Here is a 56,478-nt window from a genome sequence, read left to right as displayed (position 1 = left end):
GTGTCGATCAGCGCCGGCACGGTGACCCGACCGGTGTAGTCCGGATCCGTGGCCAGGTACGCCTCGGAGAGGAAGCCGATGTCGAGCACCGGATCGAATCCGTCCTGGTCGAGGGTGAAACGCCAGCCGCGCTCGTCCCGGATCGGGTCGACGGTGCCCAACGAGATGGCGTCGGCCAGCCCGAGCAGGTTACGCACGATCAGCGCCCGGTGCGCCCACGGGCAGGCCCGGCACCAGATCAGCCGGTAGCGGCCCGACTCCAACGGCCAGCGGTCCTGATCGTCCGGCCCACCGCCGAGCGGCGAGGTCGAGCGCGGGGTGACCCGACCGGTGAACCGGTTGGGTTGGCGGACGAACGCTCCGCCGCCGCTGGTTTCCGCGCTGAACTGGGCTCGTGCCATGCCCACAACCTATCCGCACCCGCCGGGGATATCCTGGCCGTCGGCGCGGACCCCGTGGGACCCGAGGACGCACCGCTTACGCCCCTTCCGACCCCCCGAAGGATTCGCGATGACCGTGGCATACCTGGTGGCTGGTGTCCGCACCCCGTTCGGCCGGTACGCAGGCGCGCTCGCCGGCGTACGCCCCGACGATCTGGCCGCCCACGTGATCCGCGAACTGGTCGCGCGGCACCCGTCGGTGGACTGGGCGCGTACCGACGATGTGGTGCTGGGCTGTGCCAACCAGGCCGGTGAGGACAACCGTAACGTGGCCCGGATGGCGGCGCTGCTCGGCGGGCTGCCCGAGCAGGTGCCCGGCAGCACGGTCAACCGGCTCTGCGGCTCCGGCCTGGACGCCCTGGCCACCGCTGCCCGCTCGATCGTCGCCGGTGAGGCCGACCTCGTCGTCGCGGGCGGGGTGGAGAGCATGAGCCGGGCGCCGTTCGTCATGCCGAAGGCCACCACCGCGTTCTCCCGATCCGCCGAGGTGTACGACACCACGATCGGATGGCGGCTGGTGAACCCGTTGATGGAGCGCGGCTGGGGCGTCGACTCGATGCCCGAGACGGCGGAGAACGTGGCCGCCGAGTACGGCGTGGACCGCCTCGCGCAGGACGAGTTCGCGTACCGCTCGCAGTTGCGGGCCGCCAAGGCCCAGGCCGACGGTCTGCTGGCCGAGGAGATCGTGCCGGTGACCGTGCCCGCTGGGCGGCGGGAGACCCGGCTGGTCGAGGTCGACGAGCATCCCCGACAGACCTCGCTGGAGAAGTTGGCCGCGCTGCCCACCCCGTTCCGGGACGGCGGCACGGTGACCGCCGGTAACTCCTCGGGCGTCAACGACGGTGCGGTGGCTCTGCTGGTCGCCTCGGAGGCGGCGGTCGCCGCGTACGGCCTCACTCCGCTGGCCCGGGTCAGCGGCACGGCGGCGGCCGGGGTGGCCCCCCGGGTGATGGGCATCGGTCCGGTCCCGGCGACCCGGCGGTTGCTCGACCGGCGCGGGTTGACCCTGGCCGACATCGACGTGGTCGAGTTGAACGAGGCTTTCGCCGCCCAGTCCGTCGCGGTGCTGCGCGAACTCGGCCTGCCCGAGGACGCCGAGCACGTCAACCCGAACGGCGGGGCCATCGCGCTGGGCCACCCGCTCGGGGCCAGCGGCGCCCGGCTCGCGCTGACCGCCGCGCTCGAACTGCGCCGACGCGGTGGGCGGCGGGCGCTGGCCACCATGTGCATCGGGGTGGGGCAGGGTATCGCGCTGCTGCTGGAGTCCGTCTGACACCGCCGGCCTCGGGGAAAGATCAGGAAAGAACGTTGTGGATCTGCCCCCGCGTCACCGACCGGCCTAGAGTGGGCACCATCACACGATCCACGGCGATGACGTGAGGTGCAGCAAGTGCAGAAGCCGGACGGACTTCCCGCCGAGATCGACCTCTCCCGGCCCAGCGCGGCACGGGTCTACGACTACTTCCTCGGCGGTGCCCACAACTTCGAGATAGATCGGCAACTGGCCGAGCAGATCGCGGCCATGACGCCGAACCTGCCGGCGACCATGCGGGCCGGGCGGGAGTTTCTCCGCCGGGCCATGCGTACCCTGCTCGACGACGGTATCGACCAGTTCCTGGACATCGGTTCCGGCATCCCCACGGTCGGCAACGTGCACGAGGTCGCCCAGGCCGCCAACCCGAAGGCCCGGGTCGTCTACGTCGACATCGACCCGGTGGCGGTGGCGCACAGCCGGGAACTGCTCGCCGACAACGCGTTGACCGGTGTGATCCACGCCGACCTGCGGGATCCGGAGCGGATCCTGTCCGAGGCCCGCGCGTTGGAGCTGCTCGACTTCGACCGACCGCTGGGCATCCTGCTCGCCGGGGTGGTGCACTTCGTGCCGGACGTCGACCGGCCCGGTGACATCCTGGCCACCCTGCGCGCCGCCGCCGCGCCCGGCAGCTACCTGGTGATCTCGCACTCGACCTTCGAGGACCAGCCGCAGGAGATGCTGGACGCGCAGCGGCTGTCGGCGCGAACCGCCACCGAGATAACGCTGCGCTCGCGGGTTGAGATCACCGGGTTCTTCGGCGACTGGACCATTGTGGAGCCCGGGGTCGTGCACATGGAGCTGTGGCGACCCGATTCGCCCTCCGAGACGACCGCCGACGGTCCGCGCTTCGGTGCCTTCGGCGGTGTCGCCCGGAACGACCAGACCGTCGGCTGACCGGGATGGCCGCCGTGGGTGACTCCGGCGGGAAGTCCGTCGACCTGGCGGGTGCCCGGCGGTACGCCGCCGACTGGGCGCAGGCGGTGCACCGGCTCGGGTTCGTGCCGTTGAGCGTGGCCGAGACCGAGGAACTGCTGTACGCGCACACCCTCCGGTTGGCGGCGGTGCTGCTCGACACCGAGGCACCGGCACCGGCGGTCGAGGCGGTCGGCCGGTCCCTGGTCGACGCGCACCTCACCGAACCGGGCGTGGTCGAGTGGTCGGTGCGTACGCTCAGCGACCGATTCCGCACCGAGGTGCTCGCCGACGCGGCCGGGCGGCCGGGACTCGACGCCCGGATCGCGGCGATGCAGGGCGCGCTGGCGGCCGGTTTCGCCCGTGCGCTGCGGGAGCGGACCTTCCGCCAGCAGGAGGGGATCGCCCGCGCCATGTGGCAGGCGCGCGATGACGCCGAGCAGGCGTTGCGCGACAGCGAGGCCCGGTTCCGGGCCGTCTTCGACGGTGCCGCGATGGGCATCGGTATCGCCGGGGTCGACGGGACGATCATCGACGTCAACCAGGCCTTCGCCGACATGCTCGGCTACTCGGTCGACGAGCTGCGACAGATCAACGTGGCGTCGCTGTTCCACGCCGACGACGCGGCCGGTCTGTGGGAGCTCTACCAGGAACTGATCGAGGGCAAACACGACGCGGTCCGGGTCGAGAAGCGCTACTACCGCAAGGACGGCAGTGCCGTCTGGACGGACCTGGCGGTGTCCCTGATCCGCCACGACGACGGTCGGCCCCGGTTCACCGTGGCCGTGGTCGAGGACATCACCGAACGGTACGAACTCCAGCAACGGCTGCGATTCCAGGCGCTGCACGACCCGCTGACCGGCCTGCCGAACCGGACGCTGTTCTTCGACACGCTGTCCAGCCTGGTGGAGCTCACCGACCCGCCCGGGTCGGTGTCTGCTTCCTCGACCTGGACGGGTTCAAGGCGATCAACGACAGCCTCGGGCACGCCCTCGGTGACCGGCTGCTCGTGATGATCGCCCAGCGGCTGGCCGACTGCGTGTCCGAGCAGGGCTTCCTGGTCGCCCGGATGGGTGGCGACGAGTTCGTCATCCTGGTCGACCGGGTCACCGCCGTCGAGGACGTGATCGCCGTCGCCGACTCGGCGCTGGCCGCCGTCTCCACGCCGGTGTGCGTCGGCGACCAGCAGTTGGTGGTCTCGGCGAGCATCGGCATCGTCGACTCGGCCGTCGCCGGCACCAGCGTCGCGGACCTGATGAAGGCCGCCGACGCCACCCTGTACTGGGCGAAGGCGGAGGGCCGCGACCGGTGGGCGGTCTACGACCCGGAGCGCAGCGCCCGGGACATCGCCCGGTCGGCGTTGGCCGCCGGGTTGCCGGTGGCCCTGGACCGGGGCGAGTTCGTGCTGCACTACCAGCCGATCGTGTCCCTGCTCGACGGCCGCATGTTGGCCGTCGAGGCGCTCGTCCGCTGGCAGCATCCACACCTGGGGCTGATCGGCCCGGACCGGTTCATCGGGCTCGCCGAGGAGACCGGCCTGATCGTCCGGCTCGGTGAGTGGGTGCTGCGGCAGGCGTGTGCTGACGCCCAGCGGTGGCACACCGAGTTCCCCGACGCCGGGCTGGTGGTGAGCGTCAACCTGGCCGCCCGTCAGGCCGACCGACCGGTGATCGTGGACACTGTGGCCGACGCGTTGGCCAGCTCGGGGCTGCCGGCGTCGCTGCTGCAACTCGAACTGACCGAGAGCGCGGTGATGGGCTCCGCGGGGGAGCCGCTCCGAACGTTGCATCGGCTCTCCGCACTCGGTGTCCGGCTGGCCGTGGACGACTTCGGCACCGGTTACTCCAACCTGGCGTACCTGCGTCGGCTGCCGATCACCTGCCTGAAGTTGGCGGGCCCGTTCGTCGAGGGGATCCGGGGCACCGAGCCGGTCGACGCCGACCACCGCGACGAACGGATCGTCGACGCGCTGGTGCGGCTGGCCCACGCGTTGGAGCTGTGGGTCACTGCGGAGGCGGTGGAGACCGAGGCGCAGGCGGAGCGGCTGCGGGCGTTGCGGTGTGACAGCGCCCAGGGGCGGCTGTTCGGCCCGCCCGGCCCGGCCGAGGACGTGACGGCCCGGCTGCGTGGCGCCGACCTGTGATGATCAGACCGTGCCGGATGCGGTGACCGTGTCCGGTCGGGGCGAGCCGATGAGGAGTCGACGTGGGGCTGAGCGAGACCGGAGCGGTGGTGTCGATCATCGCCGCGCTGGCTATCCTGGCCGGGCTGGCCGGAGTGGTGGTGCCCGGCCTGCCGGCGCTGCCGCTGTGTTGGGGTGGCGTGCTGGTCTGGGCCCTGTTCGGTGAGGCCGGAGCCGGTCGGTGGCTGGTGCTCGCCGCCGCGACGCTCGTCGCCGTGGGTGGCACCGTCGTCAAGTACGCCTGGCCCGGCCGCAACCTCAAACGGGCCGGGGTGCCGACCAGCTCGCTGCTGGCCGGTGCGATGCTCGGTCTGGTCGGCTTCTTCGTCATCCCGGTCGTCGGCCTGGTCATCGGCTTCATCGGTGGCGTCTTCGCGGCGGAGCGGCTGCGGCTGGGTGACACCCGGCTGGCCTGGCCCGCGACGAAACGCGCCGTCGGTGCGGCCGGGCTGTCGATGCTGATCGAGTTCCTCTCCGGGGTGGTGATCGGCGGGCTCTGGGTGGCCGGTCTGGTGCTGACCTGACGTGACACCGAGCGGCGCGGGGCGAAGCGAGGGTACAGCTCGACGCCGTGCCCGAGAGAGAGGTGACGTGTCCCCGCGCCGCCGCGGCGCCGGGCCGTTCCGAGGGCCCGGGTCGGCCCGTCGCGATCGGGCCTGGTCACAAGCCCAAGGATGGGGTACGCCGACGCGTCCGGCAACGCAATTGCGCTCCCACCCCCGCAGCTGACGCCGTTCGGCGGCTACGGCGCCGGGGTGGGTGGTGAGGTGGCGGCGGGTGTGTCGCGCAGCGCGCGAACGGCCGACACCGCCAGCGGTACGCCTACCGCGAGGATGGCGACGATCTGTACGGATGCGATCGTGGTGAGTGCCGCGCGTTGTGCCTGATCGTGATAGTCGGGCAGGGTGGCCGCTCGTAGGGCGAACGCGGTCGCGGCGAGCAGGGTGAACGCCAGTGACCACGGCAGGGTGCGCGTCGATCGACGGGTTGCGCGAACGGCCAGATGGACCGCCATGGCGACGGTGACCGCCGCACCTGCCAGGCCCGGCCAGTCCAGCAACCTCAGCGCCGGTTCGACGGCCTGAAGGATGAACAGCGGCAGGGCGACGAGGACGACGCCGATCGGCAGCGCGAGCAGCCAGGGCCGGCGCGGCACGGGTGGGACACCGTGCTGGAAGGCCGCCATGGCGAGGAGCAGGACGACGTCGACGAGCAGCAGCGCCCAGGGCGACACGGTCAGCGGTACGTCGCCGACGGCTTGTGCCACGGCGGTGGTGATGGCGGGGGGCGCGATGGCGAGCAGGGCGACCGCCTGGGCCACACGTCGGTATCCGAGGACGAGCGCGACATAGGCCGGCAGCCAGGCGTACCCGGCGAGATCCCACGTCGTGCTCCAGATGCTCGCCGGTCCGGTGAGCATCAGTTCGGGCGCCGGGGCCGGCAGCCAGGCAAGCTTTCCGGAGTACCACAGTGCGACGGCGACACCGCCGGTGGCCAGGACGGCGTGGGTCAGCATCGCCATCAGGGTCGCCAGGCGTACGGCTTGCCCCCACCGGCGCGAACGGGGTGAGGCGTCAGCTCCGAGGCGCAGCCGAACCGCGAGGGACACGATGCTGGCGGCCTCCGACAGGCTCGGTCGGCCGTAGTCCGCCAGGTACGCCGTGGTCTCGGGGTCGCCGGTGTCCATGCTCTCCAGGAAGGCGGCGACCATGTCGTCTTCCCATTCCTGCCGGTAGCCGGCGGGCAGTAGCCGGAGGAGGGTGCGGTAGCGCTCCTCCAACCGGCTCATGACGACGTCCCGGTGATCGGGCTCCGTTGGTCACCGAGTCGGGCGGCGGCGAGGCGCGCGTTGGCGGCCAGCCGGTGCGCCTCGGCGGCGAGGGCGTCGCGGCCCTGCTCGGTCACCCGGTAGTACCGGCGTAACCGCCCTTGCCAGGCTTCTTCACGGTCCAGCTCGACCAGGCCGTCACCGACGAGCCGGTCCAGGGCGCCGTACAGGGAGCCGATCTTCAGTTGCACCCGCCCCTGCGACAGCTCTGCCACCTCCGCGACGATCCCGTAGCCGTGGCGCGGGTTGTCGATCAGCGCGGTGAGGATGAAGAAAGCCGGTTCGGTCATCGCCCGAGCACTCATGCAACCAATATAGTGGAAGGCAAGATATCCGGTACGCGCAGAGGCGGCATCGCCTCGGTGGAGATCACCAAGCGGGCGTACGCCGGAGCGACGGCAGAGGAGTGACCATGGGTGACGGTGACGCGGACGCCGGGGACTTCGGCGGGCCGGACTTCGCTCCCGCGATACCCGCGGTGGAGAGCAGTGCCTTCGGCGCTCCGCCCGCCAACCGGCCGGCGATCGTTTTGGGGCCCGGATACCGCGGTCAGGTCGTACTGACCACGTCCGGCACGAGTGCCACTGCCCAGCCGGAAGACGAGGACCCCGCCTAACGCACCGGCTCCAGGACGACGACTGGGATCTGGCGGCTGGTCTTCCGCTCGTAGTCGGCGAAGATCGGATACGCGGCCTTCTGCGCGCTCCAGATCCGTTCCCGCTCGTCCCCGGTGACCACCCGGGCGACCACCTCGACCGTGTCGGTGCCGACCTCAACCCGCGCCTGCGGATTCGCCAGCAGGTTGTGGTACCAGTCGGGATTGGTGGGTGCCCCGGCCTTGGAGGCGAACACGGCGTAGCCACCGTCCACCTTCTGGTACATCACCGGGTTCACGCGAGGCTGGCCGCTCTTGGCCCCGATCGTGTGCAACAGCAGCAGCGGCTCACCCGCGAAATGACCGCCCACCTGCCCGCCATTGGCGCGGAACTCGGCGATGACCTTGTCGTTCCAGTCGCTCATGATTTCCCTCCAACCGGGCGCGTACCGGCTCCCTGAAACAACATCGGGGGTGGGGCTCGTGGTCAGCCTACCGGGCCGACTGCTGCCTGGAAGGTCCGAGCGGGCAGCGACCGAGGGGGTATGGGCGAAGCAGCCGATTGACGGTGATCGGTTGTGGCCGGTAGACCTTGGTGATGGAGACGCGTGGATGAGAAAGCCCCCGCTCACGCTGGAACAGCTGCGGGTCGCCGTCGCCGAGGGCGAGATCGACACGGTGGCGTTGGCGCTGGTCGACATGCAGGGCCGGTTGCAGGGCAAACGGTTCCACGCCCCGTACTTCCTCGACCAGGTGGTCGCCCACGGCAGTGAGGGATGCAACTACCTGCTGGCCGTCGACGTCGACATGAACACCGTCGACGGGTACGCGATGGCGAGCTGGGACCGTGGCTACGGCGACTTCGTCATGAAGCCCGACTTCGCCACGCTGCGCCGGGTGCCGTGGCAGCCCGGAACGGCCATGCTCCTGGCCGACCTGGAGTGGCCCGACGGCACCGGCCCGGTGGTGGCCTCGCCCCGGCAGATCCTGCGCGGGCAGCTGGATCGCCTGGCCGCGCACGGGCTGACCGCGTACGCCGGCACGGAGTTGGAGTTCGTGCTGTTCCGCGACTCGTACGAGCAGGCGTGGCAGCGCGGCTACCGGGATCTCGCCGCGGCCAACCAGTACAACGTGGACTACTCCCTGCTCGGCACCGCCCGGGTGGAGCCGTTGCTGCGCCGCATCCGCAACGAGATGGCCGGCGCGGGACTGGTTCCGGAGAGCGCCAAGGGGGAGTGCAACCTCGGCCAGCACGAGATCGCCTTCCGCTACGACGAGGCGGTGGCCTGCGCCGACCACCATGTGATCTACAAGAACGGGGCGAAGGAGATCGCCGCCCAGGAGGGCATGTCGATCACGTTCATGGCCAAGCCCAACGAGCGGGAGGGCAACTCCTGCCACATCCACTTCTCGCTGCGCGACGGCTCGGGCGGCTCGGCGATGCTGGGTGACGGCCCGGCGCGGTTGAGCGTCACCGGGCAGCGAGTGCTCGCCGGGCTGCTCGCCACGATGCGGGAGCTGAGTCTGTTCTTCGCGCCGAACATCAACTCCTACAAGCGTTACCAGCCGGGCTCGTTCGCCCCGACCGCACTGAGGTGGGGCACCGACAACCGCACCTGCGCGCTGCGGCTGGTGGGGCACGGTCAGGGGATGCGGGTGGAGAACCGGGTGCCGGGTGCCGACGTCAACCCGTACCTGGCGATCGCGGCCCTGGTGGCGGGCGCGGTGCACGGCATCGAGAACGGGCTGGAGTTGGGTGAGGAGTGCACCGGCAACGCGTACGACGACGCGACCGCCGAACGCGTCCCCGGCACCCTCCGCGACGCCCTCGCCCTGTGGGAGTCGTCCTCCGTGGCCCGGGCCGCCTTCGGTGCGGAGGTGGTCGCCCACTACGCCAACATGGCCCGCGTGGAACTGGCCGCCTTCGACGCCGCCGTCACCGACTGGGAGCTGGCCCGTGGCTTCGAACGCCTCTGACCCCAGCCACGCGGGATCGGCGGGTCAGGTGACCTCGGATGGGTGAGGTACGGAATCCGGCTACCGGCACGGTGCTGCGGGTGGTGCCGGACAGCTCCGTCGAGGACGTCGACGCGGCGATCGAACGCGCGCAGCGGGCGTACCGGCGGTGGCGGACGGTCAGCCCGGCCGAGCGGGGGCGACTGCTGCGGCGCTTCGCGGCGGTGGTGGACGAGCACCTGGAGGAACTGGCGCGGCTGGAGGTCGCCAACGCCGGCCACACCATCGGCAACGCTCGTTGGGAGGCGGGCAACGTCCGGGACGTCCTCGACTACTACGCCGGTGCGCCGGAACGACTCACCGGGCGGCAGATCCCGGTGCCGGGCGGGCTGGACGTCACCTTCCACGAACCGCTCGGCGTGGTCGGGGTGATCGTGCCGTGGAACTTCCCCATGCCGATCGCCGCCTGGGGCTTCGCTCCCGCGCTGGCCGCCGGCAACACGGTGGTGCTCAAACCCGCCGAGCTGACTCCACTGACCGCGATGCGCCTGGCCGAGCTGGCGGCGCACGCGGGTCTGCCCGAGGGGGTGTTCACCGTGCTGCCCGGCCGGGGTGAGGTGGTGGGCGACCGGTTCGTCAGCCACCCGGCCGTACGCAAGATCTGCTTCACCGGTTCCACGGCGGTCGGCACCCGGATCATGGCCGGCTGCGCGAGCCAGGTGAAGCGGTTGACCCTGGAACTGGGCGGCAAGTCGGCGAACCTGGTCTTCGCCGACGCCGACCTGGAGCGGGCCGCCGCCAGCGCGCCGTACGCGGTCTTCGACAACGCCGGCCAGGACTGCTGCGCCCGCTCCCGGCTGCTGGTGCAGCGCACGGTCTACGACCGCTTCCTCGAACTGCTCGAACCGGCGGTGCGCGCCTTCCGGGTCGGTGACCCGGCCGACGAGAGCACCGAGATGGGGCCGTTGATCTCCGCCGGGCAACGGGATCGGGTCGCCGGGTACGTCGACGGTTCGCGGGTGGCGTTCACCGGCTCGCGGCCCACCGGCACCGGCTACTGGTACCCACCGACGGTGCTGCTCGCCGACTCACCCGGCGACCGCCACTGGCGGGAGGAGATCTTCGGCCCGGTCGTCTCGGTGCTGCCGTTCGACGACGAGGCGGACGCCGTCCGGCTGGCCAACGACACCGAGTACGGTCTCTCCGGCTCGATCTGGACCCGGGACGTGGGCCGGGCACTGCGGATGGCCCGAGTGGTGGAGGCGGGCAACCTGAGCGTCAACTCCCACTCCTCGGTGCGGTACTGGACCCCGTTCGGCGGGATGAAGCGCTCCGGCCTGGGCCGGGAACTGGGGCCGGACGCCCTGCACGCGTTCACCGACGTCAAGAACGTCTTCGTCAGCACCGAGGAGTGATCATGTCGGGACGGTTGCAGGATCGGGTGGCTGTGGTGACCGGGGCGGCCAGCGGCATCGGCCTGGCCACCGTGCGGCGATTCGCCGCCGAGGGCGCCCGGGTGGTCTGTGTCGACATCGACGCCGAGGCCGGCCAGCGGGCGGCCGACGAGGTGGGCGGGAGCTTCGTCGCGGCCGACGTCGCCGACGAGACGGCGGTACGCGACCTCTTCGACGGCGTGGTCGAACGGTACGGACGGGTGGACGTGGCGTTCAACAACGCCGGCATCTCCCCACCGGACGACGATTCCATCCTGGAGACCGGGCTGGACGCCTGGGAACGGGTGCTGCGGGTCAACACCACCAGCGTCTACCTCTGCTGCAAGCACGTCATCCCGCACATGCGGCGGCAGGGCCGAGGCTCGATCATCAACACCGCCTCCTTCGTGGCGTTGATGGGCGCGGCGACGTCCCAGATCGCGTACACCGCGAGCAAGGGCGGGGTGCTGGCGCTCACCCGGGAACTGGGCGTGCAGTTCGCCCGGGAGGGCATCCGGGTCAACGCCCTCTGCCCTGGGCCGGTGGCGACGCCGCTGCTGCGTGAACTGTTCGCCGCCGATCCGGATCGCGCCGCCCGTCGGTTGGTGCACGTGCCGATGGGGCGGTTCGGCGAGCCGACCGAGATCGCCGCCGCGGTGGCCTTCCTGGCCAGCGACGACGCTTCGTTCATGACCGCCGCGCAGTTCGTGGTCGACGGCGGCATCACGGGCGCGTACGTCACCCCCCTGTGATGTCGCCGACACCTGTCGTCGGCCATCCGGGTCGGCCACCGGGCTGGGAGCCCGCAACAGCGCCCGAAGGGGCGTACGCGTTACGTCGCTGATCCGTCTGGGTAGAAGGCTGGTCAGGGCATTTGATGATCGGTGTGGTGGGGCGACGGCCGGGGAGGCTGCATGAACTCGGCCCAGGGGGGCGTGGATAACGGCCAGCTGTCCACGGCGGGAGGTGGAATGTCCCAGCTGCTCGCGGCGGCGTTCGCGGGCGGCGGCGAGATGGGGGCGTTGATCCGGGACCGTGACTGGTCGGCCAGTCCGCTCGGCCCTCCGCAGCGGTGGCCTACCGCGCTGGGCAACGCGATGAGCACCATGCTCGCCTCCAAGGCGCAGATCGCCATGTTCTGGGGGGAGGACCTGCGCACCTTCTACAACGACGCCTACCGGCCGACCATCGGTGACAAGCATCCCGCTGTGCTGGGCGAACCCGCCCGGGAGCACTGGGCGGAGACCTGGGACGTGCTGGGGCCGTTGCTGACCGGCGTGCTGCGCTCAGGCGAGTCGTACCACGGCCGGGACCATCACTTCCTGCTCGACCGGCACGGCTTCGTCGAGGACGTCTACTTCGACGTCTCGTACGACCCGATTCGCGACGCCGACGGAGCGATCAGCGGGGTGTTCTGCCTCTGCAGCGAGACCACCGGCAGGGTGCTCAGCGAACGCCGCCTGCGTGCGCTGGCCGAACTCGGCTCGGAGTTGGCCGATCCGGTCGGCGGCGAGGAGTTGGGCCCGAGCGCGGCGGCGGTGCTGGACCGGTATCGGGCCGATGCGCCGTTCGGGCTGCTCTACCTGCGAGACGGCGACGGCCGGCTGCGCCTGGCCGGGGTCAGCGGTGCCGCTACCGGCCCGGTCGACGCGTCCCCCAGGCTGGTGGAGCTGGCCGGGACCGGCGTCACCGGGATGGTGGGCACCGCCGACCTACTCGGCCGGCTGCCGGCCGACGCCGCCGACGAGGCGGTGGTGTTGCCGATCAACGCGACCAACGACCTGGCCGGGGTGCTGGTGTTGGGCGTGGCCCGGCGGCTGCCGTTCACCGAGGACTACCGCACCTTCTGCGAGCTGGTCGCCGCCCAGATCTCCCGGGCGGTCGGCAAGCAGCGGGCGTACGAACAGGAACGGGCCCGGGCCGCCGAGCTGGCCGCCCTGGACCTGGCCAAGACCAACTTCTTCGCCAACGTCAGCCACGAGTTCCGCACCCCGTTGACGCTGGTGCTGGGCCCGTTGGAGGAGTTGCTCGTCGACTCGACGCTCGGCGAGGAGCACACGCAGCGGCTGGCCGTGATGCACCGCAACGCCTTGCGGCTGTTGAAGCTGGTCAACACGGTGCTCGACTTCTCCCGGCTGGAGTCCGGGCGGCTGGTGGCCCACTACGAGCCCACCGATCTGGCCGGCTACACCTCCCGGGTGGCCAGTACGTTCCGTTCGGCCAGCGAACGCGCCGGGGTGCGGCTGGTGGTGGACTGTCCGCCGCTGGCGGAGCCGGTCTACGTCGACCCGGACATGTGGGAGAAAATCGTCCTCAACCTGGTCTCCAACGCCCTGAAGTTCACCTTCGAGGGCGAGATCAGCATCCGGGTCCGTGAGGTCGACGGGGCCGCCCGACTGGAGGTCTCCGACACCGGTGTGGGCATCGAGGCACACGAGTTGCCGCACGTGTTCGAGCGGTTCCACCGGGTGCCGGGGGCGCGTTCCCGCAGCCACGAGGGGACCGGGATCGGCCTGGCCCTGGTGCGGGAACTCGTCGAGATGCACGGCGGACGGATCAGCGCCACCAGCCGGCCTGACGTCGGTAGCAGCTTCACGGTCACCATCCCGTTCGGTGTCGGGCACCTGCCGGGCGAGCGGGTGGCCGACACCGACCACACCGGGCGTGAACCACGACAGGCCCCGCTCTTCGTCGCCGAGACCGCGCAGTGGACCACCGGTCCGGTCGCGGCGGCGTCCGGCCCCACCGGGTTGGGTGCCGGCACTGTGGTGCCACAGGAACTCCTCACCACCGCGCCCGCCGGCCGGGTGCTGGTCGTCGACGACAATCCCGATCTGCGTGAGCACGTCGCCGGTCTGCTCGTGCCCACCTGGGAGGTGCGTACCGCCGCCGACGGGGTGGCGGCGATGCGACTCGCCACCACGGAGACGTTCGACCTGGTCTTGACCGACGTGATGATGCCGCGCCTGGACGGCTTCGGTCTGGTCGCCGCGCTGCGCGCGGACCCACGCACCCGGTACGTGCCGATCGTGCTGCTCTCCGCCCGCGCCGGTTCGGCCGAGGAGGTGGCCGGGCTGTCGGTGGGTGCCGACGACTACCTCACCAAACCCTTCTCCGGGCAGGAGTTGATCGCCCGAGTACGGGCCAACATGGCCCTCGGTCACCTGCGTAACCAGATCATCCGGCGGCTGCGGGCGCTCGCCGACGCCGCCGTCGCGGTCAACACCGCCCGCTCCACCGCCGACGTGCTCCAGGTCGCTGCCCGTCACGCGTTGAGCCTCGTCGAGGCCGTCCGGGTGGTGGTCTCCGCCGGTGGGGTGCGGTACGAGGCCGACGCCGGTGGGGCCAGCGGTGCCGAGCCGACCTTCGTGCTGCCGTTGACCGGGGTGGCCGACCAGCCGCTCGGTGAGCTACGGGTGTGGCACCCGGCCGCCGAGAGCGCCGATGCCGACGAGGCGGCGTTGACCCAACTCGCCCGCCTGGTCGGGGCGCGGCTGGAGAACGCGCAGCTCTACGAGGCCGAGCACCGCATCGCCACCACCCTCCAACACAGCCTGCTGCCCCGCACCCTGCCCCAGTTGCCCGGCGCGGTGGTGGCCAGCCGCTACCTACCGGGCAGCGCGGACGTCGAGGTCGGCGGCGACTGGTACGACGTGGTGGCCCGGGACGACGACGAACTCGTGCTGGTCATCGGCGACGTGGTCGGCAAGGGCGTGCCGGCGGCGGCAGCCATGGGCCAGTTGCGTAACGCGCTACGCGCGTACGTGCTGGAGGGTTTCGATCCTGGTGAGTCGTTGACCCGGTTGAACCGGTTGGTGGGGTCCAGCGAGTCACGTTCCTTCGCGACGGTCTTCTGCCTGTGGTTCAGCCCCCGCACGGGTCGGCTGCGCTACGCCAGCGCCGGGCATCCGTCGCCGCTGCTGATCCGTGACGACGACGTGGCCTTCCTGCACGACCGGGCGCTCGGGCCGCCGGTCGGCGCCATCGCGGGCACCGAGTACGAGACCGTCTCCGGCGAGCTGCGGGCCGGTGACCGGCTGCTGCTCTACACCGACGGGCTGATCGAGGACCGGCAGATCGGCATCGACGAGTCGTTGGCCCTGCTGCGCGCCGACGCGGCCCGCTCGAGTGAACACGTGGCCGACCTCATCGACGCGGTGGTGGGGCGGGTCGCCGGTCGGCCACGACGCGACGACGTCGCGGTGCTGGCGCTGGAGGCGGTCGAACTCAACCGGTTCGAACTGCGGCTGCCCGCCGACCCGACCCGACTCAGCGTGCTGCGCAAGCGGCTGGAGGACTTCCTCGTCGCGCACCGGGTGGGCGAGACAGACCTGTTCGACCTGACCGTGGCGGTCTCCGAGGCGGCGGCCAACGCCATCGAACACCCCGTGGACCCGGTGGAGCCGGTGATCGACATCGAGGTGCGGGTGGAGGGCCGTACGGTGGTGGCGACGGTGCGCGACAGCGGGCGGTGGCGTCAGTCGACCGGGTCCGGCTTCCGGGGTCGCGGACTGTCGCTGATCCGGGCACTGGGAGATCTCACGGTCGAGCACTCCCCGCAGGGGACCGAGGTCACCCTGCGCCGGGAACTGAGCGCGTAGCGAGCGCTCGCCGGCCGCCGTCGTGGTGGCGAACCCGCGGCGAGGCGAGCCCACTGGGTGCGGATCAAGCCGGATGCAGCCACGGCTGGCTCGCCAGACCGGCGATCTCCAGGACTCGACTGACCTGCCGGGACGGCAGCACCGTCAGCCCTTCCGGATAGCGGCCGGCCAGCCGGACCAGCGCGTGGATGGCCGCCGAATCGAAGAAGGTGACCTCACGCAGGTCGAGTGTCACCTGGCCGGCCGGCTCGCGCAGTACGGTCTGGAGCATGGTGTCGGCGGTCGCCATGTCGACCTCGCCGGTCACCACCACGCTGAGGTGGTCACCATCGGTTTCCGCTCTGGCGGAGAAGATGGGAGGTGCGCCCCCTTGATCCACGCAGACACCTTGACACAGTGCCTCTGGTGGGGCAACAACCACCCGTGACGGACGGTGTTGGGGGACCTTGGCCGGGCGGCGATAGGCTTGCGTCATGACCGTCCGTGCGCCGCTGACCCCCGGCACGCTTTCCCCGTGGCGGCCGGTGCCCGCCCACATCGTCCGACCGGAGTACGTCGGGAAGAAGGCTCCCCGACCCTGGCAGGGGTCGCACGTGCAGACACCGGAGACCATCGAGAAGATGCGTCTGGCCGGGCGGATCGCCGCCCAGGCGGTGCAACTGGCGGGAGAGCACTGCAAGCCCGGCGTGACCACCGACGAGATCGACCGGGTGGTGCACGACTTCCTCATCGACAACGGGGCCTATCCGTCGACCCTCGGTTACCGGGGCTTCCCGAAGTCCTGTTGCACCAGCCTGAACGAGGTGATCTGCCACGGCATCCCCGACTCGACCACGCTGGTCGACGGCGACATCATCAACGTCGACGTCACCGCGTACATCGGTGGGGTGCACGGCGACACGGACGCCACCTTCTGCGTCGGTGCGGTCAGCGAGGAGAACCGGCTCCTGGTCGAGCGGACCCACGAGGCGATGATGCGGGGGATCCGGGCGGTCGCCCCGGGCCGGCAGATCAACGTCATCGGCCGGGTCATCGAGTCGTACGCGAAGCGTTTCGGCTACGGCGTGGTCCGCGACTTCACCGGGCACGGGATCGGCGAGGCGTTCCACAGCGGGCTCTACGTGCCGCACTACGACAGCCCGCGCCCCACCGACGTGATGGAGCCGGGGATGACCTTCACCATCGAGCCGATGATCACGCTCGGCACCCACCAGTACGACCTGTGGGACGACGGCTGGACGGTGGTCACCAAGGACCGGAAGTGGACCGCCCAGTTCGAACACACCGTCCTGGTGACCGAGGACGGCCACGAGATCCTGACGCTGCCGTGACCGAGACCCCGGCGGCGTTGCACGAGCACCACCACGCCGACGTGTCCGGCGGCTGGCTGCGCCCGGCGGTGTTCGGTGCGATGGACGGCCTGGTGACCAACATCGCCCTGATCGCCGGTGTGGGCGGCGGTGGCGTCTCGCCGCACACCATCGTGCTCACCGGCACCGCCGGGCTGGTCGCCGGTGCCATCTCGATGGCGCTCGGTGAGTACACGAGCGTGCGGTCCGCCAACGAGCAGATCGCCGCCGAGGTGGCCAAGGAACGGCAGGAACTGGAGCGCCACCCGGAGGCCGAGGCCCAGGAGCTCGCCGCGATGTGGGTCGCGAGGGGCCTGCCGGAGGATCTCGCCGTCCAGGTCGCCGAGGCGGTACGCGACAACCCGGAGCAGGCCCTGCGCATGCACGTGCAGGAGGAGTTGGGCGTCAACCCGGACGAACAACCCGATCCGTGGAAGGCGGCGCTCTCGTCGTTCCTCTGCTTCTCGGTCGGGGCGCTGGTGCCGCTGCTGCCGTACCTGTTCGGCGCGACCAGCCTGGTGCTCGCCCTGGCGGTCGGCGGGCTCGGCCTCTTCGTCGCCGGTGCGGTCGTCTCCCGGTTCACCAGCCGCCGGTGGTGGTCCGGCGGGCTGCGCCAACTGCTGCTCGGTGGTGCCGCCGCGGTGGCGACATACCTGATCGGCACGCTGATCGGGGTGCAGGGCGGCCTCGGCTGAGCTGTCGGGCCCTCGTTCCCGCCGGCTGGGTCAGCCGTTGAGCAGGTCGTCGACGGTGCCGTCGACGGGGCAGCCCCGGGCGGTCAGTTCCGCCGACTGGCGGGCCAGCACGGCACCCACCTCGGTCATGTCCGCCCCGGCCAGCCCGGTGCGCCGCACCGCGTCGCCGGGATCCCGGAAGTAGGTGCGGCTGAGCAGTCCGCTGACCGTGGCCGCGCCGAGGCGGGCCTCGCCGAGCATCAGCAGGGCCTGGTCGGTCTCGTACCACTCGGCGAGCCGGGCGGCCCTGGCGTGTGCGGCACTGCCCCGATACCAGGCCCGTCGGGCGGCCGAGGTGAACTCGGTCGGTCGGGCGCGGGCCAACCGGCCGAGGTGCTCGTCGCGCAGGGTGGGCAACCAGCCGGTGGGGTCGTGCAGGGCGCGCGTGGTGACGTAGCGGTCGGCGGTCAGCGGCCATCGACTGGTCAGTCGCCGGGCCTGGCGCAGGCGCTCCTCGGCGGCGACGACGGTCAGGTCGACCAGCACCCCGTCGACCCGGCGGGTCGTCGCCGGTGGCCCGGTGCCGGGACGGTACGTCACGACCAGCAGCCCGACCTCGCCGACGCCACCGCCGTCGTCGTCGCCGTGCGCCAACGGACCGTGGACCGCGACCGCGAGTACGTCGGCCGGGAACCGCCGACAGACGGCTGCCGAGACCCGTTCGGCCATGTCCCACCGGGGATCGTCCCGGTGCTCCTGGAGACCGTCCACGCCGACCACCCCGCGATCGCGCCACCCACACCGTCGCCGACAGCGACGGCCCGGTCACCGCACACCCTAACGTGTGGCTCCGGCATCTCGGTCGAGCCGAGGCCGGGGCATGGCGAGGGTGGGCAGGCCGTCCGCGCCGCGAAACGGCCCCGGTCCCGGGCGCCTCCCCTCAGCGCGGCTGGTCGGAGCCGTTCGGGTCGTCGGTGCCGCGGCCCTCGTCGGGGACCAGCCGGAAGATGCGGATCTCCCGGCCACCGGCCCGCGCCACGTACGCCTCGTAGGCCGGCCACTCGTCGACCAGCAGCCGCCACAGTCGGTCGCGTTCGGCCCCGGTGGCGACCTCGGCGCGTACCGGGATCCGGTGCCCCTTGACGTCCACTTCGGCCCGTGGATCGGCGAGCAGGTTCAGCGACCACGCGGGTTGGTGGGCCTGGCCCCAGTTCGATCCGACCACCACGTAGCCGTCCCCGTCGGGCACGTAGAGCAGCGGGTTGCTGCGTGGTCGGCCGGACTTGCGGCCGGTGGTGGTGATCACCAGGGACGGTACGAGCCCCAGGGCCACCACCCGGCCTCGGGTGAGTCGCCCGACGGCCCGGTCGACGGGTACCAGCAGCCGGACGGTGGCGGCGAACCAGCGATACCTACCGACCCGGCGAGTGACGCTTCCCAGCACGGACATTCGCCCAGTCTGCCGTCGCGACCCGCGCTCCGACACTGTCTGATCAGCCGCGAACGCGGCCGGCCCGGTCTGATCAGCCGCGAACGCGGCCGGCCCGGTCTGATCAGCCGTTCAGTCCAGGCGGCGTTCCACGGGTAGCCGGGAGCGGGTGAACAGCGCCGCGCCGAGCATCGCCACCAGTGGCACGGCGGCCAGCACCCCGAGGGTGGGCCAGGGCATGACCAGCGGGTATGGCGGTTCGATCGGCCACTGGTCGGCGTACCGCTGGTTGGTGAAGGCCATCACGACCAGGGCCGAGGCGAGTCCGGCGACGATGCCCAGCGCCGAGCCGAGCACCGTGATCAAGCCCGCCTGGCAGAGCGAGAGCAGTCGACGTACGCGTGGGCTGGCGCCGACCGCGCCCAGGGTGGACAGGTCGGTGCGGGCCTCAGCGGCGGCCAGGCCGGTGGCGATGGCGGCGGCGCCGATGGTGACGACGGCCGCGACCCCGGCCAGCAACAGCAGCAGCGGCCGGGTGTTGTTGTGGCTCCGGTTCCACTCCACGCTGACTCCGGCAGGGGCGAGCGGGCGCAGGGCGGCTGCAAGATCATCATGCTGTCGCTGGCCCGGCGGTTTCTCGGCGTTCAGCGCCCAGCCGATCTGCCGGGCCACCAGCCCGAGTCGGTCGGCGGCGGCGGGGGAGAGCACCAGCCACTGCTCACCGAGGCCGGTGTGCAACGCGTGTCCGGGCACCGTGGCGGTATCCGTCGACCGAGTCTCGTCGCCGTGCTCGACGCGGAGATCCAGTCGCCCGTCCCGCAGGAAACGGTCGTCGGTGATCACCGCGCCACCGGAACGCAGCGTGGCGGTGCCAGCGGCGACATCGTCCGGCGCGACCCCGGTGAGCAGCCCCAGCGCTGTGCCGTCGTCCACCGCGACCCGCAGGTACGGACCGTCGAGGGTGTCGTCGCGGTACTGGCAGCGGGGGTCGGCGCGGGCCCGCTGTTGGTCGCCCTCACTGAGCGGTTGGTACGGCCGCCAGGGGCAGAGTCGCTCCGGCGGCATGGTCGCGGTGATCATGCAGCTGTCGAAATCCGGCGCACAGCCCGCTGACACCAGCGGGGCGATGGTGTCGGTGCCGAGCAGTTCCCGCGCCAAGCCGCTGATCTGCTCGCGGGCATTGTCCGACGCGATTTCGCCGCTGTAGGTGACCAGCACGGTGTGTTCCGGCAGGAACGCCCGGTTCCGCTGCTCGGTGCGGACCTCGTCGCTGGCCAGGAAGAGACCGAGGGCGACACTGCCGGCGACCGCGGCCATCACGGCGGAGATGGCCGGTGCGGCCGACGCCCGGTTGCGGCTGGCGTCGCGTACCGCGATCCGGGGGACCAGCGGGAGGAACCGGCCGAGCCGGGCCAGCAGGCCCACCAGTGTCGGGGTGGCGAACACCAGCCCCAACTCGCCCAGAACCAGCCCGGCGAGGATGACCGACTGCGAGGTGACGACCGCGCCGATCGCGGCCACGACCGTCCCACCGGCGGCCAACGCGATGCCGATGGTGAGCCACCGACGCCGGTGCGTCGGCGGGGTCCGCCGTCCGGCGAGTCCGGCCACCACGTCCTGCCGGGCGGCCGTCCACGCCGGTGCCAGTGCGGCCAGGACCCCGGCGAGCAGTGCGACCAGCGCGATCGCGATCAGCCCTGGGGGCCAGACACGGTATCCGCCGAGCCGTTCGTGGAAGATGAACTGTTCGACCAGCGGCCGTCCGGCGCAGGCTGCCGCCACGCCGAGTGCGATTCCGATGACGGCACCGGCTCCGCCCAGCACCACGCCGTCGGCGAGTACCACTCGGCGCAGGTGGGCGGCGTCGCCCCCGGCGACAGCCACCAGCGCCAGTTCCCGCCGCCGACGGCGTACTCCGACGGCGAACGCCGGCCCGACCAGCAGCACCACCTCAAGCAGGCCGAGCCCGCCCACCAGCACCCCGGTGCTGACGTTCTCCAGCGACGTCCCGCCGACCATCGGGTCGTACTGGTCGAGCGGTGCCCCTGGTGGTGGCGCGGGCATCCGGGCCGTGACCACGATGCCGTGCTGGTTGAGCCGCTGATAGACGTCGTCGGTGACCGGGCCCGGCAGGTCAGCCAGGAACACCTCGTCGCTGCCGTTCGGCGTGGGTGCCCCGGCGGGATGCAGGATGACCATCGGGGAGAGCCGCTCGGGTAGCTCGGCCACGCCGACCACCGTCCAGCTGCGCGGGCTGTCCCCGGCGACGACGCGGTCCCCGAGGTCGACACCGAGGCTGCGGCGGGCGGCCAGGTTCACCGCGATCTCGTCAGCGGCGGCCGGTGCCCGGCCCCGGTGGATCCGGGCGAGGTCGCGCCCGAGCGGATCGGTCAGGTCGATCACGGTGGCGTCGATGTCGTCGCGGATCCGGTCGCCCTGCCAGGCGCTGAACGGCACCCAACGGCGCACCGGCAGCACGTGGCTGCCCTCGGGCAGCAGCGCGGCGACGTACTCCCCGGTGACCGCTGCGGGGATCTTGTCCTCGTCACCAGGGGAGATCCAGGCGGTGCCGTCGGCGCTCTGCTGGATCGAACTGCGGCTGACCACCCGCAGTTCCGCGTCGGCGCTGCCGAGTCGGCGATCCAGTTCCTCGCTCGGGGTCAGCCGGGACATCTCCACGCTGACCGAGACGAAGCTCAACGCCAACACCGGCAGGATGATCATCGCCAGCACCAGGGCGGTACGCCCCCGGGCGCGTCGTGCCTCGCGTCGGGCGATGCGCAGCGCCGCCCGCCACGATCCGATCGCCTCGGCCAGCCGGGCGCGGCTGAGCAACCGGGGTGATCCGCTCACCGGCCGCTTCCGCTGAGCAGGGCCTCCACGCCGGCCAGTGGGGCGGTCGAGTCGACCGCCACGCCGTCGCGCAGGAAGACCACCCGGTCCGCCCAGGCGGCGTGGCGGGCCTCGTGGGTCACCAGCACGCCGGCGGCTCCGGCGTCGACCCGGCGGCGCAGCAGCCGCAGCACCGCCTCTCCGGTCTGCGAGTCCAGTGCCCCGGTCGGCTCGTCGGCCAGCACCAGACGCCGCTGCCCGACCAGCGCCCGCGCGATGGCGACGCGCTGCTGCTGACCACCGGAGAGCTGGTCCGGGAAGCGGTCAGCCAGCTCCAACAGACCCACCTCGGTCAGCGCGTCGAGCGCCAGTCGGCGGGCCGCTCGTACCCGGGAGCCGTCCAGTTCGAGCGGAAGTGCGACGTTCTCCACCGCGGTCAGGCTGCCGATGAGGTTGAGGTTCTGGAAGATGTACCCGATGCGACGACGGCGCAGCCGCGCCAGCCCACGCCGGTCCAGGGCGTGCAGTGGCTGCCCCTCGACGTGCACCTCACCGGCGGTCGGGCTGTCCAGCCCACCGGCCAGGGTGAGCAGGGTCGACTTGCCGGAACCGGAGGGGCCCATCACGGCGACCAGCTCGCCGGGGCGTACGGCCAGGCTCACCCCGCGCAGGGCGTGCACCGCAGCCGGGCCGCTGCCGTGGGTGCGATGTACGTCACGCAGGTCCAGCACGGTGTCGCCGGTCGGGTCGGCGGCCACGGTGCCGGAGGCGGCGACGGAGTCGGAGGTGGCCCTCGGGTCGGGGGTGGCCGGCGTCCGCCCGCCTCCGGTGGTCACCGTCGTGCCTCCTCACCGCTGTGGCCCACCGCCTCGGAGAGGGGCGCTGGGCCAGCGGCCGGGGGGCGGTGGCGTACCAGGCTGCTCTCGCAGTGGTCGAGCCAGCGCACCTCGGCCTCGGCATGGAACACCATGGCGTCCAGGGCCAGTCGCCACGGCAGGTCCTCCGGACGGTCGCTGGAGTACTTCAGCCGGGTCAGCTCCTGCAACGTACGCATGGTGCTGGTCCGCTGGGTCTGCACCACCGCGCGGACGTCCACGCCGGGGGTGGTCAACGCGAGCGCCAGCTTGATCGCCAACTCGTCCCGGGGACGGTCGGACCGGCTGATCGGGGTGGCGAACCAGAGCGCCAGGTCCGCCCGCCCGGCGTCGGTGATCTCGTACGGACGCTGTCCGGCCGCGCTCTCCGGCAGCGATCTCACCAGGCCGTCCCGTTCGAGGCGGGACAGCGTGGTGTAGACCTGCCCGATGTTCAGCGGCCAGGTAGAGCCGGTCGACTCCTCGAAGGCGGCCCTGAGCTGGTAGCCGTACATCTGCCCGCGTTCGAGCAGGGCGAGCAGGCCGTGGCGGATGGACATGGACCGGAGTATGCATACCTGGTATGTCGACCGCAACTGGACGGCGGCCCCGCCCGCGTCCTGCCCGGCTCAGGCGGGGCGACCCGGGAACGGCACCGTCAGCGGGGTGATGCCGGCGCTGCGCCGCCAGCGGGTCGCCCGTACCGCGTACTCCACCAGGGCGGCCAGGGCGCGATCCCGGTCGGCACCCGTGCTGACCGGCAGCGCCGCCCGCCAGAAGGCCGCGGTGCGTTCCTCCACCTGCACGGCGAGTCGCAGCGCGCTGGCCCGGTCGGTCACCGGGAACGGCAGCGCGTAGCCGGCCCGATCCGGCGGAATGCTGCCATTGTCACCGCTCAGCTGCACCACCAGGGCGTCCCGACGGGCGCGGTGGGCGGCCTCCGCAGCCACCGCCGCCTTGCGTTCGGCGTCGTCGAGTCGCACCCCGATGGGTCCGTAGGCCCAGATCGCGGCGTACTCGGCGGTGAGGACCTCGGCGAGCGCCTCGGACAGGTCACTGCTCATCGCAGCGCCTCCAGGTGGGTGGCGCGGGCGGCGGCGATCGAGCCGAGCAGCGCGACGCGTTCGGTGGGCGCTGCGGCGCAGGCCGCGATCGCCGCCTCCCGGCCGGCGCGCTCGGACTGGCGCAGGGCGGCGAGCGCGGTCGACCGGTCGGCCGACGGCGGATCGGTTGGGGCTGCCGTGGGGGTGGCCGAGGCGGTCGCCACACCGGTCAGCCGAGCCAGCTCCGCGGCGTGTGTCTCGTGTGACTCGGCCAGCGGAACCAGCCGGGTGGCCAGGTCGGGGTGGATCACGGCGGCGGCTCGCAGGCCCGCCGCCAGCCGCAGCGACTCGTCCAGCAGCGGAGCGAGCGGATCGGGCGGCGGCGGTTGTTCGTCGCGGTCGAACAGACCGCAACCGGTCAGCGGCGCGACGGCCCCGCCGGCCGCCAACAGTGCGCCGGCTCGCAGCACCGTGCGTCGGGGAAGCGAGGACGTTTCGTCCCGCCGAGTCGTTCTGCCCATCGCCACCGGACAAGTCAACACCATCGCCGTGACCTGTGTCCGGCGGTGGCGTCGGTGCGCCGCTCGGGCCGTCGTCCCGGCGGCGCGTTACGCTCTGCGCAGCCACCGGCGCGTCCGCACCGGTGGCGTGCCGGCATGGCGTCGGCGAGCAGCGGAAGGGTCTTCAGATGACGCAGCGTGGCCGTGCCACCAGGACGACGGGGCGACCCCGGGGTGGTCAGGCCGCGCGGGTGGGTCAGACCTCCCGTGGTGACCTCGCCGCCCGCCGCGAACGGCTGCGCTCGGTGATCACACCGGTGGTGCAGGACGCCGGCTACGACCTGGAGGACCTCGCGGTCTCCCGAGCCGGCCGCCGGCACGTGGTGCGCGTGATCGTCGACGCCGACGGCGGCATCAACCTGGACGCGGTGGCGGACGTGTCGCGGGCGATCTCGGCCGCACTCGACGCGGCGGAGGAGAGCGGCGGCGACATCCTCGCGGGGGAGTACCAGCTCGAGGTCAGCTCGCCGGGCGTGGACCGCCCGTTGACGCTGCCCCGGCACTGGCGGCGCAACGTGGGGCGACTGGTCCGGGTGACCGTACGCGGTGGCGCCGCCGGGCAGCCCGGGGGTGACCGACAGGTCATCGGCCGCGTGGTGGAGGCCGACGCCGAGCGGGTGGTGCTGGAGGTCGACGCGGACCGCGCGGAGTGGGCCTACGCCGATCTTGGACCGGGTCGGGTGCAGGTCGAGTTCACCCGCCTCGACGAACTGGCCGAATCAGAAGACGTCGACGACGATGACGATGACGATGTGGAGGACGAGGAGAGGTGAACATCGACCTCGCGGCGCTGCGCGCACTGGAGCGCGAGCGGGAGATCCCGTTCGACACGATCCTCGCGGCGATTGAGACCGCGCTGTTGACCGCGTACCGGCACACCGAGGGCGCGGAGCCGCACGCTCGGGTGGAGATCGACCGAAAGACCGGCGCGGCCCTTGTCTACGCCCAGGAGCTGAGCGCCGAGGGCACCGTGGAGCGGGAGTGGGACGACACCCCGCACGACTTCGGCCGGATCGCCGCCATGACCGCCAAGCAGGTGATCCTCCAGCGGTTGCGGGAGGCCACCGACGAGGTGCACTTCGGTGAGTACGTCGGCCGCGACGGTGACCTGGTCACCGGCGTGGTGCAGGCGCACGAGGCGCGGGCCGAGAAGGGCATCGTCACCGTCGACCTGGGCAAGCTGGAGGGGGTCCTGCCGCAGTCGGAGCAGGTGCCCGGCGAGCGGTACACCCATGGTGAGCGGATCCGGTGCGTGGTGGTGCACGTGGCCAAGGGCATGCGTGGGCCGCAGATCACATTGTCCCGGACTCACCCGAACCTGGTGAAGAAGCTCTTCGCCCTGGAGGTGCCGGAGATCGCCGACGGCACGGTCGAGATCGGCGCGATCGCCCGTGAGGCTGGTCACCGTACGAAGATCGCGGTGCGTTCCACCGCCGCCGGGGTCAACGCCAAGGGCGCCTGCATCGGCCCGATGGGCCAGCGGGTCCGCGCGGTGATGAGCGAGCTGCACGGCGAGAAGATCGACATTATCGACTGGTCGGACGATCCGGCGACCTTCGTCGGCAACGCCCTCTCCCCGGCCAAGGCACTGCGCGTCGAGGTGGTCGACCTGGCCAACCGGGCCGCGCGGGTGACCGTTCCGGACTTCCAGCTTTCGTTGGCAATCGGGCGAGAAGGGCAGAATGCCCGTCTTGCCGCCCGACTGACCGGTTGGCGAATCGACATTCGGTCCGATGCGGAACAAAACGAAACCGCCGGCCGTTCCGGGGCTGATCAAGTCCGGGAACCGGGCGGAGCGGTGTCGGGCAGCTAGGGGTAGACTTCCACCAGTGGCACGACGCGCGCTGCCGGAGCGCACCTGTGTGGGTTGTCGACGGCGCGCACCGGCCAGTGAATTGCTGCGGATAGTCGCGGTCGGTAACGAGGCTGGCTTCAGCCTCCGACCTGATCCGACCCGCACGCTGCCGGGTCGGGGAGCGAACATGCACCCGGATCCGGCCTGCTTCGCGCAGGCAGTGCGGCGTCGTGCCTTCGGGCGCGCGCTGCGGGTCGCCGGGGTTCCGGATGACGGGGCCCTCGCGGAGTACCTGACGCGTCAACCACCACGTCCGGTCACCCGATCGGACGAGGGCCGCTAGCAAGGTAGGACGACCGACATGAGCACACGATGAAGTCCCAGAAATGATCAGGCTTCAAGTGCACGAGTGAGGTCGCTGCGGGTGCTGCCCGCACGACCTCGGAGTGAGGAGTGCAGTGGCAGGTAAGGCCCGCGTACACGAGCTTGCAAAAGAGCTCGGGGTCGAAAGCAAGACCGTACTCGCCAAGCTCAAGGAGATGGGCGAGTTCGTCAAGTCCGCGTCGAGCACCGTCGAGGCGCCAGTCGCCCGACGGCTGCGCAGCGCCTTCGTCGCCTCGGGTGGCTCCGGTGCCCCGTCGGCAGCGCCGTCGGCACCATCGGCTCCGTCGGCGACGCCGACCCCGCCGCCGACCCCCGGCGAGCCTCGGGTCACCGCCAAGCCGACGCCGCCACGGCGTCCGGCGGTGCCCGGGCCGAAGCCGAAGGCCCCGGTGCCCGGTCCGCCGCCAGCGGCGACCCCGGTCGCCAAGCCGGCGAGTGCTCACGACATCGAGGTGGCCGCCGCGGAGGCGCGTGCGGCCGCGCTGAAGGCTGAGCAGGAGGCTGCGGTCAAGGCCGCGCAGGCCGCCCGCCAGCAGCAGCGGGAGAACGTCCGCCGGGAGCCCCCGGCCGACGGCGCAGCCCGCCCGGGTCCGCGACCCGGTCCCGGCACGATGCCGCCCCGTCCGGGTTCTCCGGCGGCGGGTCGTCCCGGTGGTCCCACCCCCGGGCCGGGCGGCCGGCAGGGTCGCCCGCCGGCGCGGGGCGCCGGTAACAACCCCTTCGGTATTCAGGGCAGCCAGCAGCAGCGGCCACCGGCCGCCGGTGCCGGTGGTGGTGCCCGTCCCAGCCCGGCGTCGATGCCGCCGCGGCCGAGCCCGGCGTCCATGCCGCCGCGGCCGAGCCCGGCCTCGATGCCGAGCCAGCGTCCGGGTCGTCCGGGCGGTCCGGGTGCCGGACGTGCCGGTGGCGGCGCTGGTCGTCCGGGCGGCGGTGGCGGTGGCTACCGTGGCGGTCCCGGTGGCGGCGGTGGCGGTGGCTACCGTGGCGGTCCCGGTGGCGGTGGCGGCGGTGGTTACCGTGGCGGCCCCGGTGGCGGTGGCGGCGGTGGATTCCGTCCGGGTGCGCCGGCCGGTGGCGGCGGTCGCCCAGGTGGCGGCGGCCGTGGCCGGGGCGGTGGCGCCGCGGGTGCCTTCGGGCGTCCGGGCGGCAAGCCCACCCGTGGCCGCAAGTCCAAGAAGCAGCGCAGACAGGAGTTCGACAACCTGTCGGCCCCGACCATGAGCTCGGGTGCTCCCCGGGGTCAGGGGCAGACGGTGCGTCTCTCCCGGGGCGCCTCGCTGTCGGACTTCGCCGACAAGATCAACGCCAACCCGGGTTCGCTGGTCCAGGAGATGTTCAACCTGGGCGAGATGGTCACCGCGACGCAGTCGTGCTCGGACGACACGCTGCTGCTGCTCGGTGAGCACCTGGGCTTCAACGTGCAGATCGTCAGCCCGGAGGACGAGGATCGCGAGCTGCTCGCGCAGTTCAACATCGACCTCGACGCCGAGGTGGCGGAGGACCGCCTGGTCAGCCGCGCCCCGGTGGTGACCGTCATGGGTCACGTCGACCACGGTAAGACCAAGCTGCTCGACGCGATCCGCAAGGCGAACGTCGTCGCGGGTGAGGCCGGAGGCATCACCCAGCACATCGGTGCCTACCAGGTCCACGTGCCGCACGAGGGCGAGGACCGCGCGGTGACCTTCATCGACACCCCGGGTCACGAGGCGTTCACCGCCATGCGTGCCCGTGGTGCCCAGGTGACGGACATCGTGATCCTGGTGGTCGCGGCCGACGACGGTGTCATGCCGCAGACCATCGAGGCGTTGAACCACGCCAAGGCGGCCGAGGTGCCGATCGTGGTCGCGGTCAACAAGGTCGACAAGCCCGAGGCGAACCCGGACAAGGTCCGCCAGCAGCTGACCGAGTACGGCCTGGTCGCCGAGGAGTACGGCGGCGACACCATGTTCGTCAACGTGGCCGCGAAGCCCGGTATCGGCATCGAGGACCTGCTCGAAGCGGTACTGCTCACCGCCGACGCGTCGCTGGAGCTGACCGCTCCGATCGACGGGCCGGCGCAGGGTGTGGCCATCGAGGCGCACCTGGACAAGGGCCGTGGTGCGGTGGCGACCGTGCTGGTGCAGAAGGGCACCCTGCGGGCGGGCGACTCGATCGTCGCCGGTGGGGCGCACGGCCGGGTCCGGGCGATGCTCGACGAGAACGGCAACCAGGTCACCGAGGCTGGTCCGGCACGTCCGGTCATGGTTCTCGGTCTGACCGCGGTGCCGGGGGCGGGCGACACCTTCCTCGCGGCGGCGGACGACCGCACGGTGCGGCAGATCGCCGAGCAGCGGCAGGCACGTCGACGGGCGGCGGCGTTCGCCAACTCCCGTGGTCGGGCCACCCTCGAGACGCTCATGGAGCAGCTCAAGGAGGGCGAGAAGACGTCGCTCAACCTCATCCTCAAGGGCGATGTCTCCGGTTCGGTGGAGGCCCTGGAGGACGCGCTGTTCAACCTCGACATCCCCGAGGAGGTCCAGCTCAAGGTCCTCGACCGGGGTGTCGGCGCGATCACCGAGAGCAACGTCATGCTGGCGAGCGCGTCGTCCGAGCCGGTCACGATCATCGGCTTCAACGTGCGGGCCTCCAACAAGGTCCGCGAGATGGCCGACCGCGAGGGCGTGGAGATTCGGTACTACACCGTCATCTACCAGGCCATCGAGGAGATCGAGGCGGCGCTCAAGGGCCTGCTCAAGCCGGAGTACGAGGAGGTCGAGCTCGGCACCGCGGAGATCCGCGACGTGTTCCGCTCGTCCAAGATCGGCAACATCTCCGGTTGCATCGTCCGGTCGGGCGTCATCCGACGGAACGCGAAGGCGCGCCTGCTGCGCGACGGCGCGGTCGTGGCGGACAACCTCACGATCAGCTCGCTGAAGCGGTTCAAGGACGACGCGACGGAGGTCCGGGAGGGCTTCGAGTGCGGTCTGACCCTGGGTGGTTACAACAACGTCCAGGTCGGCGACGTGATCGAGACCTTCGAGATGCGGGAGAAGGCTCGCGCCTGATCCTGCGGTAACGCACTGATCAAGGGGTTTACGCCGGTCGGCGTAAACCCCTTGATCATGTGGGGTGGGATGCGGGTAGTGTCCGCAGACGATGTACACCGCAACCGCAGTATTCGACCTGCTGCTTCCGGGGGACTCCCGGTCGCTGAAGGCCAAGAGATCGTACGTGCGCCCGATCGTCGCGGCACTTCGCCGATTCGAGGTGTCGGTCGCCGAGGTGGGGGCGCTGGACCTGCACGGGCGAGCGGAGATCGGGGTGGCCGTGGTGGCCGCCGAGGCGGCACACGCCCGCGAGGTGCTCGACTCGTGTGAGCGGCTCGTCGCGGGTCGTCCGGAGATCGACCTGCTGTCGGTGCGTCGCAGGCTGTACGGCGACGACGACTGAGCTGGTTGGCAGCCGCCCCGCACGCCCGAGCGGACGGCGCGGGTAGGGTTCGGGTATTGGGGTCGGTCGGGGCTCCGGTGACGCTGGCGTCACCGGTTCCGGTCGGTAGCGGCGACGCCGTGGAGGTGGCGGAGATGACGGATGCGGCCAAGGTACGCCGGCACGCGGAGCGGGTGCGCGAACTGGTCGCGTCGGTGGTGCGGAGTCAGATCAAGGACCCTCGACTCGGCATGATCACCATTACCGACGCCCGGATCACGGCCGACCTGCGTGACGCCACGGTCTTCTACACCGTGCTCGGTGACGCGGCGGCCCAGGCGGCCACCGCAGCCGCACTGGACAGCGCCAAGGGGATGCTGCGCAGCACGGTCGGCAAGGCTCTCGGGCTGCGGCACTCGCCGACGTTGACCTTCGTGCTGGACGACGTCCAGGACCAGGTCAAGCACATCGACGATCTGCTCGCCGCGGCCCGCAACGCCGACGCTGAGGTGCAGCGCCTGGCCGCCCGCGCCGAGTACGCCGGGGAGGCACAGCCGTACCGCCTCGACGAGGACGAAGACGACGAGGCCGACGAGGACGAGACCGCCGACGACTCCCGTGGCGGGGAACGGCGGTGACCGCTCCCTCCAGTGGGGCCCGTGCCGGCTCCGAGGCTGCCGTGCTGCGGCAGCCCGGCTCCGATCGGTCTGCTCCGGCGGCCTCCGCCGCCCCGGCCGACGGCGCGTTGGCCTCCGCCGGCCCCACCGAGGCCGACTGGTCTGCCGCAGTGGCAGCGGTACGCGGGCTGCCCGCCGACGGTCGGGTGCTGCTGATCTGCCACGTCAACCCGGACGGGGACGCGCTGGGCAGCATGCTCGGCTTCGCGCTCGGGCTGCGGCGGCTCGGTGTGGGCCGTTTGCAGGCCACCTTCCCCGGCCCGCCGGAGGTGCCCGAGCCGCTGCGCGGCCTGCCCGGTCTGGAGTTGCTGGTGCCGGAGACGGAGGCCGACCCCGAGCCGGATCTGGTCATCTGCTTCGACGCGGCGAGTGAGTCGCGGCTCGGCGCGCTGGCTGGCCGGTTGGCGGGGAAGGGCATCGCGTTGGTGCTCGACCATCACGCCTCGAACAGCGGCTTCGGTGACGTGAACCTGGTCGACCCGGCTGCTGCGGCGACCGCCGTGGTCGCCGAGCAGCTGTTGGACCGGCTCGGTGTACCGTTGGACGCGGGCATCGCCGAGTGCCTGTACGTGGCGTTGAGCACCGACACCGGCTCGTTCCGGTTCGACGCGACCACCCCGGCGGTGCACGAGATGGCGGCCCGGCTGCTGGCCACCGGGATCCGGCCGGGGGACATCTCGCGGCGGGTGTTCGACAGCCGGCCGTTCGGCGCGGTGCGGCTCTTCGGCGAGGTGCTCGGGCGGGCTCGGCTGGAGCCCGAGGAGGCCGGTGGGCAGGGCCTCGTCTGGACGTACGCGACCCTGGACGACCTGGCCCGCCACGAGCAGCGGCCGTACGTCCTGGAAGCGCTCATCGATCCGGTGCGCTGTACCGCCGAGGCCGACGTGAGCTGTGTGATCAAGCAGACCGCGCCGGACGTGTGGGCGGTGTCCCTGCGCAGCAAGGGCGCGACGGACGTGAGTCGGGTGGCGGTCGCGCTGGGCGGCGGTGGCCATCGACTGGCCGCCGGTTTCACCGGCCGTGGCACGGTTGACGAGGTGGTCGAGCGGATCCGGGCGCAGTTGCGGGTGGGCAGCCGGGACGGTGGCGCCGACCAGCAGGGGTGATTTCAGGGTCAACTCCGGGGCGTCGCCGCTTCGGCACCTGGACAGGATGGGGAGAATCGGATGATGGAGCAGCCCCACGATCTCACCGTTGACGCCCCTCGCACGTGGGAGCGACCGGTTGTCTGCGTACCGGTGCTGGTCGCCCTCTCACTGGTCGGTGGTCGGTTCCCGTCCTTCTCGACCGAGGCCAACGTCTACGTGTTCGGTGCCGGCGGGGTGCTGATCTGGCTCGGTCTGACCAAGCGGGTGCAGGCTCGCCCGGCACCCGAGCAGTTGAGATCCGGCGCGATCTGGTGGGCGCTGCCGGTGGTGGTCTTCGGGATCTTCGAGGGCGCCACCTTCTTCGCGGCGGCCGGTGACGACTTCCCCACCTTCTCCCGGCTGGCCGATCCGCTGCTGGAGGACCGCCTGGTCCGCTCGGCGGCCTGGCTGGTGTGGCTGTCGGCGTTCTGGGGACTGGTGCGGCGATGATGCGGGCTCTGGCGATCGGCGGGTTCCTGGTCGGGCTGGCGCTGTTCGGGCTGGTCGAGTGGCTGGCCCGGCGGGAGGGCTCGAAGATTCCGACGCTCGGTGAGATCTGCGCCTACATCATGCGGTACGAGGTGGGTCCGGTGCCGGTGGGCAGGATCGGTCTGTTCGGTTTCTGGTGGTGGATCGGCTGGCATTTCCTGGCGAGGTGACGGCGAGCCGACTTGTCCAGATCGCGGGAACAGCGCGCACCATGTGGACCTGAACGATAACTTGGGAAACGGTCGGCGCCGCTTCGGCGCAGGTCAGGGGCGGAGCCATACCCGGTGCCGCCTCGTTCCAGGGTCGACCGACCCGGGCCACCAGGCCGCCCTCTCGCCGCTCCGGCGACCCCGGAGTCGGCTCGCGGGGCGACAGTCCTCGCACCGCCCACGACGCGCCGCCGCGCCCGGTGACGCGTGCCCTGGAAGGACCCATCATGGCCGCCAAGCCCAACAAGCCCGACACCACCGACGAGGCCCGTGAGCAGGCTCGCCGCGCCCTTCAGACCTCCATGGACACCCGTCAGTGACCGTTCTCGACCGGTGGTGACGTTCCGTCGTCGACGCGTACCGCGTCACCTTCGGTCCGGCCGTCCGCCCATGTCGCCGGGCGGGCCCGGTCCAGCCCGCACGGTAGCCGGGGAGCGCTCGCCCGAGTAAGTGGCGGGCAAGATTGCGACCCTTACTTCTCCCGTGCCACGATCTGCGGTGATGAGTCAGTCCACCCTCGCCACCGACCGGGTCGCGTCGCCGCGGCGGATCGCCGCGCTCGCCCTGCCGGCCCTCGTGGTACTCGCCGCCGAACCCCTCTACGTGCTCGTCGACACCGCGGTCGTCGGCCATCTGGGCCGGGTGCCGCTGGCAGCGGTGGCGGTCGGCGGGACCGTTATGACCCTCACCGCCTGGCTGGGCACCGTGGTCGCGTACGGCACGACCGGCCGCGCCGCCCGCCGGTTCGGTGCCGGCGACCGCGCCGCCGCAGTGGCCGAGGGCGTCCAGGCGTCCTGGACGGCCCTTGGCGTGGGACTGGCGGTCGTCATCGGCATGCAGTTCGGTGGCGGCGCCCTGGCGGGTGCCCTGGCCGGCGGTGGCGAGGTCGGCGTCGCCGCTGCCGATTGGCTGCGGGTCGCCGCCTTCGGTGCCCCCGGGCTACTGCTCGCCGCCGCCGGGAACGGCTGGCTACGGGGTGTGCAGGACACCCGCCGACCGCTGCTCTTCGTCGTCGGCCCCAACCTGCTCTCCGCGGTGCTCTGTCCGGTGCTGGTCTACCCGGTCGGCATGGGGCTGATCGGCTCGGCGGTGGCGAACGTGATCGCGCAGACCCTCTCCGGTGCCCTCTTCGCCGCCGCCCTGGTGGCCGAGCGGGTCGCGCTGCGCCCGCGTCCCCGGGTCATCGGGCAGCAACTGGTGCTCAGCCGGGACCTGTTGATCCGGGGGGTGGCCTTCCAGGCGAGCTTCCTGTCCGCCACGGCGGTCGCCGCCCGGTTCGGTGCCGCCACGGTCGGTGCCCACCAGATCGCGGTGCAGCTCTGGTTCTTCGCGGCACTGGTGCTCGACGCGCTGGCCATCGCCGCGCAGGCGCTGGTCGGGGCGGCGCTCGGTGGCAATGACGAGGCGTCCGCCCGGGCGTTGGCCCGCCGGATCGGCCGCCTCGGCGCGCTCTGCGGCACGGCCTTCGCCGTGCTCGCGGCGGCCGGTGCGGGCGTGGTGCCCACCTGGTTCAGTTCGGATCCGGCAGTGCACCAGCAGGCGTTGGTGGCCTGGCCGTGGTTCGCCGCGATGCTGCCGCTGGCCGGGGTGGTGTTCGCCCTCGACGGCGTGCTGATCGGCGCCGGTGACGTGCGCTATCTGCGGAACCTCACGGTGGCCGGCGCGTTCGGCGGCTTCCTACCGGCGATCTGGCTGGCGTACGCCTTCGACCTGGGCCTCGGTGGTGTCTGGGCGGGGCTGATGCTGTTCACCGTGATCCGCCTGGTCGGGCTCCTGCTCCGGCTGCGCAGCGGTGCCTGGGCAGTGACCGGCGCGGTCCGTGGCCAGGAACGCGCCGTGGCCTGATCAGGCCTGGCCGTAGAGGGCGTGAAGGAGCAGGACCAGGGCCAGGCTCGCCACGAAGGAGACCAGCATGGCGACGACCTTGACCGTGTTCGGATAGCGCTCGCGTAGGCGCTGCCGTCGCTGCCAGGCCCACCAGCGGCGCCGGAGCGCCGCGGCACCGGGCAGGGCGACCAGATTCTCGGTGATCCGGACGCCGAGCGTGCGGCGTGCCGGTGGTGGGTCCAGCATCCAGCTCGGCAGCACGGTGGGTCGGTCGGGTGGCCGCAGGCGGGCGGGATCGTCGGGCGGGTGCGTTCGATCGTGCTCGCGGTCCGTGGTCATCTCGTGCTCCCCGTGGTCATGACGGCGGGTTCTACCGTCGCCGATGTCGTCATCGTGTCAAGGACGGCCGGTTGCTGGATATCCGATTTCGGCGCCTGTCCGGTGCTCAGGCCCTCCGGTGGGTCTGGCAGGCTTGCACGTCGTGAGCACAGACGGCCTGATCGTGGTGGACAAGCCCGGCGGAATGACCTCGCACGACGTGGTGGCCAGGATCCGCAGGCTGGCCCGGACCAGGCGTGTCGGGCACGGCGGCACGCTCGACCCGATGGCCACCGGTGTCCTGGTCGTCGGGGTGGGCCGGGCCACCCGGTTGCTGACGTACGTGATCGGCGCGGACAAGAGCTACACCGCGACCATCCGGCTCGGTCAGGCCACCGTCACCGACGACGCGGAAGGTGACGTGATCGCCACCACGCCCGCCGGTGCGGTAACCGACGAGGCGATCCACAGCGCCCTGGCCGAGTTGACCGGGGAGATCGATCAGGTGCCGAGCGCGGTGAGCGCTATCAAGATCAATGGACAGCGGGCGTACAAGCGGGTCCGTGAGGGGGAGAGCGTCGATCTGCCGGCCCGACGGGTCACCGTCTCCCGGCTCGACGTGCTGGCCATCCGGCGGGACCATCCCGACGTGGTCGACGTCGACGTCGACGTGGCCTGCTCGACCGGGACGTACATCCGGGCGATCGCCCGTGACGCGGGCCTGGCGCTGCGGGTCGGCGGCCACCTGACCGCACTGCGGCGAACCGCCGTGGGCGGGTTCGGTCTGGCCGAGGCGGTCACCCTCGACGAGTTGGAGCGGCGCGCGCCGGACGTGGTGGGCCTGCCACTGGCGGATGCGGCCGCACGGTTCTTCCCCCGTCGGGACGCCACCGCCGAGGAGGCCAAGGTGCTCTCCCACGGCGGTCCGCTCGACCCGGTCGGCCACACCGGCCCGTACGCGGTCTTCGATCCGGCCGGCGGGCTGATCGCTATCGTCAGCGAGCGGGCCGGTCGGGCCCGCGCGGAGATCGTGCTCGCCCCGGCCTGACACCGGTGCCGGACGGCCGACGGTCCGAGCGAACGACAGCGAAGGAGCAGCATGCAGCGGTGGCGGGGGTACGACGCGGCGCCCAGTGGCTGGGGACGGTCGGTCGTCACCATCGGCGTCTTCGACGGCGTGCACAAGGGGCACCAGGCGACGATCGGGCACGCGGTGGCCCGAGCCCGGAAACTCGGCGTGCAGTCGGTGGTGGTCACCTTCGACCCGCACCCGGCCGAGGTGGTGCGGCCCGGTTCCCACCCGGCGGTGCTGACCGAGCCCGCTCGCAAGGCGGAACTGATCGAGGCCCTCGGGGTGGACGTGCTCTGTGTGATGCCGTTCACGCCCGAGCTGTCCCGGTTGCCGGCCGAGGCGTTCGTGCACGACGTGCTGGTCGAGCACCTGCACGCCGCGCTCGTGGTGGTGGGCGAGAACTTCCGGTTCGGCCACCGGGCCGCCGGTGACGTGGCGCTGCTGGAGCGGCTCGGCCGGACGTTCGGCTTCGCGGTCGAAGGGGCTCCGCTGGTGGCCGAGTCCGGCACCGTCTTCTCTTCGACGTACATCCGCTCCTGCGTTGACGCGGGCGACGTGACCGCAGCGGCCAACGCGCTGGGCCGCCCGCACCGGCTGGAGGGTGTGGTCGTCCGGGGCGACCAGCGGGGGCGTGAACTGGGCTTCCCGACCGCCAACCTGCTCTGCCACCGGTACGCGGCGGTCCCGGCCGACGGCGTCTACGCCGCCCGGATGATCCGCCGGGGGCAGCGGGAGCCGCTCGCCGCCGCCGTGTCGATCGGCACCAACCCGACCTTCTCCGGCCGGGAGCGGCGGGTCGAGGCGTACGCGTTGGACTTCGACGGCGACCTCTACGGCGAGCGGCTGGCGCTGGACTTCGTGGCGCATCTGCGCGGTCAGGCCCGCTTCGACTCGATCGAACCGCTGATCGCCCAGATCGCCCAGGACGTCGAGCGGACCCGCAAGGTGCTGGGCTGAGCGTCGTCGACCCGTCCACGGCCCTTGACCGGCCGCTTCGGGTGGATGCTGGTAGGCTGATCGAGACGTCGGCTGACCGACGTGGGGCCTCGCCTGCCTGCTCGACGCCGTGGGTGCGAGGACCATCCGTCACCGGTGCCGTTAGCCCGGTCCGACGGACAGCATCGAGACACCCACCAGAACAGGGAGAACATGGCGCTCGACCAGCAGACCAAGGCCAAGATCCGCGAGGAGTACGCGACCGCTGAGGGTGACACCGGGTCGCCCGAGGTGCAGGTCGCGGTCCTCACCAAGCGGATCGCTGATCTCACCGAGCACCTGAAGGTGCACAAGCACGACCACCACAGCCGTCGTGGGCTGCTGTTGCTGGTCGGTCGTCGCCGTCGGTTGCTCAACTACGTCCAGAAGAAGGACATCAACCGCTACCGGTCGCTCATCGAGCGGCTCGGCCTGCGCCGGTGACGTGACGGGGGAGTGACCCACCAGGTCACTCCCCCGTCGGCGTCCCCATCCGAGAAACGGGCCGCGACCACCCAGACGGGGAGTGTCGGCGTACCGGTCTCCGGTAGTGGCCTCCGGGCACCCTGGCAACCCGCCGGCGGTCCCGGACGCTTCGATCGAAGACCGGCCGTCCGCACAGCTCCCGCGTCGTGGCTCCCCGATGCGAAGGAGCATTGACACAGCATGACCGAGACCAAACTCGGCACCGAAACCCGCACCGCCGTGATCGACAACGGGTCGTTCGGCACCCGTGAGATCACCTTCTCCACCGGCCGGCTGGCCCGACAGGCCGCCGGCAGCGTCACGGCCCAGCTCGGCGAGACGGTCGTCCTCTCCGCCACCACCGCCGGCAAGCAGCCGAAGGAGCAGTTCGACTTCTTCCCGCTGACCGTCGACGTGGAGGAGCGGATGTACGCCGCGGGCCGCATCCCCGGCTCGTTCTTCCGTCGCGAGGGTCGGCCCAGCGAGGACGCCATCCTCACCTGCCGCCTGATCGACCGGCCGCTGCGCCCGTCGTTCGTCAAGGGCCTGCGCAACGAGGTCCAGGTCGTCGAGACGATCCTCGCGCTCGACCCGCAGCACCCGTACGACGTCGTCGCCATCAACGCCGCGTCGATGTCGACCAAGCTTTCCGGCCTGCCGTTCTCCGGCCCGATCGGGGCGACCCGGATGGCCCACGTGGACGGCCAGTGGATCGCCTTCCCGACCCACGAGGAGCTGGCTCGGGCGACCTTCGACATGGTGGTCGCCGGCCGCGCCCTGCCCGACGGCGACGTCGCGATCATGATGGTCGAGGCGGAGGCCACCGAGCACACCGTGAAGCTGGTCGCCGGTGGCGCGCCCGCCCCGACCGAGGAGGTCGTGGCCAGCGGCCTGGAGGCCGCCAAGCCCGCCATCCGCGAGCTGTGCCGGGCGCAGAGCGAGCTGGCCGAGGTCGCCGCCAAGCCGGTCGCCGAGTTCCCGGTCTTCCTGGACTACGCCGACGACGCGTACGACGCGGTCGCCGACCTGGCCCGTGCCGACGTGGCCGAGGCCCTCCAGATCGCCGGCAAGGCGGACCGCGAGGAGGCCCTGGACGCCATCAAGCAGCGGGTGCACGAGGAACTCGGCGCCCGTTTCGAGGGCCGGGAGAAGGAACTCTCCGCCGCGTTCCGCTCGCTGACCAAGTCCGAGGTGCGCAGCCGGGTGCTGCGTGAGCAGGTCCGCATCGATGGTCGGGGTCCGCGCGACATCCGTCCGCTGACCGCCGAGGTGGGCGTGCTGCCCCGGGTGCACGGCTCGGCGTTGTTCGAGCGCGGCGAGACCCAGATCCTCGGCGTCACCACGCTCAACATGCTGCGCATGGAGCAGGCGTTGGACACCCTCTCCCCGGAGAAGTCCAAGCGCTACATGCACAACTACAACTTCCCGCCGTACTCCACCGGTGAGACCGGTCGGGTTGGCTCGCCGAAGCGCCGCGAGATCGGGCACGGTGCGCTCGCGGAGCGGGCGCTGATCCCGGTGCTGCCCTCGCGGGAGGAGTTCCCGTACGCCATCCGGCAGGTCTCCGAGGCACTGGGCTCCAACGGCTCCACCTCGATGGGTTCGGTCTGCGCCTCGACGCTGGGCCTGCTCAGCGCCGGTGTGCCGCTGAAGGCGCCGGTCGCCGGCATCGCCATGGGCCTCATCTCCGACGAGGTCGACGGCAAGACCCAGTACGTGACGCTGACCGACATCCTCGGTGCCGAGGACGCCTTCGGTGACATGGACTTCAAGGTCGCCGGCACCCGGGACTTCGTCACCGCGCTCCAGCTGGACACCAAGCTCGACGGCATCCCGTCCGACGTGCTGGCCGCCGCGCTCCAGCAGGCGCACGAGGCCCGGCAGACCATCCTGGACGTGATGCAGCGGGCGATCGAGGCTCCGGCCGAGATGTCCGACTACGCGCCCCGGGTCACCACGGTCAAGATCCCCGTCGACAAGATCGGCATGGTGATCGGCCCGAAGGGTCAGACCATCAACGCGATCCAGGACGAGACCGGCGCCGAGATCTCCATCGAGGACGACGGCACGATCTACGTCGGTGCGACGAACGGTCCGTCGGCGCAGGCGGCGGTCGAGCGGATCAACGCGATCGCCAACCCGACCCTGCCCAAGGTCGGCGACCGGTTCCTCGGCACGGTGGTGAAGACCGCACCGTTCGGTGCGTTCGTCTCGCTGCTGCCGGGCCGCGACGGCCTGCTGCACATCTCCAAGGTGGGCGACGGCAAGCGGGTCGAGAAGGTCGAGGACTTCCTCAACGTCGGTGACCGGGTCGAGGTCGAGATCGCCGACATCGACCAGCGCGGCAAGATCTACCTGGACAAGGTCCGCCCGGAGGGTGCCGAGGCACCGGCCGCCGCAGCCGGCGAGGAGCGGCCCGCCGGCCGTGACCGTGGTGGCGACCGGGGGCCGCGTGACCGGGGCGACCGTGAGCGCGGTGGCGACCGGGGTGGCCGGGGACCGGAGCGCGGTGACGGTGGCGAGGGTGGCGGCGAGTCCCGCCCTCGGCGTCGCACCCGGCACAGCTGATCCCCGCGCAGCCGAACTGATCCACTGACCGGCCGGGCGACATCGTCGCCCGGCCGGTTCGTAACCGAGCACTCCTTGACGCCGTACTGGAAGCAGGTGGCCGTGAGCCGGACCCGGTATTCGTCCTCTCCCGGGGCCCGATCGGTGCCCCGTACCGGTCGACAGGCCACCGCGACCACTCGCGCCGCCGGTGGCTCGCCCCGCGCGGTGACCCGGACCCTGAGCGACGACCCGCTGGGCGGCACGGTACGTCGTACAGTGCTGCCGAACGGGCTGCGGGTGCTGACCGAGGCGATCCCGGCGATGCGCAGCGTCTCGTTCGGCATCTGGGTGGGGGTCGGCTCGCGGGACGAGACCGGGCCGCAGGCGGGTGCCGCCCACTTCCTGGAGCACCTGCTGTTCAAGGGCACCAACAAGCGGAACGCAATGGAGATCTCCTCGGCGATCGAGGCCGTGGGCGGCGAGACCAACGCCTTCACCACGAAGGAGTACACCTGCTACTACGCCCGGGTGCTCGACGAGGACCTGCCGCTGGCCATCGACGTCATGTGCGACCTGGTCGCCGACTCGGTGTTGGAACCGGCCGACGTGGAGACCGAGCGGGGCGTGATCCTCGAAGAGATCGCCATGCACGACGACGAGCCCGGCGACGAGGTGCACGACCTGTTCGCCCGGGCCGTCTACGGTGACCACCCGCTGGGTCGGTTGATCTCCGGCACGGTCGACACGGTCACCCCGATGACCCGTCGGCAGATCCAGAGCTTCTACCGGCGACGCTACGTCGCACCGCAGATCGTCATCGCCGCCGCCGGCAACCTCGACCACGCCGCCGTGGTGCGGCTGGTCCGCCAAGCCCTGCGGGGCACCCCGCTGGACACCGATCCGGCGGCGCCCGCCGGGCACCGGCCCGCCACCCCGGGCGTACCCACCCAGGCCGCCTCGGCGGTGGTGGAGGAGAAGGAGACCGAGCAGGCGCACGTCGTCCTCGGCTGCCCCGGCATCGACCGGCTCGACGAGCGCCGGTTCGCCCTCGGGGTGCTCAACAACGTGCTCGGCGGCGGCATGTCCAGCCGACTGTTCCAGGAGATCCGGGAGCGTCGGGGCCTCGCCTACTCCGTCTACTCCTACGCCAGCCAGTACGCCGACAGCGGCCTGTTCGGCGTCTACGCGGGCTGCGCGCCGGGCCGGGTCGACGAGGTACTGGAGCTGACCCGGGCCGAGTTGGCGCGTACGGCCGCGCACGGCATCACCGAGGCGGAACTGGCCCGGGGCAAGGGGATGAGCAAGGGCTCGTTCGTGCTCGGTCTGGAGGACACCGGCTCCCGGATGAGTCGGCTGGCCAAGGGCGAGCTGCTCTACGGAGATCTGGTGCCGGTCGACGAACTGCTCGACCGGGTCGACGCGATCACCCTCGACGACGTCAACTCCCTCGCGGCCGACCTGCTGAGCCGGCCGATGTCCCTGGCGGTCGTCGGGCCGTTCGGCGGTCGGCAGTTCACCATCTGACCCGTACCCCGCAACGGGGTGGATCACGCGACGCGCCCCCGCCGGGGTGGGATAGGTTGTGCCGCGTGACTGACGAGCAGGAGACGGGTACGCCCGAGTCGATCAAGGTTGGTGTGTTGGGCGCCGGTGGCCGGATGGGTGCCGAGGTGTGCCGGGCCGTCGAGGCCGCCCCCGACATGACACTGGTGGCGACGGTCGACCAGGACGACTCGCTCAGCGACGCCGCCGCAGCGCAGGTGCTCGTCGACTTCACCACCCCCGACGTGGTGATGGACAACCTGCGCTGGTGCATCGACCAGGGCATCCACGCGGTGGTCGGCACCAGCGGCTTCACCGAGCGGCGGCTCGCGGAGGTACGCGGCTGGCTGGCCGACCGGCCCGAGGTGGGTGTGGTGATCGCCCCCAACTTCGGTCTCGGCGCGGTGCTGATGATGCAGTTCGCCGCCCGTGCCGCCCGCTACTTCGAGTCGGTGGAGATCATCGAGCAGCACCACCCACGGAAGCTCGACGCACCCAGCGGCACCGCCATGCACACCGCCCGCCTGGTCGCGGCGGCCCGCGCCGAGGCCGGCCTCGGTCCGGTACCGGACGCCACGAAGGACGAGTTCGCCGGTGCCCGGGGTGCGGACGTCGACGGGGTACGCGTACACGCCGTGCGGGCCACCGGACTGGTCGCCCACCAGGAGGTGCTCTTCGGCGCCACCGGCGAGACGCTGACCATCCGGCACGACTCGTACGACCGGGTCTCGTTCATGCCCGGCGTGCTGCTGGCGGTACGCGCGGTGGGTGACCGCCCGGGTCTGACCCTCGGCCTGGACGCCCTGCTCGACTGACCGTCGCCCGGCGGGAGGTCGGACCCCCGGCGGGCAACCAGGCCGTGCTCAGCCGGCCTGGGGCCCTTCGCCGGGCACGGCGACGTGCAGGCGTAGCTGGGGAACCAGCATGTCGTCGACGTCCAGCGCGCGTCCCGCCCCGTCGGGCTCCCAACCGGCGGTGGTGAGGAACTTCCGGGACGCCTGGTCGCCCTCGAACACCCAGGCCACCGCCCGGGCGAAGCCATCCTCCCGCCACAGGTCGACGCTGGCGGCGAGCAGCCGGGACCCGTGCCCGCGTCGGCCCCAGCGGGGCTCGACCAGCAGGTCGGTCACGGCCACCACGTCCGGGCCGAGTGCGTCGGCCGGCTCGTTCGGGGCCAGCGCCTCGGCGTCGACCGGACCGGAGGCGGCGAAGCCCACCAGATACGATTGCTCGGCCTGTTCGACGGCGACCAGTACGCGGTGGGTGTCGCCAGGGGGCTGGCGCACCGCGGCGTCCCAGCGCTCGGCCAGCGACGCCTCGTCGAGGCCGTCCAGCACGTCCCGGGGCAGCAGCCGCCGGTAGGCGACCCGCCAGGTCGCGAGCTGGATGCGGGCGATCTCGGCGGCGTCCTCGGGACGCGCCGGGCGGACGTACCCGAGACTCATGGCACGACAGCCTACGCAGGGCGAGGGAGGCGACGGTGGCGCAGGGTGCCAGGCGAACGGTCGGGCAGGCCGCCGTGGTGATCGTCCTCGCCGTCGCGGTGGCCGGTTTCCTGGCCGTGGCGGCCGTCCGGCACGGCTTCTTCGACCTGCACGTCTACCGGGGTGCCCTGGTCTGGTGGGTGCACGACGGCGGGGAGATCTACGACTACCTCAAGCCCGGCACCCAGTACGGCTTCACGTATCCGCCGTTCGCCGCGTTGGTGATGCTGCCGATGGCGTACCTGTCCTGGCACGCGGCGATCGTGGTGAGCGTCGCCGCCGGTGTGGTGACCAGCGCGGTGCTGATCTGGTGGCTGCTGGATCCGGTGTCCCGGCGGGTCGGCTGGACCCGCTGGTTCGCCTTCGCCGTGGCGATGTGCCTGGTCGCCGCCTTCGAGCCGATGCGCGAGACCATCAACTTCGGCCAGGTCAACACGCTGCTGCTCTTCCTGGTCGCGGTGGACCTGCTCCGGTTGCTGCCGAGGGGCAGCAGGTGGGCCGGGGTCGGCATCGGTCTGGCCACCGCGATCAAGCTCACTCCGGGCATCTTCATCGTCTACCTGCTGGTGACGCGACGCTGGCGTGCGGCGGTGACCGCGTCCGGGGCGGCGACCGCCGCGACCGTGCTCGCCGCCGCGCTCTTCCCGGACGCCTCCCGGGAGTTCTGGACCAGCGCGTTGTGGAACACCGGCCGGGTCGGTGAGCTGGCCTTCGTCTCCAACCAGTCGCTGCGTGGCGTGGTGGCCCGGCTCGACCCGCAGAGCCCCAGCACGCTGGCCTGGCTGGTGCTGGTCGCCGGGACGCTGGTGCTCTGGGCCTGGCGGTCCCGGGCTGCGGCGTCCGTCGGCGACGAGGCCACCGGACTGGCCCTGACCGGCGCGGTGATGTGCCTGGTCAGCCCGGTCACCTGGGTGCATCACCTGGTGTGGCTGCTGCCGGGCCTGCTGCTGCTGGTGGACCGGGGCATGGCCGCGCCGCCGGGCGGTCGCCGACGTCGGGTGCTGCTGGCGTGCGCCGCCATCGGGTACGCGTTCCTGATCAGCCGGATCGTCTGGGCGTGGGAGAAGGACTTCACCGGCCTCGACGGGTTCCTGTTCAGCAACACCTACGTCTGGATCAGCCTGGCGCTGCTGGCGTTCCTGCCGGTGGGGCGGCCGGTCGTACCCGGGTCGCCGGTGGACTCAGTCGCCGTCGAGTCGGCCGCTGTACCGCAGCTCGACCAGGTCGATCGCCGGTCGGCCACCGGACAGGGGGACCTGGTAGATCGACCGTTCACCGTCCGGTGACAACCCGGCCCGCTCGTAGAACCGGCGGGCCCGGTCGTTGTCGGCGAGCACCCAGAGGCGGTACGTCGTCCAGCCCAGTTGCCGCAGGCCCGCCCGAGCCGCCGCGAACAGGGCCCGAGCGGTGCCGTCACCCCAGTGGGCGGGCGTGACGTAGAGGCTGACCACCTCGCCGTGGGCCGGGTCGAGGTCGCCCCGGTCCTGGTTGTTGCGGTACGGACCGAAGGTGGTGAACCCGACGGTGGTGCCGTCCTCCTCGGCGAGCAGCGTGGTGAACGGGTGGTCCGGGTCGGCGGTGCCGAGGGCTCGGCGGCGCTGCGCCCAGGCCACCGGGTTGAGCCGGGCGAGCACCTCGTCCGGCATGATTCCGGCGTAGCCGGCCTGCCAGCCGCGCACGTGCACCCGGGCGACCGCCTCGGCGTCGTCGGGCTCCTCGCGGCGGATGCTGGGCATGGAAGTAGTTGTAGGCGGCCGGGGGTGGCAGGTCCAGCGGCCGCACCGATGTCGTACGCCTGTCGTAGCCTGCCCGCGATGGTCGCACCGGAATCGCTCTCGCTCGCCCAGGCCCGCCGCGTCGCGTTGGCTGCCCAGGGCTTCACCGACCCGGCACCCACGGCGGTGCCCACCCGTCGGCACCTGCGTCGGGTGCTCGACCGGGTCGGGTTGATCCAGATGGATTCGGTGAACGTGCTGCAACGGGCGCACTACCTGCCGCTCTACAGCCGGCTCGGGCCATACCCGACCGCCCTGCTCGACTCCGCCGCCTACCGCCGCCCGCGTGACCTGTTCGAATACTGGGGCCACGAGGCGTCGTTGGTGCCGGTCACCCTGCATCCGGCGCTGCGGTGGCGGATGGCTCGGGCCCGCACCGACGCCTGGGGCGGGATGCGGCGCATCGTCGCCGAGCAGCCCGCGCTGGTCTCGTGGGTACGCGACGAGGTGGCCGCCCGGGGGCCGCTGACGGCAGCGGAGATCGAGCACGACGGGCCCCGCCAGACCGGCAACTGGGGGTGGAACTGGTCGACGGTGAAGCAGGCCCTGGAGTATCTCTTCTGGGCTGGCGAGGTGTGCGCGGCGGAACGCACCGGTTCCTTCGCCCGTCGCTACGACCTGCCGGAGCGGGTGCTGCCGCCAGCGGTGTTGAACGCGCCGACACCGACCGACGCGGAGGCGTACCGCACCCTGGTGGGCATCGCGGCCCGGTCCCTCGGGGTGGCCGCCGAGCCGGAGCTGCGAGACTATTTCCGGCTGCCGGTGGCCGGCGCTCGGCAGGCCATCGCCGAGCTGGTCGAGGCGGAGCAGTTGCGGCCGGTCACCGTGCCGGGCTGGCGGCAGCCGGCCTGGTTGCACGCCGAGGCCCGACTTCCCCGCTGGGTGCGCGGCAACGGCCTGGTGAGCCCCTTCGACCCACTGGTCTGGGAACGTGCCCGTACCGAGCGGCTGTTCGACTTCAGCTACCGCATCGAGATCTACGTGCCCGCAGCGCGTCGCGTGCACGGCTACTACGTGCTGCCGTTCCGTCAGGGCGAACGCTTCACCGCACGGGTCGACCTCAAGGCGGACCGCAAGGCGGGGGCGCTGCTGGTCCCGGCCGCCTGGGTCGAGCCCGGCGCGGATCCGGGGGAGACTGCGGTCGCCCTGGCCGAGGAGCTGTACCGCCTCGCCGACTGGCTCGGCCTGGACTCGGTGGCACCACCGGCCGCCGGTGACCTGGCGGCTCCGCTGGCCGCCGCGTTGGTGGGCGTCGCCGGTGTACGGTGAGGTTCGTGACGAGCGTTGACCGATCGGACGCGGCTCAGCCGCACCCGTCCGCTGACCCGCACACCGGCCAGCCCTCCGGCGGACCGGCGGCGGGCGCACCTCAGGACTGGCCGGGCGGATATCCCGCCGGTTACCCGGTCGAGTCCGACCGGTTCACCCGGTTCGTGCAGCGGCTCCACGCCCGCACGCCACGCTGGGCGGTGCCGTTGGCCGCAGTCGGCTGTGTCGCCGCCGGCATCGGTTACACGCTGCTCAGTGACCCCACCCGCTCGGCGCCCGACGCCCTGCCGAGCTGCCTGCTCAAGATGACCACCGGGTTGGACTGCCCGGGTTGCGGCGGCACCCGCGCCCTCTGGTACGTGCTGCACGCCGATCTCCCGGCTGCGGCCCGGCACCACTTCCTCTTCGTCTTCGCGTTGCCCTTCCTGGCGTACTTCTTCATCGCCTGGGCCGGCGGGCGGGCCTTCGGTTGGCGACTGCCCGAGCTGCGGGTCGGCCCGAGACTGCTCGGCGGGTTCCTCGCCGCCTGGTTCGCCTTCTCGGTGATCCGCAACCTGCCCTGGCCGCCGTTCACCGCCCTCTACGTCTAGCGAGAGCCGGGACAGGCGAGCCGGAATTGGGTCGGCCCGGACGTGACCGTTAGAGTCGCGGCATGCCGGAGATGGTGCAGCCCCAGGTCAAGCTGATCGCGTGGACACATTTCGATCCGCCGGAGGATGTCCCGTGGTCGACCGATGCCGACGGTGGACAGGCGCTCGCGGAGTTCGCCGGGCGGGCCTGCTACCAGAGTTGGCGCAAGCCGAATCCGGCTACGGCCACCAACGCCGGATACCTGGCGCACATCCTGGAGGTCGGCCACCTCTCGGTGCTGGAGCACGGCTCGGTCAGCTTCTACTTCACCGGGGTGTCCCGCTCGTTCACCCATGAGCTGATCCGGCACCGGCACTTCTCGTACTCCCAGCTCTCCCAGCGGTACGTGCCGGAGCGGGACGCCGCGATGGTGGAGCCGACGGTGATCGCCGAGGATCCGGAGCTGCACAAGCGGTTCGTCGAGGCGGCCGAGGCGAGCGTACGCGCCTACAACGAGCTGCTGGAGGGGCTGGAGCGTCGTTTCGCCGACGTGCCCAACCCGACCCTGCGGCGCAAGCAGGCCCGCCAGGCGGCCCGTGCGGTGCTGCCGAACGCCACCGAGACCCGCATCGTGGTGACCGGCAACTACCGGGCCTGGCGGCACTTCATCGGGATGCGTGCCACCGAGCACGCCGACGTGGAGATCCGCGAGCTGGCGGTGGAGTGCCTCCGACAGTTGCAGCGGGTCGCGCCGAACGTCTTCGCCGACTTCACCATCTCGACGCTGCCCGACGGCACGGAGGTGGCCCAGAGCCCGCACGCCCAGACGTCCTGACCGGGCGTCAGGCCGCACGCCCGGGGACGGTGCGCCCTTCCCCGGTGGCCGGCTGCCGGCCGTCCGATAGGTTGTCACCATGACGCACGACCACCTTGACGCTCCGGTCCGGACTGTCTCCCGTCCGTTCGGCCGGGTGCTCACGGCCATGGTGACCCCGTTCACCGCGGACGGGGCGCTCGACCTCGACGGCGCGGCACGGCTCGCGGACTATCTGGTCACCGAGCAGGGCAACGACGCGCTGGTGGTCAACGGCACCACCGGCGAGTCGCCGACCACCACCGACGCGGAGAAGGAGAGCCTGATCCGGGTCGTGGTGGAGACCGTCGGTGACCGGGCCCGGGTGGTGGCCGGGGTCGGCACCAACGACACCCGGCACACCATCGAGCTGGCGTCCTCGGCGGAGAAGGCCGGTGCGCACGGGTTGCTGGTGGTCACGCCGTACTACAACAAGCCGCCGCAGGCCGGTCTGCTTCACCACTTCACCGCGGTGGCCGACGCCACCGGGCTGCCGGTGATGCTCTACGACATCCCGCACCGCACCGGTGTGGCGATCGAGACGGAGACCCTGGTCCAGCTCGCCGAACACGGCCGCATCGTCGCGGTGAAGGACGCCAAGAGCGACCTGACCGCGACGAGTTGGGTGACCAGCCGGGCAGAGCTGGCGTACTACAGCGGCGAGGACTCCCTCACCCTGCCCGCCCTGGCCGTCGGCTGTGTCGGCGTGGTGGGTACCTCCACGCACTTCACCGGCGCCGAGACCAAGCGGATGATCGAGGCGTACGACACGGGGGACACGGCGACCGCGCTGGCGTTGCACCGCCGCCTGCTGCCGCTGTTCACGGGGATCTTCCGTACCCAGGGCGTGATCCTGGTCAAGGCCGGCCTGACGGCGCAGGGCCTGCCGGCCGGGCCGGTCCGGCCGCCGTTGGTGAACGCCACCGACGGGGAGATCGCCCAACTGCGCGCCGACTGCGCTGCGGCGGGCCTGCCGCTCCCCGAATGATCAAACGACACGACGGACGCCGGGTGACGGCGTCACAGAATGAGGTGAACGCGTGACCGAGGCGCGCAACGAGGAGGCCCAACTTCCCCCGCCGCTGCCGGAGGGCGGACTGCGGATCATACCGCTCGGCGGGCTCGGCGCCATCGGCCGGAACATGACCGTCTTCGAGTACGACGGCAAGCTGCTGGTCGTCGACTGCGGGGTGCTCTTCCCGGACGTCGAGCAGCCCGGTGTCGACCTGATCCTGCCGGACTTCGCCCCGATCCTCGACCGGCTCGACGACATCCAGGCGATCGTGCTGACCCACGGCCATGAGGACCACATCGGTGCGGTGCCCTACCTGCTCGCGCACAAGCCCGACATCCCGCTGGTCGGCTCGCAGTTCACCCTGGCGCTGGTGGAGGCGAAGCTGGCCGAGCGGCGCATCCAGCCGTACACCCTGACCGTGCGGGAGGGCGGCCGGGAGCGGCTCGGCCCGTTCGAGTGCGAGTTCTTCGCCGTGAACCACTCGATCCCCGACGCGCTCGCGGTGGCCATCCGGACCCCGGCCGGGCTGGTGCTGCACACCGGCGACTTCAAGATGGACCAGTTGCCGCTGGACGGCCGCATCACCGACCTGGCCGGCTTCGCCCGGCTCGGCGCCGAGGGCGTGGACCTGCTGCTGTCGGACTCCACCAACGCGGAGATCCCGGGCTTCGTCACGCCAGAGCGGGAGATCGGCCCGGTCCTCGACGCCATCTTCACCAAGGCCCGGGGCCGGATCATCGTCGCTTCCTTCGCCTCTCACGTGCACCGGGTCCAGCAGGTCTTCGACTCGGCCGTGGAACACGGTCGCAAGGTCGCCCTGATCGGTCGGTCGATGGTCCGCAACATGGGCATCGCCCGGGATCTGGGCCTGTTGAACATCCCTCCCGGCCTGGTGGTCGGGTTGGACGAGGCGACCTCGATGCCGCCCGAGCAGATCGTGCTGATGTCCACCGGGTCGCAGGGCGAGCCGATGAGCGCGTTGGGCCGGATGGCCAGCGGCGACCACCGGCACATCACCATCGCACCCGGCGACACCGTGGTGCTCGCCTCGTCGCTGGTGCCGGGGAACGAGACCTCCGTCTACCGGGTGATCAACCGGCTGGCCCGGGCCGGTGCGGTGGTCGTGCACAAGGACGTGGCGAAGGTGCACGTCTCCGGCCATGCCCCGGCCGGGGAACTGCTCTACCTGCTCAACGTGGTCCGGCCCAGCAACCTGATGCCGGTGCACGGTGAGTGGCGGCACCTGCGTGCCCACGCCCGGCTGGGCATCGAGTCCGGCGTCGCGCCGGACCGGGTGGTGCTCTGCGAGGACGGCGACGTGGTCGACCTGGTGGAGGGTCGGGCCAGCCTGGTGGGGCACGTCAAGAGCCGGTACGTCTACGTCGACGGTCTGGCCGTCGGCGACGTCAGCGAGTCGCTGCTCACCGAGCGGCGCATCCTCGGCGACGGCGGTTTCATCGCCGCGACCGTCGTGGTCGACTCGGTCACCGGCAAGGTGGTCGCCGGCCCGACCGTGTCGGCCAAGGGCTTCTCGGAGGACCCGGGTGCCTTCAACGCGGTGATCCCACTGGTCACCGAGGCACTCAACCGGGCTGCCGGGGACGGGATCACCGACCCGCACCAACTTCAGCAGATCGTCCGGCGCACCGTCGGCCGCTGGGTCAACGACGCCTACCGTCGTCGCCCGATGATCGTGCCGACCGTCGTCGAGGTCTGAACACCGGGCGTACCGGACTGATTCCGATGGGCCACCACAATCGGCCGGTGGTGGCCCATTGGCCGCATTCCAGCGATTAGTCGGCTTCGCGTTCAACCGATCGGGCCTGGTGCCCGTACTCCGGGCCGGCAGGCGTACCCCACGCCCGCCGGGAGGAGCATGGCGGATGGACCGCAGACGATTGACAGCCATCGGTGTCGTGGTGGCGGCCCTGGGCGCGGCGGCGGCCGTTGCCCTGCCGTCGTTCGCCGGTGACGGTGGCACGCCGGTCGGCGCACCGACCAGCGGGGCAGTGGAGGGTGCCGACCCGGAGGTGGTCGAGGCGATGCGGCGGGACCTGCGACTGGACGACTCGCAGGTGGCCGCCCGGCTGAAGACCGAACGCTGGGCCTCCGGGGTGGTCGACCGGCTCCGGGCGGACCTCGGCGCGGCCTACGGCGGCAGCTGGCTCAGCGCCGACGGCAGCGAACTCAACGTCGCGGTGGCGAACGCGGCTCAGGCGCAGCGGGTGCGGGACGCCGGGGCGGTGCCGAAGGTGGTCGAGCGTGGGGTCGGCCAGCTGGACACCCTCAAGAGCCGGATGGACCGTACCGCCGCCCGCGCCCAGCAGGTGTCCGGCTGGTACGTCGACGTCGCGTCGAACACCGTCGTGGTCCTCGCGGAGCCGGGTGCGGAGGCAGCCGGTTGGCGGTTCGTCTCCCGCGCCGGTGTGCCGCGATCGGCGGTGCGGATGGCCACCGAGGAACGGCCGCGACTCTTCGCCGACGTCCGTGGCGGCGAGCCGTACTTCATCGGCAGCGGCCGGTGTTCGGTCGGCTTCGCGGTGGTCGGTGGCTTCGTCACCGCAGGCCACTGTGGTCGGGTCGGTGACCGCACCACCGGTGCCGACCGGGCACCGCAGGGCGTGTTCCGAGCGTCGTCGTTCCCCGGTGACGACTGGGCCTTCGTGCAGGTCAACAACAACACCCGGGTGCTGCCGGAGGTGACCGACTTCCGGGGTGGCGTGGCCCGGGTGGCCGGTTCGCAGGAGGTGCCGGTCGGTTCGTCGATCTGCCGCTCCGGTTCCACCACCGGAGTCAGGTGCGGCACGGTGCAGGCCCGCAACGTCACCGTCCGCTACCCGCAGGGGCTGGTCGGTGGGCTGGTGCGGACGAACGTCTGCGCCGAGCCGGGTGACTCCGGCGGCTCGTGGATCTCGGGTAACCAGGCGCAGGGCGTGACCTCCGGTGGTTCCGGGGACTGCGTCCGTGGTGGCACCACGTTCTACCAGCCGGTCAACGAGATCCTTCAGCGCAACAACCTGACCCTGCTCACCACGCAGAACTTCCGCGCGCTGGGCGGCCGGCGCTGATCCGCCTTCCCGGTCGGGCGGCACCGCCCGTCCGGCCGGGAACGGGTGGTCAGGGCAGGGCGGCAACCGCTTCCGCGTACGCCGCGCCGGTGCGTACCGCCGCGTCGACCAGCACCGTGACCTGAACCGGCGCGACCCCGTACGCCAGGTCGGTGCTCACCTCACCGGCCAGCACCAACTCGCCGTCGCCCGGGTCGTGCACGTACGCCTTGGGCAGCAGCCGTTCCCGGTTCCAGCCGTCGCAGAAGGCGTACGCCTCGGTGCGTCGGCTCGCCGCCAGCCGCCGCCCGGCCACCACCCGGGCGTGCAGGATCTCCTGGCGACTTCCCGCCCGCCGGAACTGGATGACCGCGTCGCCCCAGCGGCCCAACACGGTGCCGGCGGCGTCGACGGTGTAGCCGTCACCCCGCCGGTCCAACGCCTCCGTGATCATGGCCACGGTCAGCGTGCCGATCTCATCCATGGCCGGTCCGGCGGTCCCACCGTCCGCACCCGGCGTCGCCTCGGAGTCGAGTTCCTCGTCCGCTCCGAGTTCCTCGTCCGGCCCGGGCTCGTCGTCCGGTTCAAGGTCGGCGGGGAGCGGCACCGCCGGGGCGAGGGGACGCTCCGCCAGCCAGGCCGCCATTCGGCCGGACTGGTGCCCGGTGCCGTTGCGGGCGTCGAAGCTACCGGCCAGGGTGGTCGCCACGGCGAGCAGTTCGGTGCCGAGCCGACTCACCGGGACCTCGGCGGCCGGTCGCCCACGGTACGCCGGTCGACGCACCGCCCGACCGGCGACCGCCTCGCCAGCCAGCGCGCAGACCAGCGCACCCGCCGCCGCGAACTCCATCACGGACAGATCCTCGTGCGGTTCGTCCAGTCGGGGCAGTTGCTCGACGAGGATCTCCAGACCCCGGTCGAGGTGTCCACCCAGCGCACAGAAGCGCAGATGGGTGGCGAGATACCCGAACCCGTCAGGTTCCGTCCGGTGCCGTCGGTACGCCCGGACGTGGGCATGGGCCGCCCGCTGCACGTGGCCCGCCCGGAGCCAGGGCAGCAGCGCCGTGGTCAGCGCCGCCTCCGGCTGCGCGGTGCACCCGGCCGGCGCGTGGAGCAGCGGATCGAGCACGTCGAGTGCGGCAGCCCAGTCACCCCAGCCCGCCAGCAGCTCCGCCTGGCGGACGGGCAGGCAGTCGGGGCAACCGGCGACCGGTTCGGGCTGGCTGACCCGCCACTGGGCCAGCCAGCGGCGGGCGGCAGGCTCGTCGCCCACGTGGTCGGCGATCCGGCAACGCAGTTGCGCCACCAGCGCCCCGTTCGCCGCTCCGACCTCCCCGGTGAGCCCGTCCAGGACGCCGTACGCCTGGTCCAGGCCGATGCGGGGGGTGCCGAGCGACGCCTCGACGGCGTAGCGCCGGTAGCGGCGCAGGGCGTCGTCGTCCGGTCCCGCAGCAGCCAGGTAACGCTGCACGGGTTCGAACAGTCGCCACCGCTCGCCGCCCCGCAGGTGCGTCTCGACCAGCTCGGACCAGGCGTCCAGCGCGATCCGCCGATCGCCGTCCACCTCGGCGAGAGCGGCGATGCGTTCCAGTTCACCGACCCGGGCCTCGCCGTCGGGCAGGTCGCGGGCGTCGGCGAGCGCGTCGGCGAGTCGGGGGCGTACCCGGTCGGCGGCCCGGCCGCTGACCCGGGCCCGGCCACGGCTGCCGTCACCGCTCGGCGTCGGCCCGATCATCGGTGCGCCGTCCCCGCGAGCCGACCCACCTCGTCGGCCAGCCGGCAGCCGGCCGAGATGCCCCGGTCGAGCAGCCGGTCCAGCTGGTGCGGTGTGACACCCCGCTCCAGGTCGGTGATGACCTCGCCGCAGACCCGGGCCCGACCGGCGTCGTCGACGTGCACGAACGCCTTCGGCCAGAACCGGTCGTGGTTCCAGGTGTTGCAGAACTCGCGCAGCCGAGGCACCTCGTCCACGGCGAACGGGTGGACGGCGACGGTACGCACCTGGAGCACCTCCCCGGCGTCTCCGGCCCGGAGGAACCAGATGTGCCCCTGCGCCCACCTGCCCACCAACGCCCCGTCGGCGTCGCCGACCACCACATGACCCCGGTGGGCCAGGACGGCGGCGATGAGGTCACGGGTCAGCGGACGCAGCGTCGCCGGATGACCCGCCAACGGGTCGCCGGTGCGGTCCTCGAATTCCGGCGACCCCATCGGACACTCCCTTGCGAGGCGAATATCACGGCAGGTGGCGGGTAGCGCGCTGCGACACGCGGAGCGACCAGGTTGACCGGCCAATCACCCGGCCCGCCGTTACGGTGATGCTATGGCGGGCCGTACCCCTCAGGCGAGTCGGCGGCGCGGCGCGTCGCCGCGTGGCGGCACGAACAGTCGTGCCCGTCAACCGGCCAAGAAGACCCGTGCGCCGGTGCGCCGCCGCACCACGACGAGAGGGCCTGGCCCCGCCGCGTACGTCGGTCGAGGGCTTCGGGCCCTCTGGATGGGGCTGGCCCACGGGGTCGGTTGGGCGGTGCGTGCCGCTGGCCGGCAGGCCGCCTCGGCCCGTGATCTCGATCCGGAGCACCGCCGCGACGGCGCCGGCCTGCTGCTCATCGGTCTCGCCCTGCTCGGCGCGGGGGCGCTCTGGTTCTCGGCGGCCGGGCCGGTCGGTGCCCGACTGGCCGACACGGTGCGGCTCTTCCTCGGTGCCATCTCCATCGTGGTGCCGGTGCTGCTGGGGATCGGCGCATGGCGGCTGATGCGGGAGCCCGGCGACCCCGAGCACCGGGGGCGCGGGCTGGTCGGCTGGGGGTCCATGCTGGTCTCCACCGCCGCGCTGCTGCACATCGGTCAGCAGCCGGGCGACCCCGGCGAGCGGGATTTCGCCGGTGGCCTGATCGGCGCGGGCGTGGGCAGCGTGCTGGAGCGCGCGGTCACCGCCTGGGTGGCGGTGCCGCTGCTGGTCCTGCTGCTGGTGTTCGGGTTGCTGGTGGTCACCGCGACCCCGATCAACAAGATCCCCGAGCGGCTGGGGCTGTTGGCCGGCAGCGTGGTCGGGCAGGACGACACGGAAGAGGCCGAGGCGCCGACGGCACGGACCAAGCGCCGCCCCGCCAAGCGGGCGGCGCCACCACCGGTGGACCCGGACGAGTTCGAGGACCTGGACGGCGCGGATCTCCAGGAGACCATGGTCCTGCCGCGCAAGCCGCCGTCGCGGGTGCCGGCCAGTCGCAAGCCCGCCGAGCCGCCGGAGCACTCGCCCGCACCGACCCGGGCCGAGCAGCTCGCGTTGACCGGCCTGGCCGGCGACTACACGCTGCCTCCGTCGAACATGCTCAGTAGCGGGGCGGCCCCGAAGACCCGCAGTAAGGCCAACGACGAGGTGATCGCCGCTCTCACCGGGGTCTTCGACCAGTTCGACGTGGACGCGGCGGTGACCGGCTTCACCCGGGGACCGACGGTGACCCGCTACGAGGTCGAGCTGGGGCACGGGGTGAAGGTCGAGCGGATCACCCAGTTGTCGCGCAACATCGCGTACGCGGTGAAGTCGCCGGACGTACGCATCCTGAGCCCGATTCCGGGCAAGAGCGCGGTCGGTGTGGAGATCCCGAACACCGACCCGGAGAACGTGGCCCTCGGTGACGTGCTGCGCTCGCGTGCGGCCACCAGCGACCACCATCCGATGGTGGTCGCCCTCGGCAAGGACATCGAGGGCGGCTACGTGGTGGCCAACCTGGCGAAGATGCCACACATCCTGATCGCGGGGGCCACCGGCGCGGGTAAGTCGAGCTGCCTGAACAGTCTGCTCATGTCCATCTTGACCCGGGCGACACCGGACGAGGTAAGGCTGCTGCTGATCGACCCGAAGCGGGTCGAGATGACCGGCTACGAGGGGATCCCGCACCTGGTCACCCCGATCGTGACCAACGCCAAGAAGGCGGCCGACTCGCTGGAGTGGGTCGTCCGCGAGATGGACATGCGCTACGACGACCTCGCCGCCAACGGGGTCCGGCACATCGACGACTTCAACCGGAAGGTGCGCAACGGCGAGATCAAGGCACCGCCGGGCAGTGAGCGTGAGTTGCGTCCCTACCCGTACCTGCTGGTGATCGTGGACGAGCTGGCCGACCTGATGATGGTCGCCCCACGCGACGTGGAAGACTCGATCGTGCGGATCACGCAGCTCGCCCGAGCCGCCGGCATCCACCTGGTGCTCGCCACCCAACGGCCCTCGGTCGACGTGGTGACCGGCCTGATCAAGGCCAACGTGCCGTCCCGTCTGGCCTTCGCCACCTCGTCGCTGGCCGACTCGCGGGTCATCCTCGACCAGCCGGGCGCGGAGAAGCTGCTCGGCCGGGGCGACGGGCTTTTCCTGCCGATGGGCGCCTCGAAGCCGGTGCGGATCCAGGGCGCCTGGGTGACCGAGCGCGAGATCAACGATGTGGTGAAGTTCTGCAAGGACCAGCGTGAGCCGGAGTTCCGCCCGGATGTGCTGGCCCCCGCGCAGGACAGCAAGAAGAAGATCGACGAGGACATCGGCGACGACCTGGATCTGCTGGTGCAGGCGGTCGAACTGGTGGTCACCTCGCAGTTCGGTTCCACCTCGATGCTGCAACGCAAGCTGCGGGTGGGCTTCGCGAAGGCGGGCCGGCTGATGGACCTGATGGAGACCCGGGGTGTGGTCGGCCCGTCAGAGGGTTCCAAGGCACGTGACGTGCTCGTCAAGCCGGACGAGCTGGAAGAGGTCCTGGCGGGCTTGCGGGGCGGCGAGGACTGACCGCCCCGTCGACGCGAAACGGCCCGCCGGGTGGTGCGGCGGGCCGTGTCGTCAGAGACCGGAGAGAGGTTCAGAGCGCGCTGAGGATCAGCATGCTCAGCAGCATGGCGACCACGTTGGCCGCGGCGGCGTACCAGCCGAGCGGCTTGTCACCGAGAACCGCGCCGACGACGCCGAGGACCAGACCGATGACTCCGAAGAGGATCGGGTTGAGTAGTAGCGCGAGTACCGCGCACACGAAACCCACGATGGTGCAGATGCGGGCGGCGCTGGTCGAGCGGACGGTGCTGGTGGCCATCTTTCCCTCCAAGGGGTGCGTCTGATGTCTGCCGTCCGGTCTCTACCCACTCGGGACGTTCGCCACGCCCGTCCCGTCCGGGCGTCAGTGGAAGAGCTTGAGGCCGATCACGCCCGCCACCACCAGCAGCAGGCAGAGCACGCGGGGGAGGTTGGCCGGTTCGCCGAGCGCCACCATGCCGACGACCGCGGTGCCGACCGCACCGATTCCGACCCACACCGCGTAACCGGTGCCGACCGGGATCTCCCGCAACGCGAATGCCAACCCGATCATGCTCAGCACCAGGGTGATCGCGAAGACCGCCGAGGCGACGGGTCGGGTGAATCCGGCGGAGCGGTCCAGGGCTACCGCCCACGCCGTTTCGAGTAGTCCGGAGAGCACCAGCACGATCCAGGCCATCGGGTCACCTCGTCGAACAGTGGCCCGGCCACCAAGGCCGGGGCGAGTCGGTCATCACACGGGGCGTCTTGGCCTCACCGGGTACGCCCACGACTCGTCCGGGACGGCCACGCGGGCCGCCGGATCGAACGTAACAGCAGCGCAGTGAGAACC

The 56,478-nt window shown here is 71.8% G+C and carries 52 protein-coding genes, 2 pseudogenes and 1 riboswitch (1 of these 55 running past the window's edge); of the genes and pseudogenes, 35 read left to right on the top strand and 19 right to left on the bottom strand.

What is annotated here, in order from left to right; all coding sequences use genetic code 11:
* A protein-coding gene (locus FF096_RS07490) for a glutathione S-transferase family protein (RefSeq protein ID WP_155215702.1) crosses the window boundary here: on the bottom strand, positions 1-401 show its 5' end (the start). The gene continues 565 nt to the left of window position 1, outside the view; the window shows 401 of its 966 coding nt (coding positions 1-401); it begins with the start codon at positions 399-401; its stop codon lies off the left edge, out of view.
* Between the two features lie 109 nt (positions 402-510).
* Here FF096_RS07490 and pcaF point away from each other — a divergent pair, with 109 nt between their 5' ends.
* The 4 genes and pseudogenes from pcaF (at position 511) to FF096_RS07470 (ending at position 5,373) form a co-directional block, all read left to right on the top strand.
* On the top strand, positions 511-1,713 hold the full coding sequence (gene pcaF / locus FF096_RS07485; protein ID WP_155215701.1) for a 3-oxoadipyl-CoA thiolase: 1,203 nt from the start codon (positions 511-513) through the stop codon (positions 1,711-1,713).
* A 117-nt stretch (positions 1,714-1,830) separates the two neighbouring features.
* Positions 1,831-2,649 carry an SAM-dependent methyltransferase gene (locus FF096_RS07480; RefSeq protein WP_309222854.1) on the top strand — a complete coding sequence of 273 codons (819 nt, stop codon included), beginning with the start codon at positions 1,831-1,833 and terminating at the stop codon, positions 2,647-2,649.
* A gap of 5 nt (positions 2,650-2,654) precedes the next feature.
* Positions 2,655-4,810 (top strand): annotated as a pseudogene (locus FF096_RS07475) (putative bifunctional diguanylate cyclase/phosphodiesterase).
* A gap of 62 nt (positions 4,811-4,872) precedes the next feature.
* Positions 4,873-5,373 carry a DUF456 domain-containing protein gene (locus tag FF096_RS07470; protein ID WP_309222853.1) on the top strand — a complete coding sequence of 167 codons (501 nt, stop codon included), beginning with the start codon at positions 4,873-4,875 and terminating at the stop codon, positions 5,371-5,373.
* A 218-nt stretch (positions 5,374-5,591) separates the two neighbouring features.
* Here the strand turns inward: FF096_RS07470 and FF096_RS07465 are convergent, their stop codons facing one another.
* Entirely contained in the window at positions 5,592-6,638 is a 1,047-nt protein-coding gene (locus tag FF096_RS07465) for a hypothetical protein (protein WP_155215700.1), read from the bottom strand.
* A complete protein-coding gene (locus FF096_RS07460) occupies positions 6,635-6,982 on the bottom strand; it encodes a PadR family transcriptional regulator (protein ID WP_230462347.1) in 348 nt (115 codons plus the stop codon). Before FF096_RS07460 ends, FF096_RS07465 begins: the two co-directional genes overlap by 4 nt.
* Positions 6,983-7,089: 107 nt before the next feature.
* Here FF096_RS07460 and FF096_RS07455 point away from each other — a divergent pair, with 107 nt between their 5' ends.
* Positions 7,090-7,293 (top strand): hypothetical protein, encoded by a 204-nt coding sequence (locus tag FF096_RS07455; protein ID WP_155215699.1) that lies wholly within the window; start codon positions 7,090-7,092, stop codon positions 7,291-7,293.
* Here the strand turns inward: FF096_RS07455 and FF096_RS07450 are convergent.
* Entirely contained in the window at positions 7,290-7,697 is a 408-nt protein-coding gene (locus FF096_RS07450; protein ID WP_155215698.1) for a nitroreductase family deazaflavin-dependent oxidoreductase, read from the bottom strand. The genes FF096_RS07455 and FF096_RS07450 overlap by 4 nt on opposite strands.
* 187 nt (positions 7,698-7,884) lie before the next feature.
* Here FF096_RS07450 and FF096_RS07445 point away from each other — a divergent pair, with 187 nt between their 5' ends.
* The 4 genes from FF096_RS07445 (at position 7,885) to FF096_RS07430 (ending at position 15,262) form a co-directional block, all read left to right on the top strand.
* On the top strand, positions 7,885-9,249 hold the full coding sequence (locus tag FF096_RS07445) for a glutamine synthetase family protein (RefSeq protein WP_155215696.1): 1,365 nt from the start codon (positions 7,885-7,887) through the stop codon (positions 9,247-9,249).
* A 38-nt stretch (positions 9,250-9,287) separates the two neighbouring features.
* A complete protein-coding gene (locus FF096_RS07440; RefSeq protein WP_155215694.1) occupies positions 9,288-10,643 on the top strand; it encodes an aldehyde dehydrogenase in 1,356 nt (451 codons plus the stop codon).
* 2 nt (positions 10,644-10,645) lie between these two features.
* Positions 10,646-11,413 carry a 3-oxoacyl-ACP reductase gene (locus FF096_RS07435; RefSeq protein ID WP_155215692.1) on the top strand — a complete coding sequence of 256 codons (768 nt, stop codon included), beginning with the start codon at positions 10,646-10,648 and terminating at the stop codon, positions 11,411-11,413.
* A gap of 162 nt (positions 11,414-11,575) precedes the next feature.
* Positions 11,576-15,262 carry a SpoIIE family protein phosphatase gene (locus FF096_RS07430; RefSeq protein ID WP_155215690.1) on the top strand — a complete coding sequence of 1,229 codons (3,687 nt, stop codon included), beginning with the start codon at positions 11,576-11,578 and terminating at the stop codon, positions 15,260-15,262.
* Between the two features lie 64 nt (positions 15,263-15,326).
* On the opposite strand, the gene FF096_RS07425 is transcribed toward FF096_RS07430, so the two are convergent.
* Complete coding sequence (locus tag FF096_RS07425; protein WP_309222852.1) at positions 15,327-15,641, bottom strand: STAS domain-containing protein; 315 nt, start codon at positions 15,639-15,641, stop codon at positions 15,327-15,329.
* 94 nt (positions 15,642-15,735) lie between these two features.
* On the opposite strand from FF096_RS07425, the gene map reads away from it, so the two are divergent.
* Positions 15,736-16,593 carry a type I methionyl aminopeptidase gene (gene map, locus FF096_RS07420; protein ID WP_155215686.1) on the top strand — a complete coding sequence of 286 codons (858 nt, stop codon included), beginning with the start codon at positions 15,736-15,738 and terminating at the stop codon, positions 16,591-16,593.
* The gene (locus FF096_RS07415) at positions 16,590-17,306 is read left to right on the top strand and encodes a VIT1/CCC1 transporter family protein (protein ID WP_309222851.1); all 717 of its coding nucleotides are present in this window, start codon (positions 16,590-16,592) and stop codon (positions 17,304-17,306) included. Before map ends, FF096_RS07415 begins: the two co-directional genes overlap by 4 nt.
* A gap of 30 nt (positions 17,307-17,336) precedes the next feature.
* On the opposite strand, the gene FF096_RS07410 is transcribed toward FF096_RS07415, so the two are convergent.
* The 7 genes from FF096_RS07410 to FF096_RS07380 all read right to left on the bottom strand — a co-directional run bounded on the left by FF096_RS07410 (position 17,337) and on the right by FF096_RS07380 (position 23,913).
* Positions 17,337-18,014: a nucleotidyltransferase domain-containing protein gene (locus tag FF096_RS07410; RefSeq protein WP_155216100.1), complete on the bottom strand. Its 678-nt coding sequence runs from the start codon at positions 18,012-18,014 to the stop codon at positions 17,337-17,339.
* Between the two features lie 211 nt (positions 18,015-18,225).
* Positions 18,226-18,735, bottom strand: a complete 510-nt coding sequence (locus tag FF096_RS07405) for a nitroreductase family deazaflavin-dependent oxidoreductase (RefSeq protein ID WP_155215684.1) — start codon at positions 18,733-18,735, stop codon at positions 18,226-18,228.
* A gap of 111 nt (positions 18,736-18,846) precedes the next feature.
* A complete protein-coding gene (locus FF096_RS07400; RefSeq protein WP_309222850.1) occupies positions 18,847-21,567 on the bottom strand; it encodes an ABC transporter permease in 2,721 nt (906 codons plus the stop codon).
* A complete protein-coding gene (locus FF096_RS07395; RefSeq protein ID WP_309222924.1) occupies positions 21,564-22,304 on the bottom strand; it encodes an ABC transporter ATP-binding protein in 741 nt (246 codons plus the stop codon). Before FF096_RS07395 ends, FF096_RS07400 begins: the two co-directional genes overlap by 4 nt.
* Before the next feature lie 74 nt (positions 22,305-22,378).
* Positions 22,379-22,960, bottom strand: coding sequence for a PadR family transcriptional regulator (locus tag FF096_RS07390; RefSeq protein ID WP_155215682.1), 582 nt, complete (start codon positions 22,958-22,960; stop codon positions 22,379-22,381).
* 69 nt (positions 22,961-23,029) lie between these two features.
* Positions 23,030-23,464 (bottom strand): ferritin-like domain-containing protein, encoded by a 435-nt coding sequence (locus FF096_RS07385; protein WP_155215680.1) that lies wholly within the window; start codon positions 23,462-23,464, stop codon positions 23,030-23,032.
* Positions 23,461-23,913, bottom strand: coding sequence for a hypothetical protein (locus FF096_RS07380; protein WP_309222923.1), 453 nt, complete (start codon positions 23,911-23,913; stop codon positions 23,461-23,463). Before FF096_RS07380 ends, FF096_RS07385 begins: the two co-directional genes overlap by 4 nt.
* Positions 23,914-24,131: 218 nt before the next feature.
* Here FF096_RS07380 and rimP point away from each other — a divergent pair, with 218 nt between their 5' ends.
* The 10 genes and pseudogenes from rimP (at position 24,132) to FF096_RS07330 (ending at position 33,937) form a co-directional block, all read left to right on the top strand.
* Positions 24,132-24,776 (top strand): ribosome maturation factor RimP, encoded by a 645-nt coding sequence (gene rimP, locus FF096_RS07375; RefSeq protein WP_155215677.1) that lies wholly within the window; start codon positions 24,132-24,134, stop codon positions 24,774-24,776.
* Positions 24,773-25,816, top strand: coding sequence for a transcription termination factor NusA (gene nusA / locus FF096_RS07370; protein ID WP_309222849.1), 1,044 nt, complete (start codon positions 24,773-24,775; stop codon positions 25,814-25,816). The genes rimP and nusA overlap by 4 nt, the downstream gene beginning before the upstream one ends.
* 16 nt (positions 25,817-25,832) lie before the next feature.
* Positions 25,833-26,163: pseudogene (locus FF096_RS07365) on the top strand (YlxR family protein).
* 93 nt (positions 26,164-26,256) lie between these two features.
* Complete coding sequence (gene infB / locus FF096_RS07360; RefSeq protein ID WP_309222848.1) at positions 26,257-29,226, top strand: translation initiation factor IF-2; 2,970 nt, start codon at positions 26,257-26,259, stop codon at positions 29,224-29,226.
* A gap of 91 nt (positions 29,227-29,317) precedes the next feature.
* Complete coding sequence (locus FF096_RS07355; RefSeq protein ID WP_155215673.1) at positions 29,318-29,611, top strand: DUF503 domain-containing protein; 294 nt, start codon at positions 29,318-29,320, stop codon at positions 29,609-29,611.
* 134 nt (positions 29,612-29,745) lie between these two features.
* Positions 29,746-30,228, top strand: a complete 483-nt coding sequence (rbfA, locus tag FF096_RS07350) for a 30S ribosome-binding factor RbfA (protein ID WP_155215671.1) — start codon at positions 29,746-29,748, stop codon at positions 30,226-30,228.
* A 107-nt stretch (positions 30,229-30,335) separates the two neighbouring features.
* Positions 30,336-31,373, top strand: coding sequence for a bifunctional oligoribonuclease/PAP phosphatase NrnA (locus tag FF096_RS07345; protein ID WP_155216091.1), 1,038 nt, complete (start codon positions 30,336-30,338; stop codon positions 31,371-31,373).
* A gap of 63 nt (positions 31,374-31,436) precedes the next feature.
* Positions 31,437-31,844 carry a hypothetical protein gene (locus FF096_RS07340; RefSeq protein WP_155216089.1) on the top strand — a complete coding sequence of 136 codons (408 nt, stop codon included), beginning with the start codon at positions 31,437-31,439 and terminating at the stop codon, positions 31,842-31,844.
* Positions 31,844-32,053: a DUF6186 family protein gene (locus tag FF096_RS07335; protein WP_196222489.1), complete on the top strand. Its 210-nt coding sequence runs from the start codon at positions 31,844-31,846 to the stop codon at positions 32,051-32,053. The genes FF096_RS07340 and FF096_RS07335 overlap by 1 nt, the downstream gene beginning before the upstream one ends.
* 540 nt (positions 32,054-32,593) lie before the next feature.
* On the top strand, positions 32,594-33,937 hold the full coding sequence (locus FF096_RS07330) for an MATE family efflux transporter (protein WP_155215667.1): 1,344 nt from the start codon (positions 32,594-32,596) through the stop codon (positions 33,935-33,937).
* Here the strand turns inward: FF096_RS07330 and FF096_RS07325 are convergent, their stop codons facing one another.
* Positions 33,938-34,258 (bottom strand): hypothetical protein, encoded by a 321-nt coding sequence (locus tag FF096_RS07325; protein ID WP_155215665.1) that lies wholly within the window; start codon positions 34,256-34,258, stop codon positions 33,938-33,940.
* Positions 34,259-34,400: 142 nt separating this feature from the next.
* Here FF096_RS07325 and truB point away from each other — a divergent pair, with 142 nt between their 5' ends.
* The 6 genes from truB to dapB all read left to right on the top strand — a co-directional run bounded on the left by truB (position 34,401) and on the right by dapB (position 41,656).
* Positions 34,401-35,285: a tRNA pseudouridine(55) synthase TruB gene (truB, locus tag FF096_RS07320; RefSeq protein WP_309222847.1), complete on the top strand. Its 885-nt coding sequence runs from the start codon at positions 34,401-34,403 to the stop codon at positions 35,283-35,285.
* A gap of 51 nt (positions 35,286-35,336) precedes the next feature.
* Positions 35,337-36,266 (top strand): bifunctional riboflavin kinase/FAD synthetase, encoded by a 930-nt coding sequence (locus tag FF096_RS07315; RefSeq protein WP_155215662.1) that lies wholly within the window; start codon positions 35,337-35,339, stop codon positions 36,264-36,266.
* Between the two features lie 192 nt (positions 36,267-36,458).
* Positions 36,459-36,728, top strand: a complete 270-nt coding sequence (rpsO, locus tag FF096_RS07310) for a 30S ribosomal protein S15 (RefSeq protein WP_155215661.1) — start codon at positions 36,459-36,461, stop codon at positions 36,726-36,728.
* 222 nt (positions 36,729-36,950) lie between these two features.
* Positions 36,951-39,317: a polyribonucleotide nucleotidyltransferase gene (locus FF096_RS07305; protein WP_155215660.1), complete on the top strand. Its 2,367-nt coding sequence runs from the start codon at positions 36,951-36,953 to the stop codon at positions 39,315-39,317.
* A gap of 144 nt (positions 39,318-39,461) precedes the next feature.
* The gene (locus tag FF096_RS07300) at positions 39,462-40,823 is read left to right on the top strand and encodes a pitrilysin family protein (protein ID WP_309222922.1); all 1,362 of its coding nucleotides are present in this window, start codon (positions 39,462-39,464) and stop codon (positions 40,821-40,823) included.
* A gap of 65 nt (positions 40,824-40,888) precedes the next feature.
* Positions 40,889-41,656 (top strand): 4-hydroxy-tetrahydrodipicolinate reductase, encoded by a 768-nt coding sequence (gene dapB / locus FF096_RS07295; protein WP_309222846.1) that lies wholly within the window; start codon positions 40,889-40,891, stop codon positions 41,654-41,656.
* Between the two features lie 48 nt (positions 41,657-41,704).
* On the opposite strand, the gene FF096_RS07290 is transcribed toward dapB, so the two are convergent.
* Positions 41,705-42,286, bottom strand: coding sequence for a GNAT family N-acetyltransferase (locus FF096_RS07290; RefSeq protein WP_155215658.1), 582 nt, complete (start codon positions 42,284-42,286; stop codon positions 41,705-41,707).
* A 35-nt stretch (positions 42,287-42,321) separates the two neighbouring features.
* Here FF096_RS07290 and FF096_RS07285 point away from each other — a divergent pair, with 35 nt between their 5' ends.
* Complete coding sequence (locus tag FF096_RS07285; RefSeq protein ID WP_309222845.1) at positions 42,322-43,611, top strand: glycosyltransferase family 87 protein; 1,290 nt, start codon at positions 42,322-42,324, stop codon at positions 43,609-43,611.
* Here FF096_RS07285 and FF096_RS07280 read toward each other — a convergent pair.
* On the bottom strand, positions 43,507-44,061 hold the full coding sequence (locus FF096_RS07280; protein WP_155215657.1) for a GNAT family N-acetyltransferase: 555 nt from the start codon (positions 44,059-44,061) through the stop codon (positions 43,507-43,509). The two genes, FF096_RS07285 and FF096_RS07280, sit on opposite strands and share 105 nt — an antisense overlap.
* 78 nt (positions 44,062-44,139) lie before the next feature.
* Between FF096_RS07280 and FF096_RS07275 the strand changes: the two genes are divergently transcribed.
* The 6 genes from FF096_RS07275 to FF096_RS07250 all read left to right on the top strand — a co-directional run bounded on the left by FF096_RS07275 (position 44,140) and on the right by FF096_RS07250 (position 50,875).
* Positions 44,140-45,369, top strand: a complete 1,230-nt coding sequence (locus FF096_RS07275) for a winged helix-turn-helix domain-containing protein (protein ID WP_155215655.1) — start codon at positions 44,140-44,142, stop codon at positions 45,367-45,369.
* Positions 45,366-45,959: a DUF2752 domain-containing protein gene (locus FF096_RS07270; RefSeq protein WP_375335305.1), complete on the top strand. Its 594-nt coding sequence runs from the start codon at positions 45,366-45,368 to the stop codon at positions 45,957-45,959. The genes FF096_RS07275 and FF096_RS07270 overlap by 4 nt, the downstream gene beginning before the upstream one ends.
* A 71-nt stretch (positions 45,960-46,030) precedes the next feature.
* The gene (gene thyX, locus FF096_RS07265; protein ID WP_155216084.1) at positions 46,031-46,774 is read left to right on the top strand and encodes an FAD-dependent thymidylate synthase; all 744 of its coding nucleotides are present in this window, start codon (positions 46,031-46,033) and stop codon (positions 46,772-46,774) included.
* A 79-nt stretch (positions 46,775-46,853) separates the two neighbouring features.
* Positions 46,854-47,780, top strand: coding sequence for a 4-hydroxy-tetrahydrodipicolinate synthase (dapA, locus tag FF096_RS07260; protein ID WP_155215653.1), 927 nt, complete (start codon positions 46,854-46,856; stop codon positions 47,778-47,780).
* 52 nt (positions 47,781-47,832) lie between these two features.
* The gene (locus FF096_RS07255; RefSeq protein WP_309222843.1) at positions 47,833-49,524 is read left to right on the top strand and encodes a ribonuclease J; all 1,692 of its coding nucleotides are present in this window, start codon (positions 47,833-47,835) and stop codon (positions 49,522-49,524) included.
* Between the two features lie 166 nt (positions 49,525-49,690).
* A complete protein-coding gene (locus FF096_RS07250) occupies positions 49,691-50,875 on the top strand; it encodes a S1 family peptidase (RefSeq protein WP_155215651.1) in 1,185 nt (394 codons plus the stop codon).
* A 49-nt stretch (positions 50,876-50,924) separates the two neighbouring features.
* Here FF096_RS07250 and FF096_RS07245 read toward each other — a convergent pair whose 3' ends face one another.
* Together FF096_RS07245 and FF096_RS07240 are read right to left on the bottom strand one after the other, a co-directional pair.
* Positions 50,925-52,589, bottom strand: a complete 1,665-nt coding sequence (locus FF096_RS07245) for a YbjN domain-containing protein (RefSeq protein ID WP_155215649.1) — start codon at positions 52,587-52,589, stop codon at positions 50,925-50,927.
* Complete coding sequence (locus FF096_RS07240) at positions 52,586-53,065, bottom strand: YbjN domain-containing protein (RefSeq protein WP_155215647.1); 480 nt, start codon at positions 53,063-53,065, stop codon at positions 52,586-52,588. The genes FF096_RS07245 and FF096_RS07240 overlap by 4 nt, the downstream gene beginning before the upstream one ends.
* A gap of 112 nt (positions 53,066-53,177) precedes the next feature.
* On the opposite strand from FF096_RS07240, the gene FF096_RS07235 reads away from it, so the two are divergent.
* A complete protein-coding gene (locus FF096_RS07235) occupies positions 53,178-55,628 on the top strand; it encodes a DNA translocase FtsK (RefSeq protein ID WP_155215645.1) in 2,451 nt (816 codons plus the stop codon).
* A gap of 70 nt (positions 55,629-55,698) precedes the next feature.
* Here FF096_RS07235 and FF096_RS07230 read toward each other — a convergent pair whose 3' ends face one another.
* On the bottom strand, positions 55,699-55,926 hold the full coding sequence (locus FF096_RS07230; protein WP_093410153.1) for a hypothetical protein: 228 nt from the start codon (positions 55,924-55,926) through the stop codon (positions 55,699-55,701).
* Between the two features lie 84 nt (positions 55,927-56,010).
* Positions 56,011-56,325, bottom strand: a complete 315-nt coding sequence (locus tag FF096_RS07225; protein WP_155215643.1) for a multidrug efflux SMR transporter — start codon at positions 56,323-56,325, stop codon at positions 56,011-56,013.
* A 57-nt stretch (positions 56,326-56,382) separates the two neighbouring features.
* A riboswitch (guanidine-III (ykkC-III) riboswitch) is annotated at positions 56,383-56,449 on the bottom strand.
* Positions 56,450-56,478 lie beyond the last annotated feature (29 nt).

Origin of the sequence: Micromonospora sp. CP22, from assembly GCF_009712475.1 — a bacterium.
Lineage (GTDB): Bacteria > Actinomycetota > Actinomycetes > Mycobacteriales > Micromonosporaceae > Micromonospora.
This window is presented reverse-complemented; position numbering and strand designations above follow the sequence as displayed.

What these genes read in the sequence shown, in the direction of transcription:
- pcaF (WP_155215701.1), top strand. Translation starts at nt 511, where the DNA reads ATGACCGTGGCATACCTGGTGGCTGGTGTCCGCACCCCGTTCGGCCGG.
- FF096_RS07465 (WP_155215700.1), bottom strand. Translation starts at nt 6,638, where the DNA reads ATGAGCCGGTTGGAGGAGCGCTACCGCACCCTCCTCCGGCTACTGCCC.
- FF096_RS07460 (WP_230462347.1), bottom strand. Translation starts at nt 6,982, where the DNA reads ATGAGTGCTCGGGCGATGACCGAACCGGCTTTCTTCATCCTCACCGCG.
- FF096_RS07455 (WP_155215699.1), top strand. Translation starts at nt 7,090, where the DNA reads ATGGGTGACGGTGACGCGGACGCCGGGGACTTCGGCGGGCCGGACTTC.
- FF096_RS07450 (WP_155215698.1), bottom strand. Translation starts at nt 7,697, where the DNA reads ATGAGCGACTGGAACGACAAGGTCATCGCCGAGTTCCGCGCCAATGGC.
- FF096_RS07445 (WP_155215696.1), top strand. Translation starts at nt 7,885, where the DNA reads ATGAGAAAGCCCCCGCTCACGCTGGAACAGCTGCGGGTCGCCGTCGCC.
- FF096_RS07440 (WP_155215694.1), top strand. Translation starts at nt 9,288, where the DNA reads ATGGGTGAGGTACGGAATCCGGCTACCGGCACGGTGCTGCGGGTGGTG.
- FF096_RS07435 (WP_155215692.1), top strand. Translation starts at nt 10,646, where the DNA reads ATGTCGGGACGGTTGCAGGATCGGGTGGCTGTGGTGACCGGGGCGGCC.
- FF096_RS07430 (WP_155215690.1), top strand. Translation starts at nt 11,576, where the DNA reads ATGAACTCGGCCCAGGGGGGCGTGGATAACGGCCAGCTGTCCACGGCG.
- map (WP_155215686.1), top strand. Translation starts at nt 15,736, where the DNA reads ATGACCGTCCGTGCGCCGCTGACCCCCGGCACGCTTTCCCCGTGGCGG.
- FF096_RS07410 (WP_155216100.1), bottom strand. Translation starts at nt 18,014, where the DNA reads ATGGCCGAACGGGTCTCGGCAGCCGTCTGTCGGCGGTTCCCGGCCGAC.
- FF096_RS07405 (WP_155215684.1), bottom strand. Translation starts at nt 18,735, where the DNA reads ATGTCCGTGCTGGGAAGCGTCACTCGCCGGGTCGGTAGGTATCGCTGG.
- FF096_RS07390 (WP_155215682.1), bottom strand. Translation starts at nt 22,960, where the DNA reads ATGTCCATCCGCCACGGCCTGCTCGCCCTGCTCGAACGCGGGCAGATG.
- FF096_RS07385 (WP_155215680.1), bottom strand. Translation starts at nt 23,464, where the DNA reads ATGAGCAGTGACCTGTCCGAGGCGCTCGCCGAGGTCCTCACCGCCGAG.
- rimP (WP_155215677.1), top strand. Translation starts at nt 24,132, where the DNA reads ATGACGCAGCGTGGCCGTGCCACCAGGACGACGGGGCGACCCCGGGGT.
- FF096_RS07355 (WP_155215673.1), top strand. Translation starts at nt 29,318, where the DNA reads ATGTACACCGCAACCGCAGTATTCGACCTGCTGCTTCCGGGGGACTCC.
- rbfA (WP_155215671.1), top strand. Translation starts at nt 29,746, where the DNA reads ATGACGGATGCGGCCAAGGTACGCCGGCACGCGGAGCGGGTGCGCGAA.
- FF096_RS07340 (WP_155216089.1), top strand. Translation starts at nt 31,437, where the DNA reads ATGGAGCAGCCCCACGATCTCACCGTTGACGCCCCTCGCACGTGGGAG.
- FF096_RS07335 (WP_196222489.1), top strand. Translation starts at nt 31,844, where the DNA reads ATGCGGGCTCTGGCGATCGGCGGGTTCCTGGTCGGGCTGGCGCTGTTC.
- FF096_RS07330 (WP_155215667.1), top strand. Translation starts at nt 32,594, where the DNA reads ATGAGTCAGTCCACCCTCGCCACCGACCGGGTCGCGTCGCCGCGGCGG.
- FF096_RS07325 (WP_155215665.1), bottom strand. Translation starts at nt 34,258, where the DNA reads ATGACCACGGACCGCGAGCACGATCGAACGCACCCGCCCGACGATCCC.
- FF096_RS07315 (WP_155215662.1), top strand. Translation starts at nt 35,337, where the DNA reads ATGCAGCGGTGGCGGGGGTACGACGCGGCGCCCAGTGGCTGGGGACGG.
- rpsO (WP_155215661.1), top strand. Translation starts at nt 36,459, where the DNA reads ATGGCGCTCGACCAGCAGACCAAGGCCAAGATCCGCGAGGAGTACGCG.
- FF096_RS07305 (WP_155215660.1), top strand. Translation starts at nt 36,951, where the DNA reads ATGACCGAGACCAAACTCGGCACCGAAACCCGCACCGCCGTGATCGAC.
- FF096_RS07290 (WP_155215658.1), bottom strand. Translation starts at nt 42,286, where the DNA reads ATGAGTCTCGGGTACGTCCGCCCGGCGCGTCCCGAGGACGCCGCCGAG.
- FF096_RS07280 (WP_155215657.1), bottom strand. Translation starts at nt 44,061, where the DNA reads ATGCCCAGCATCCGCCGCGAGGAGCCCGACGACGCCGAGGCGGTCGCC.
- FF096_RS07275 (WP_155215655.1), top strand. Translation starts at nt 44,140, where the DNA reads ATGGTCGCACCGGAATCGCTCTCGCTCGCCCAGGCCCGCCGCGTCGCG.
- thyX (WP_155216084.1), top strand. Translation starts at nt 46,031, where the DNA reads ATGGTGCAGCCCCAGGTCAAGCTGATCGCGTGGACACATTTCGATCCG.
- dapA (WP_155215653.1), top strand. Translation starts at nt 46,854, where the DNA reads ATGACGCACGACCACCTTGACGCTCCGGTCCGGACTGTCTCCCGTCCG.
- FF096_RS07250 (WP_155215651.1), top strand. Translation starts at nt 49,691, where the DNA reads ATGGACCGCAGACGATTGACAGCCATCGGTGTCGTGGTGGCGGCCCTG.
- FF096_RS07245 (WP_155215649.1), bottom strand. Translation starts at nt 52,589, where the DNA reads ATGATCGGGCCGACGCCGAGCGGTGACGGCAGCCGTGGCCGGGCCCGG.
- FF096_RS07240 (WP_155215647.1), bottom strand. Translation starts at nt 53,065, where the DNA reads ATGGGGTCGCCGGAATTCGAGGACCGCACCGGCGACCCGTTGGCGGGT.
- FF096_RS07235 (WP_155215645.1), top strand. Translation starts at nt 53,178, where the DNA reads ATGGCGGGCCGTACCCCTCAGGCGAGTCGGCGGCGCGGCGCGTCGCCG.
- FF096_RS07230 (WP_093410153.1), bottom strand. Translation starts at nt 55,926, where the DNA reads ATGGCCACCAGCACCGTCCGCTCGACCAGCGCCGCCCGCATCTGCACC.
- FF096_RS07225 (WP_155215643.1), bottom strand. Translation starts at nt 56,325, where the DNA reads ATGGCCTGGATCGTGCTGGTGCTCTCCGGACTACTCGAAACGGCGTGG.